This is a genomic window from Sphingomonas sp. GW821-FHT04B01, assembly GCF_059420425.1.
On sequence record NZ_JBWKTR010000002.1, the window covers coordinates 168755 to 224529 of the forward strand.

Below are 55775 nucleotides of genomic sequence, written 5' to 3' on the forward strand. Positions count from 1 at the left end.
GCGGGCGTCGGCAGCAGGGCGAGGGCGGCGAAGAGGAAGCGGCGCATCGGCGGGACTTTCGGATCAGGGGTCGAGCGGGTCGCGCGGATCGATGCGCAGCGATTTGGGCGACGGGCGGAACTCCAGCTCGGTCGGTGACAGACGCCGGCCGACCGTGCCTGGCTCGTAGCCGAGTTCCGTCCGGTTGCGTTGCGCGAAGGCCGGGCTGGCGATCGTCTCGCTTTGGCCGGGATTGCAGACGATCAGCGTGTCGCGGTCGAGCGGCGCGCCGATCTCGGCAAGCACCCGTGTCGCGTTGCGCAAATTGGTCGTGGTGTGGCGCGCATAGGGTTCGATCAGGATCGCCTCGGCGGGGATGCGGTAGCGGTCGATCAGCGCGCTGCGCATCTGCTCCGCCTCGGTGAAGCGCGTCGCGCGGGGATGGGCACGGCCACCGGTCAGCAGGATGAAGGCGATATCGCCACGCGCGAACCGGTCCGCGGCGAGGCGGACGTGATATTTGCCATAGGGGCTGAGCGCCGCGTCCGGCGTCTCCGGACCGACGCCGGTGAGGATCAGCGCGCTATACCGCCAGCGCGACCAGTCGAACGTGCGCGCGCGCCTGACGGCGGGGGCGTTGAAGCCGCCGGTGATCGGCTCGAAGCCGATCGCGTCGGTGCGGTCGCTGACGTCGAGCAGCGCCAGCGCGAATTCGACGCTCGGGTCGAGCGCCTGCGCCGACCCGCCGCGCGGCGTCCGCGCGAGCCAGTCCGCCGCCTGCACCCGCGCGCGCAGCTCGAGCGGATCGAGTATGCCGGCGCCGTCGATCTGCGGGTAGCGCGGCACCTGATTGAGCGCATAGGTGCGCAGGATCGTGTTGATCCCCTCGATCTCGCGCGCCGCCTGCGCGCGTGCGCCGTCATCGGCACGGCTGGCGTTCGCCGGCACCGCCGCCGTGAGCGCAGCGCCCTCTTCGGGCGTCCACACCATCGCCTGCGCGAGACAGGCGAGATCCTGCGCGCATGCCCTGCGCCGCGCGGCGCGTGCCGCGAGCATCGCCGCAACGCCGGGTTGTGCCTCGAGCCGGGCGGTCGCCGCCGGGTCGCCGCCGAGTGCGTCGAGCAGCGGGAACAGCCGGTGCGACAGCGCGGCGACGACGCGGTCACCGGCCGGTGCGGCGGCGGCGGGCACGCCCGCCAGCATCAGCGCCGCCGCCGCCAGCCGCATCCTCACCACGATTTGCCGACGACGAGGCGGACGTTGCGGCCGAAGATCGGCCGGCCGTAGATCGCCTCCGGGCTGCCTTGGCCGCTGACCTGATCGGTGCGCGTATTGCCCTCGGTCAGGCCGTGCGCGTTGAACAGATTGTCGCCGACCACCTGCAACTGCCACGTCCCGTGCCGCACCGTCACGCCCGCCCCCGTCGTGCCATAAGCGGGCAGCGCCGTGCGATTGTAGAAGTCGACATAGCGCTTCCCCATATAGGTGTAGCGACCGTACAGCGAGATCGCATTGCCGCCCAGATCGAAGTCGAAGCTGGGGCGGATGTTGCCATAGATCTTCGGCTGGCGGACGATCTGCTTGCCCTCGGCCTGCGCCGGGTCGGCGCCATTGGCGTTCTGGAAGTTGCGATATTCGGGGTCGCTGACCGTCAGCGCGCCATTGAGCATGAACCATGGCGTGACCGCCAGCGCGCCGTCGAACTCGACGCCCTTGACCTTGGCCTTGCCGATGAAGGGGACATTGACGTCGTTGCGGCCGGTCGTCGGGTCGAAGGCGAGGAACGAGGCGTTGAGCGGATCGAAATTGGTGTAGAAGCCGGTGACGTACAGGTACGAGCGGCCGGCGGCGAGCTTGAGGCCGGCCTCATATTGGTTGGCGATCGTGGTGATGATCGTCGGGTTGATGCTCATCACGGTCTGCACGCTCGGTGGCGTTTCGAGATGCGCGGCGCGGCCGTAGACGCCGATATGCGTGTTGAAGTCGTAGTTGGCGCCGACCGTCCAGTTGGTGGCATGCGTCTTCAGCCGCTGGTTGATGATGCCGCCGGTGAAGGCGCGGGTCGCGTCGTCGGCCAGCGTGGTGGGATCGCCGAGGTTCGCCGCACCGGTGAGCAAGGCATAGCCGTTGTAGCTATAGCGTTCGTGACGGATGCCCGCATCGATGCGCAGTCCCGGCACGATCTCCCACGTATCGTTGGCGAAGACCGCGATCATCTGCGCGTCGGAATCGCCCTTGGTCAGCGTCGCGGCATAGCTGAGCGCGCCATTGTCGGTGACCCGACCGATCCGCGTACCGGCGGCATTGTAGGCGACGAGATCGAGCGTGCGGGGCCGGCTCGCGACCTCGATCAGATAATTCTGGTAGATCGTCCGGCTGTCCTCGCCATACAGACTGCCGTACAGGCCGAGCTTGAGGTCGTGGCTGCCGAAGCCGGTCTCGAACTTCTTGGCGACCGACAGATTGATCTGGTTCGAATAGAATTTCGAATGGATATCGCGATACTGGCCCTGCATGACCAGCCCGGACGCGCCATAGGGATCGTAGACCGTGTTCGTGCCTGCCAGCACGTAGCCCAGCGACGTGACGGGGCCGAATGCAGTCGTCGCCCGCGCCTGATAGCCGCTGGCGAAGGCATTCGCATCGGAGGGATTGGTCGTCGAATAAAAGGCGGTGAAGTCGAGTTTGCCCATCGTGAAGCCGGCCTTGGCGGAGACCAGCCAGCCGTCGAATTCGGCGTCATATTGCGCGCCGACGTTGAACATCCGCATGTGGCGTCCGTCACCCAGATCGCTCGCCTCGTTCTGCACGACGCCGGCGCCGTTGCGGTAGCGCAGGTCGACGTTGCGCAACGCCGGCGAGTTCAGCGTGCCGCTGAAATAATCGATGTAGCGGTCGAGCGACACCGACGGATTGCGCGGGTCGGCGGTCGGGATCGGCAGGTAGAAGACGTTGTGATCGTTGACGTAGTTGACGCTCACCCGCAGCGAACCGTTGTCGAGGTCGTGCTTGATGTTGGCGCGGAACTGGCCGCCCTTGTCGTTGGGGAAGCCGTTGTCACGATAGCCATCGTGATAGCGGACGAAGCCGCCGACCGCATAATAGGTCCGGTCGCCGAGCGGCCCCGACTGGACGAAATCACCGCGGTACAGGCCGGTATCGCCGAGCGTCAGCTGCGCCTTGCCGCGCACCGTGTCGCGGCCGGTGACCTCGATCGCGTTGACGATCGCGCCCGAATAGCTGGCATAGACCGGCGCCGGACCGCCGCGGACCACCTCGACGCGCTCGGTCATCAGGTCGGGCTTGAGGATCGCGTCGCCGCGGAAGAAGACGCCGTCATTCTCGTGGAACAGTGGCAGGCCGTCCTGCTGGAAGCTGACGAAGCCGCCGTCGTTGGGCAGGCCGCGGATGCGGTAGATGTTCTGCACCTCGCCGCCGGTAATCTCGGTCTGGAAGCCGGGAAGCTGGCCGATGAGGTCGGCGAAATTGACCGGCGCGATCTTCTCGATGTCCGCCTGCGTCACCGTGTTGATCGCATAGGAGACGTCGAAGCGGCGCTGCGCGCGCGTCGACCCGGTGACGATGATGTCGCGATCCGCCGGTTCGGGCGTGGTGGCACCGGTCTGTTCGGGCGCCGTCGCGGCGTCGGCGGTCTGGGGTGCATCCGCCTGGGGCGCCGCGGTCTGGGCGGAGGCCGGCGCGGCGAGGATCGTGCAGAGCGAGACGAGCGCGGTGCTGGTGGCGAGAACGGATTTGAACATGAGGCCCCACTGTTGATCGTTCGATGTGCTGATCGCTGCCGCCGTTGCGGCGTGCCGCGTCCCCTTGGTCAAGGATTGTGACATTCCCGCTTAAACCGCGAAAAAACTTTCGAGCCGGGAGCGGAGGTTGCGCAGATCACCCGTTGAAACGGCCGGCGGCGCTATTGCGAACGCTTAGCGTTTGATTACGGGGCGCCGTTCGAAGGGGGAACGGCAATCATGAACATCTGGAGCAGCGGCCTGCTGGCCGCGGGCCTGGCGGCGGCGACGCCCGCCGTCGCGGCACCGGCACCGGCATCGGCGGCGGACGACCGCCCGCCGCCGACCGGATTGGGGCAGGACATCGTCGTCACCGGCCGTGCCTCGCCCGCGCCGAAGGGCGCCGACGACCGCTACCAGCCGACCCCCGACGCCTCGACGTTGCGCTCCGCCGCGACACCGCTCGACACGCCGCAGGCGGTCAACATCGTCCCCGCGCAGGTGATCCGCGATCAGCATCCGCGCTACCTCGACGAGGTGCTCGCCAACGTCAGCGGCATCACCCAGGGCAATACGCTCGCCGCGACGCAGGATACCGTCCTCAAGCGCGGCTTCGGCGGCAATCGCGACGGATCGGTGATGCACAACGGCATGCCGCTGGTGCAGGGCCGCGGCTTCAACGCCGCCGCACAGAGCGTCGAGGTGCTCAAGGGGCCGAGTTCGCTGCTCTACGGCATCATGGACCCCGGCGGCGTCATCAACATCGTCAGCCGCAAGCCGCTCCTCGCGACGAACGGCTCCGTGGCATTGACCGGATCGAGCTATGCCGCGGGCCGCGCCGGGCTGCAGGCGACCGTCGATCTGACCGGGCCGATCGCCGGCGCGCTCGCCGGCCGGATCGTGCTCGATCATCAGGACGAGGATTATTGGCGCGTCTTCGGTACCCGCCGCGACACGCTCGTCGCGCCGTCGCTCGGCTGGTACGGCGCCACGACGCAGGCGGTGCTGTGGTACGAATATCGCCGCTTCTCCTATCCGTTCGACCGCGGCATCGCGCTCGATCCGCGCACGCTGACGCCGCTGGCGATCCCGCGCCGCCGGCGGCTCGACGATCCCGTCAACCGGATGTGGGGCGACAGCCATCTCGTCCAGCTCGCGGTCGACCATCAGCTCGGCGACGGCTGGGCAGCGCATCTCGCCGCCAGCTTCAACAGCGAAAGCTATGATGCCGGCCAGTTGCGCGTCACCGGGATCGACACCGCCAAGGCGACGCTGACGCGCAGCAACGATGCCACCCGCGGATCGCTCGGCACCGACGCCTATGTCCAGGCCTATGCCGACGGCCGTTTCGGTCTCTTCGGCGCGGAGCACCGCGTCATCCTCGGCGTCGAGGGCGAATATCGGCGCTATTATCGCCGCGACCTCATCCGGCAGAAGGTGCGTTACGGCTTCAACGTGCTGCGGCCGGTCTACGGTCGCGAACCGTTCCCGACCGCGGTCTCGCCGACCGACAGCGACCAGACCGACCGGCTCCACAACGTTTCGCTGTTCGGGCAGGACGCGATCCACCTCGGTGACCGGTGGATCGTCACCGCCGGCGGCCGGCTGATCGGCTTCCGGCAGCAGGCGGGGAAGGGGCGGCCGTTCGTCACCAACACCGATCTCGATGGCTGGTCGTTCGTCCCGCAGGCGGGGCTGGTGTGGAAGGCGTCGGACGTCGTTTCGCTCTACGCGAGCTACACGCGCTCGCTGAAGCCCAATTCCACCGTCGCGCCGCTCGACGGCGGTGCCGTCATCACCTCCGCCATGCCGCCCGAGCGCGGCCGCTCCTACGAGGTGGGCGCGAAGCTCGATCTGCCCGACCGCATCACCGCGACACTGGCGCTGTACGACATCGACAAGCGCAACGTGCTGGTCCGGCAGTTCGATGCGAAGACCGCGCTCAACGTCTATCGCACCGCGGGTCGCGCCGCCTCGCGCGGCGTCGAGCTCGATCTCGCAGGGCAGGTGACGCGGACGCTCAGCCTGATCGGCAGCTATGCCTATACCGATGCGCGGACGACGGAGGATCCGGTGTTTGCCGGCCGGTCGCTCGCCAACGTCGCGCGCGATACCGGCTCGCTGTCCTTCGCCTATGACGTCGGGGCGCTGGCGGGAGACGACCGGCTGCGCTTCGGCGGCGGCGGGCGCTATGTCGGGCGGCGTCCCGGGGACAATGCCAATAGCTTCTGGCTGCCCGCTTATACCGTCGTCGACGGCTTCGTCAGCTACGACACGACGCTCGCCGGGCGGACGGTGGCGTTCCAGTTCAATCTCAAGAACGTCTTCGACCGCACGTATTATACGTCGGCGGTCAATGCCTATGGGGTGGCGATCGGCGATCCGCGCCGCGCGGTCGGCACTATCCGGTTCGCGCTGTGACGGTCGCGGTGAGTCGCCGGCGACGACCGAGGCGTTCACAAGGCCTCGTCGATCGCCTCAAGAAAACCGTCACCCCGGAACCAGTCCGGGGTGATGGGTGGTAGCTACAACTTGCCGCCGGGCTTCTTACAGACGACGGCGGCGACGGATCAGTTGGTCTTCACCGCGACTTTGCGGTCGCCGTTCGAGCTGACCGAGGTTTCACGCACGACCTTGTGCTTGACCGTCTTGTGGCCGACCTTGACGCCGAGCACCTTCTTGGGACGGTGCGTCTTGCGCTTGCTTGTTTCGGTCACCTTGGTCGTGGTGGTGGCGACGCCGTCATGCACCTTGGTGTCGTGATCGACCTTCGTTTCGCGGACGGTCTGCGCCATGGCCGGGGCGCCGCAGGTGAGGGCGAAGCTGAGGGCGGCGGCGACGGCGATATGCTTGCGTGTCATCTCATGTCCTTCCGAATGCGTCCGGCACCCGCGCGGGGCCGGCCGACCCGCATCAACTCCGCGCCCGTCGTTCGGTTCATTACCGTTTCGGACTATTCCATACGGATGCGGGCGGATAACGCTCAGGCGGATTTGGCGCGCAGCAGCGCCGCGCCGAAGCCGATGAAGATGATGCCGGTGAGACGGTTGAACGCGCGCTTCACCGTCGGCCGGGCGAGATGTGCCGACAGCGAGCGGCCGCCCATCGCATAGACGCCGTACCAGAAGCATTCGAGCGCCGCGAAGGTCACCACCAGTATCGCGAATTGCGGCCCCTGCGGTGCCGTCGGCGTCACGAACTGCGGCAGGAAGGCCGCAGCGAACAGCAGCAGCTTGGGATTGCTGATGCCGATCGCGAAGCCGCCGCGGAACAGCGCGGCGAGCGATACCGTACGCGGCAGCGTGCCTGCGCCGACGTCGATCGGCGCGACGTCCGCCCGCCACGCCTTGACGCCGAGGACGATCAGATAGGCGACGCCGGCATAGCGCAGCACCTCGAACGCCCCGGGCAGCGCGAGCAGGAGCGTGGTGAGCCCCGCTGCGGAGGCGGCGAGCACCAGCACCAGCGCAGTCAGGCATCCCGCCATCGCCGCGACGCTGCGCCGCGCGCCGAGCGCGACGCTGCGCGACAGGATGTGGAGCATGTTCGGTCCCGGCGTTCCGCACAGCAGGAACACCGCGCCGACGAACAGCCACCAGCCATGAAGCGTCACGTCATCCTCCTCTTCCGCCGATCGCTACAGCGTCCAGTCCATCTGCAACCACAATTTGCGCGTGTCGGTGGCGAAGCGGTCGGCGCGATAGTCGGCGTAGCGCAGGCTGGCGACGGTGCGCCCGATCCGCGCCTGCGCGAGCAGGTCGATCTCGTTGCCATAGTGCCGCACCAGCCGGTCGCTCTCGAAGCGGTGGTAGACCGCCTGCACGCTCACCGCCTTGAGCGCGCCGAGCTGCGGCCAGCCCCAGCCGGCGCTGCCGTAAAGATCGCGGATGCCGTCGGCGGGCGTGGTGGTCAGTTTGTCGGCCCAGCCCTGAAATTTGAAGATCGAGGCGAGCGGCGTCTGGAAGCTCGCCAGCGTGGCGCCGCGGCTGCGCCCGCGCCCCGCGCCGAGCACCTCATAGCCGGCGCCCACCTTCGGACCGGCGAGGTCGAGGCCGATGTCCGCCAGCCAATAATCGGCGGCATAATCGTTGGGGTTGCGGTGATAGTCGGACTGGCGCGCATGGCTCGCGGTCCACGCCAGCTTCGTCTTGCCGAAGCCGCGCGATCCTGCCAGCCGTGCGCCATAGGTCTGGCTCGACAGGCGATAGCCCTGGACGATCGCCTCGTCCTGATCGACCAGATAGGCGAAGCCGGCCAGCGTACCGACCGGTGTCGTCACCCCCAAGGTCGCGAAGACGTTGTTGCCGCCGATCGCCTGCTGCCGCGCACCCGCCCCGTCGATCCCCCAGACCGTCCGCACGCCCCAGGCATAGGTGACGTCGGCCTTGACGCCCTTGACCGGGGTCAGCTCGGTGCGCACCGCATCGAAGGTCTGGCCGTTGTTGCGTATCGCGGCGGCGCCGACGAAGCGCTCGTCGTCGAGCTGGATGCGCTGGCGGCCGGCGGTGACGGTCAACGCGTCGCTGCGATATTGCAGCTGCGCGCGATAGAGCGCGACGTTCTGCGGGTCGCTGATCTGCGGGCGCACGGTCGCCGGACCGGCAAGCCCGTCGTAATAATCGCCGACGATCGCCAGATTGCCCTGCGCTTCCGCCAGCGCGGTCCAATGCCCCTCGCGGGCCTGCAACCCGGCGCGGACGCGAACGGTGACCGCGTCCGCATGCTCGGGCAGGCCGTCCTGCTCGACATGCTCGTGGCGCAGGCGCGCCTCCGCCAGCGGCGTCAGCGTCTGGGCTGCGGCCGGCCCGGCGGCGATGACGGCGACGGACAGCAGCGACAGATTGAAGATCAGGCGCATCGTCTGATTGGAACCCCCTCGGCGACGCCCCCCGGCGTGCCTTCCACCTCCTTCCTAGCGTCCCTCCGCCGCGCGCAATAGAAAATCGCGAAAAGCCAGCGAAGAAAGTGGCCTAACCACCGCGCAGGCGAGACGATCGCCTGATCGTGCCTTTGCCCGGCAGTACGGCTTCACGTCGCTAGATTTGCAACATTTGTTAACGTCTTACGGCCAAGGTCGATACTCGTCGGGATGATAGTGGGTCGGGGATGTTCAAGAGCCTGTTGCGCGAGCGTCGCCGCTCGATAGCCGTGCATGGGCTTGCCCGCCTTGAGGCGTCGGCGGAGCCGGCGTTCGATCGTTTCGTCGGTGCCGCCGCTGCGGCCTTCCATGCGCCGATCGCGGCGCTGTCGCTGATCCATGACGACGTGCAGGCGATCAAGGCGGCGCGGGGTATCGCGTTGCATTGCATGCCGCGACAGGCCGGGTTCTGCAGCTTCGCACTCGACCGGGGCGGCGTACTGGAATGCTGCGCCGCGCTCGACGATCCGCGTTTCGCCAAGCTGCCCGGCGTGGTCGGCGAGCCGCACATCCGTTATTATATCGGCGCGCCGCTGCGGCTGCTGAGCGGGGTCGACGTCGGCGCCCTGTGCGTCGTCGATACCGTCGAGCGTCCGCCCGCCTCGACCGATCAGAAAGCCTATCTGCTCGGACTCGCGCGCCAGGCGTCGCAGGCGCTCGAGGCGCGGCTCGATATCCTCGGCTACGCCGCATGATGCGGGTGGTGGCTTGTCTCGCACACGATCATGACCTGCGGCTCGTCGCATTGGCGCTGGCGGTGGCGCTGCTCGGCTCGCTGGCGACGTTGCAGACCTTCCGCCGCATCGCGCTGGCACCCGGCCCCAGCCGCACCGGCTGGATCGGGCTCACCGCGGTCGGCATCGGCACGATGGTGTGGGCGACGCATTTCGTCGCGATGATGGCCTATCGCGCCAGCGCGCCGGTGGTGCTTGATCCGCTGCTGACGCTCGCCTCGCTGCTCGCGGTGATCGTCCTGGCCGCGCCGGGGCTGGCGATCGCGGCGCGCCGGCCGCTCGCGGCGCGCTTCGGCGGTGGCGCGATCGTCGGGATGGCGATGACGATCATGCATTATCTCGGCATGGCCGCCTATCGCGTCGACGGCATCGTCCATTGGGACGCGCGTTTCGTCGCCGCCTCGCTGATCTGCGCGATGCTGTTGTCGGGTGTGGCGTTCGCGCTGTTCAGGCGTCGCCGCGGCTGGCGCAACGTCGGTGCGGCGGCGACGCTCGCGCTGGCGGTGGCGACGCTCCATTTCACCGGCATGGCGGCGCTGACGATCACCGCGCTGACGCTGGGGGAGGGATTGTCCGACGTCACGATGACGACGCTGGCGATCACCACCGCAATCGCGGCGATGATCGTCATCGGCGCCGCCGCGGTGAGCGCGCTGATCGACGGCCATACGCAGGGCGAATCGTATCGGCGGCTGCGGCGCATGGCGCTGCACGATGCGCTGACCGACCTGCCCAACCGGATGCATTTCACCGAGGAGCTGGAGCGGCGCTTCCGCATCGACGGCGGCTACCACCGGCTCGCCGCGGTGATGCTCGACCTGTCGCGGTTCAAGGTGGTCAACGACACTTATGGCCATCAGGCCGGCGACCAGTTGCTGATGGCGCTGGCGGCGCGGCTGACCACACGCCTGCGTCCCGGCGAATGTATCGCGCGGCTGGGTGGCGACGAATTCGCCGCGATCATCTCCTATGACGCCGGCGAGGAACTCGATGCCTTCCTGCTGCGGCTGCGCGCGGCGTTCGCCACGCCGTTCGTGTTCGACCGCTTCACCGCGACGATCGACGCCAATATCGGCGTCGCGCTGGCGCATCACGACGGCTTCGATCCCGATGCGCTGCTCGCCAAGGCCGATCTCGCGATGAGCCGCGCCAAGGCGGCGCGCTCGCCGGAACCGTGTTTCTACGATGCGCAGATGGACGAGGCGGTACGCGCGCGCCGCGAGCTGGTCACCGACCTGCGCGCCGCGGTCGAGGCGGAGGCGTTCGAACTCCATTACCAGGTGCAGGCTTCGGTCGAAACCGGCGAGATCACCGGTTACGAGGCGTTGGTCCGCTGGAACCACCCGACCCGGGGGCGGATCGCGCCGTTGGTGTTCATCCCGCTGGCGGAGGAAAGCGGCGAGATCGTGCCGCTGAGCATCTGGATCCTGCGTCAGGCGTGCTTTGAGGCGGCCTTGTGGACCAACCGGCACGTCGTTGCGGTCAATCTGTCGCCCAAGCATCTTGCCGACCCGCGGCTGGTCGAGACGGTGGCGGCGGCGCTCGCCGACAGCGGCCTGCCGCCCGAACGGCTGGTGCTCGAACTGACCGAGAGCGCGATCATCCACGATCGCAACTTCGCACTCGACCAGTTGCAGGCGCTGAAGGCGATGGGGATCGGCATCGCGCTCGACGATTTCGGCGTCGGCTATTCGTCGCTCGACGTGCTCCGCTCGTTCCCGTTCGACCGGATCAAGCTCGACGCCTCGTTCGTGTCGGCGATCGACCATGACGACCAGGCGGTGTCGATCCTCCGGTCGGTGGCGGCGCTCGGCCGAACGCTCGGCATGTCGGTGCTGGCCGAGGGGATCGAGCAGCCCGCGCAACTGTCGATCGTGACGCGCGAGGGCTGTTCGGCGATCCAGGGCTATCTGATCGGCAAGCCCGCGCGCGTGCTCGCCGACCCTGGCGAGGTGCGGCAAGCGATGCTGCTCAAGCCGCGATCGCTGGTGCCGGGGATCGCCGCGACGGGGTGAGGAGGCGTTGGCATCGCCGGGTGAGCGATCACGGGCGGACATCGAAGGCCTCTCCACAGGTTGGCACCCAAGCGCCGATGTGAGAACAACCGGGCATGCGTGCGCGATTGATGAAGCTTCTTGCCCTGCTGCTCGCCAGCGGATTGTACTGGCAGCAGGTTTGTGAGGTGACGGGAGCGCCGGAGCCCTGGGATAGCAATGAGTATTGGACACTCTGGTATCCCGTCTCCCTCGCATTGGCGGCGGTCGCCGGGTACTTATCGAGAAGCCACGGGTGGCTGGCCGGAGTCATCATCACGTTCTCGCAGCTGCCAGTGATGTGGATCAACGCCGGAACAGGCCCGTTGCTCGCGGCAGGATTGCTCTTCCTGTGCATCCTGGCAGTTCCAGCCGCAGCGGTCTCATTCATTGCCGGTCGGGTTGCGATGCGGATACGGACGTCCTGAACGTCCGCGGTCTGGCGTTGCAATCGCCCGGCCCGCCAGATCCATGCGGCGACCCGATCGTTGTCCTGCCGGCCGCCTACCGCTTCTTGCGACAGGCGTCCGAGCAATAGACCACCGAATCCCAGTCACGCGCCCATTTCTTGCGCCACGCGAAGGGGCGCTCGCACGCCGGGCAGATCTTGGTCGGCAGATTGCCCTTGGCGATGCCGTTGGGCATCAGCGTGGCTGCGCGTCGAGGAACGTGGCTACATCCGCAAGATCCACCGATTTGTCGAGATAGGTCCGACCGATGCCGCGGGCGAGCAGGAAGGGGAGCGTGCCGGCCGCCATCTTCTTGTCGTGGCGCATATGGTCGACCAGCGTCGCGCCGCTTGCGGCGATGCCGGCGGCGGCGAGACCGTCGGGCAGGCCGACGCTGCGAAAATGCGCGGCGACGCGGCCCGCGTCCTGTCCGGAACCGATACCCTGCGCGGCGGAGAAGGCGAAGGCGAGCGAACAGCCCGCCGCGACGCCCTCGCCGTGGATCAGTTTCTGCGAGAAGCCCGCTTCGGCCTCCAGCGCATGGCCGAAGGTATGGCCGAGGTTGAGCAACGCGCGCGTGCCGTTGGTCTCATGCTCGTCGGCGGCGACGATGCGCGCCTTGGCGGCGACGGCATGCGCGATCGCATGGTCGCGCGCCGCCGGATCGCCGGCGAGCAGCGCCGCGCCGTTCGCCTCGCACCATTCGAAGAAGGCGGGATCGTCGATCAGGCCGTATTTGACGACCTCGGCATAACCGGCGCGGACTTCGCGCAGTGGCAGCGTGTCGAGCAGCGACGGGTCGATCAGCACCAGCGACGGCTGGTGGAAGGCGCCGATCAAATTCTTGCCGGCGCGCGTGTTGATCGCGGTCTTGCCGCCGACCGAACTGTCGACCTGCGCGAGCAGGGTGGTGGGGATCTGGGCGAAGTGGCAGCCGCGCTTGAGGATCGCGCAGGCGAAGCCGACGAGGTCGCCGATCACCCCGCCGCCGAGCGCCACGACATGGTCGCCGCGCTCGACGCCGAGGTCGAGCAGCCGGTCGCACAGGCCGGCGAGATGCTCCCAGCTCTTGGTCTTCTCGCCGGGCGGCAGGACGATCGCCTCGCTCCGCACCCCGGCGGCGGCGAGCACCGCCTGCAACGTGTCGGCATGGGGGCGGACGTTCTCGTCGGTGACGATCGCCATCGTGCGGCCGCGCGCGAGCGGGGCGAGATGGTCGGCGGCGCTTGCGAGCAGCCCGGCCGCGATATGGATCGGATAGCGGCGGTCGCCGAGCTCGACGGTGACGGTTCTCATGCCGCGTGCCGCCCGTGGCCGATCGCCTTCAGGATCGCATTGACCGTGGTCTCGTGCGGGGCGGCGTTGCTGGTGATGTGGATATGCGCCTCGGCGTAGATCGGGTTGCGGATGGCGGCGAGCTCGGCGAGGACCTTGCGCGGGTCCTTGCCGCGCAGCAGCGGGCGGGTGTCGCGGCGGCCGACGCGTTCGGCGAGCACGTCGGGATGCGCGCGCAGCCAGATCGCGGTCGCCTCGGCGAGGATCAGTGCACGCGTCTCGTCGTTGATGAAGGCACCGCCGCCGGTGGCGATCACCTTGGGCGTGCCGTCCATCAACCGCTGGATGACGCGGCGTTCACCGTCGCGGAAATAGGGTTCGCCGAAACGCGCGAAGATCTCCGCGACGGTCATGCCGGCGGCCTGTTCGATCGCGGTGTCGGCGTCGACGAAAGGCAGGCGCATCCGGTTCGCCAGCCGGCGGCCGACGGTCGACTTGCCGACGCCCATCAGCCCCACCAGCACGATCGGCCGAGCGGGATCATGGCGAGCAGGGGCGGCAGCCGGGGGATGAGCGCTTTGCAACATGGAATGGAGCGCTATACAGCGGGTCCGGACGGGGCAAAAGCTCCGCATCCGTCTTTTACGTGTCCTAAGGTACGGTATGTCTCGCTTGGTCCTCTCCGTCATCGTGCTCCTCGTCGTGGTGGGCGGCGGCCTGTTCCTGCTCGCTGGTCGTGCTTCGGAGCGGCCGCAGACGCATGTCGAAAAGGCCGTGACGCTTGCCAACCTCAGCTAGGGCGCATGCTGTGCGCGTCGCCTGGACGGCGGCTTGGCGATGAGTGATCCGGCTGCTCCATCCACGCCGTCACCCCGGACTTGTTCCGGGGTCCACGGTGCCGCAGGAGCAACGGACCAGTCGCCTGCGGAACGGTGGATGCCGGAACAAGTCCGGCATGACGGGGGAATCTTGGCAGCGGTTTCAGGACACAAGCGGCGCTCAGGCTTGCGTCGACTGACGCGCGGCGTCGCCGCCGTCGCGATCACCGCCGCCGCCGTCGCCGCTTATGCGCAGGAGCGGCCCGAATCGATCCTGCCGCCCGGCTTCGGCGAACCGGCGCCTGCCCCCTCGCCCCGCGCGACCTCGTCCGCGCCACGGGCGACGCCCACCGGCAGCGCGCTCACCACCGCGCCGGCACCCGCCGCCACCGGGCTCGTCCAGCCGCTGCCGCTCGACCTGCCGGAACCGGTAGCGAGCGCCACGCCGAGCCCGACGCCGACCGTCGATCCGGCGGTGCTCGCCCAATATGAGATGCCGCTCTCGGCGCGCCGGTCGCTCGACCGGGTCGGACCGGCAGGGGAGCGCGAGGGCGCGCTCGCCGCGGATGCGTTCGGGGAGGCGGACGGGCGCTATCTCGAAGGCCTGATGCGCCGCGTCGCCGCGCCGCTGCCGTCGCGCTGGCTGTCGATCCTGCTGCGGCGGACCTTGGTCGCGCAGCTCGATACGCCGGCGCAGGTCCATGGCGCCGATTTCGCCGCCGAGCGCGCGTGGCTGTTGCTGCGCATGGGCGAGGCGGTCGGCGCGCGTGCTGTCGTGCAGAGCGTCGACAATGCCGGCTATACGCCCAAACTCTATCAGGTCGCGATGAACGCCGCGCTGGCGACCGGCGATCCGGCGGAATTGTGTCCGATCGCCGATGCCGGCTTCGCGGCGACCCGTGAGCGCGGCTGGACGCTGGCGCAGGCGATGTGCGCCGGGCTCGCCGGCGAACCGGCGCGCGCCAAGGCGCTCGTCACCGCCGCGCGCAAGCGCAACGTCGCGACCGGGATCGACCTGCAACTGGCGCAGAAGGTGGTCGGTGCCGGTCCTGGTGGCGGACAGGCGGTGACGATCGAATGGGCGGGGGTCGACGCGCTGACCGCCTGGCGGTTCGGCCTCGCCGCGGCGACCGGAGTCACGATTCCCGCCGACATGTTCGCGACCGCGGGACCGCAGGCGCGCTATTGGTATGCGCTCGCGCCGGGGATCCCGATGGCCGAGCGACTGGCCTCGGCGGAGGCAGCGGCGGGGCAGGGGGTGCTGTCCGCCGCGGCGCTGGTCGACCTGTACGGCGCGCTCGATGCGGCCAACGACACCCCGGCGCCGGTCGCCGCGTCGATCAACGACCTGCGCACCGCTTATATCGGCGGCGACATGGACACGCGGCTGACCGCGTTGCGCGCGCTGTGGGGCACCACGCCCGCCTATCCGCGGCTGGTGCTGACCGCGCGCGCCGCGGCGCGGCTGCCGGTACGGACCGGGATCGCCGACGCGCCGCAGCTCGTCGCGTCGATGCTGACCGCGGGGCTCGATCGCAGCGCGGCGCGCTGGCGGGCCGCGGTCGACGAGGGCAGCGACGCCTGGGCGATGATCGCGCTCGCCGACCCCGACAGCGGCGGGCGGCTGAGCTACCGGCAATTGTCGTCCTATGCGGGCACCGGCAATGCCGCGCTCAAGCAGCGGCTGTTTTTCGCCGGCCTCGCCGGGCTCGGCCGGCTGACGCAGGAGGACACCGAACGCGCCGCCGCGGCGCTCGACGTGAAGATCGGCGCCGAGAACAGCTGGACGCGTGCGATCGATCGTGCCGCATCCGATGGCCAGCCGGGGACGGTGGTGCTGCTCGCCGCGATCGGCATGCAGACGCCGCAATGGCGCGGCGTGCCGCCGGCGATGCTCTACCGGATCGTCAGCGCGCTGCGTGCGGTCGGGCTGGAGGGCGAGGCGCGGATGATCGCCGCCGAGGCGCTCGCGCGGGTGTGAGTAGTGGCGACCCCGCGCTGATCGAGCGGTTCCTCGAGATGCTCGCCGCCGAGGCGGGCGCGGCGGCGAATACGATCGCCGCCTATCGCAGCGACCTGACGCTCGCCTCGGCGTCGGTGCCGGGCGGGCTCGTCGCGGCGGATGATGCACGGTTGCAGGTGCTGGCGGAGGACTGGCGCGCGCTGGCGCGGAGCACCGTCGCGCGCAAGTCGGCGGCGTTGCGGCGTTTCTATGCCTTCCTTGCCGACGAGGGGCACCGCGCCGACGATCCGGGCAAGGCGCTGCCGCGCCCCGGCGCGGCGCGGCCGCTGCCGAAGGTGCTCGACCATGGCGATGTCGAGCGGCTCTTCGCGGCGATCGCCGCGCGCATCGGGGTGGAACGGCCGCTGCCCAACGACCTGCGTCTCGCGGCGCTGGTCGAGCTGCTCTACGGATCGGGGCTGCGCGCGACAGAGCTGGTCAGCCTGCCGCGCAATGCCGTCCATCCCGATCGGCCCTATCTGATCCTCAAGGGCAAAGGCGGGCGCGAGCGGCTGGTGCCGCTGTCCGACCGCGCCCGCGCGGCGGTGGCGGCGTGGCGCGGGCATGTCGCGGTCGAGACGCCGTGGCTCTTCCCGTCGGGCAAGGGGCATCTCTCGCGCATCCGCCTCTACCAGCTCGTCAAGGCGCTGGCGGCGGAGGCGGGCATCCCGCCCGACCGCGTGAGCCCGCACGTGCTGCGCCACGCTTTCGCGACGCATCTGCTTGCCGGCGGCGCCGATTTGCGCGCCTTGCAGTCGATGCTCGGCCATGCCGATATCGCGACGACCGAGATCTACACGCATGTCGATGCGAGCCAGCTGGTCGAGCTGGTCAATGCGCGCCATCCGCTCGGCGATCCCGGGCGCGTTGACGGACGCGCGCGTCGCCCGTAACCGGCGTTCCATGGCGAGCTTCCTCGAATTTGAAAAACCGATTGCCGAGCTGCAGGGGCGGATCGACGAACTCCGCGCAACCGCGGCGGACGGCACGATCGACATCGCGGCCGATCTGGCGCGGCTGCAGGCCAAGTCGGACAAGCTGTTGCGCGATACCTTCGCCAAGCTGACCCCGTGGCAGAAGACGCAGGTCGCGCGGCATCCCGAACGACCGCATTTCAAGGACTATGTCGCCGGGCTGTTCGACGAGTTCGTGCCGCTGGCGGGCGACCGCGCCTTTTCGGACGATCAGGCGATCATGGGCGGCTTCGCCAGCTTCCGCGGCCGCAAGGTGATGGTGCTGGGCCATGAGAAGGGCTCGGACACCGCGACGCGGCTGCGCCACAATTTCGGCATGGGCAAGCCCGAGGGCTATCGCAAGGCGATCCGGCTGGTCGAGATGGCGAGCCGATTCGGCCTGCCGGTGGTGACGCTGGTCGACACGATGGGCGCCTTCCCCGGTATCGAGGCGGAGGAGCGCGGCCAGGCCGAGGCGATCGCGCGCTCGACCGAGGCGTGTCTGGCGGCGGGCGTGCCGGTGGTCGCGGCGATCGTCGGCGAGGGAGGCTCGGGCGGCGCGGTGGCGCTAGCGGCGGGCAATCGCGTGCTGATGTTCGAACATGCTATCTATTCGGTCATCAGCCCCGAAGGCTGCGCCTCGATCCTGTGGCGCACCGCCGACAAGGCGGCGGACGCCGCCGAGGCGATGCGCGTCACCGCGCAGGACCTCAAGACGTTCGGCGTGATCGACACGATCGTCCCCGAACCGCTAGGCGGCGCACATCGCGATCCCGCCGAAGCGATTCGTGCCCTGGGCGATGCGCTCGACGAGGCACTGGCCAGCCTCGATCACCGCGACGCCGCGACGTTGCGGCAGGACCGGCGCGAGAAGTTCCTGGCGATGGGCCGCCTGTAAGCCTCACGAGAAAAAGGGCGGCGGAACCGGAGTTCCGCCGCCCTTCGCATCGATCCTACCCGAAGGTGGGATCAGGTCGCCGACATGTTCGTCGACACGTTGTTGAACGTGGTCTTCAGCTTGTTGCCGAGGCCCTGCATCGCGGCGATCGCGGCGACGGCGATCAGCGCTGCGATCAGGCCGTATTCGATGGCGGTCGCGCCCTTGCTGTTCTTGATGAACTTGCGAATCGTCTGCATTCCGGTCTCCATAATCGACACTTCAGTCACCCGGCTGAACCGGTGAACCGGAGCAGCAGGGCGGACATAACCGGCGCAAGGTTGCTAAACATTTAAACCAGTTTAGCTTTTTCGAGGGCCGGGTCAGCCGGCGTTGACCACTTTGGTGCTGACCTGCTGCCAGACATCGGTATTGGCCCGGGCGACCTGTTTGAGCGCGACGACCATGACGATGACGATCAGCGCGACGATCAGGCCATATTCCACCGCGGTGGCGCCCCGCGAATCGCGCCGGAGATCGGCCGCCGCGCGGCGCCGGCGGCGAGGGGGCGTATGGCCTGACATGGCCGATCAACTATCTGGAGAAATTTAAGGAATGGCTGACGACAGGTCCGAAACGACGCCGATGCCGGTGCGACTGATGCCGGTCGTCGCAGCGGCGCTGATCGACGCCGACGGTCGGGTGCTGCTCCAGCGCCGGCCACCCGGCAAGCAGATGGCGGACCTGTGGGAGTTCCCCGGTGGCAAGATCGAGCCCGGCGAGGCGCCCGAGGCCGCACTCGTCCGCGAGCTGGACGAGGAACTGGCGATCACCGTCGATCCGGCGGCGCTGGTGCCGCTGACCTTCGCCAGCGCCGGGCTCGGCGAGCGGCACCTGCTCTTGCTGCTCTACGTCCTACGCTGCTGGCAGGGCGTTCCGCAGGCGCTGGAGGCGACGGCGCTCGCCTGGGTCGAGCCCGCGGCGATGCGGTCGCTGGCGATGCCGCCCGCCGACGTGCCGCTGGTGGCGATGCTGGAGCGTTTCTTGCAAATCGGCGGTTGACGGTCCGGCCAAAACCGATCATCAGCCGCCCTCCCGCGTCGAGGCCCGATGGCGGAGTGGTGACGCAGAGGACTGCAAATCCTTGCACCCGGGTTCGATTCCCGGTCGGGCCTCCAATCTCCGTTATGCGGTTTCCGACATTTTCACCCGCGCCGCGTCGCGCGGCAGCAGCATCGGCCGCATCCGCAGGCCGAGGCAGATCACCGTCGGCCAGAAGAGCGTGTTGAGGACGTCCGAGGTCGTGTCCTCCCAGCGCCACGAGCCGAAGTTCAGTCGGTCCATCACCTCGTTGAACGCCTCGGCGAGGACGACGAACGACCAGGGCACGAAGCTGCCGAGCGAGCGGCGGGTGAGCAGCCGGGCGATCATCAGCACCGCCATACCGGCGTGGATGTGGAGGATCGTATCGGGAAGGCCGGTGCCGTCGCCGATCCAGTCGATGAATTTGTGATAGGTCGCAGGAAGCATGCCGCGCCTCATACGGACTGTGCACGATGCTGGCCATCCGTTCCGCCGCACGGCAATACGCCTGCGTCCGCTTGGCGCGACGCATCGCGCGCGATACAAGCCGGTTCATCACGAAGTGTATTGCGCAGCTAATACGGTTGTGCGAGAGGGATCAGCATGAATATCAGCGTCGACACCATCCAGCACGATTCCACCGATCTGGCGGTGATGCGGCAAGCGATGGTCGCCAGCCAGCTGCGCACCAATGCGGTCAGCGACCAGCGCGTGCTGGTGGCGATGAACACCGTGCCGCGCGAAATGTTCGTCCCCGCCGAATCGCGCCGTCTCGCCTATCGCGACACCGCGCTGCCGGTCGGCGGCGGCCGTGCGATCAACCTGCCGATGGTCACCGGGCGGCTGCTGACCGAAGCCTATCTGGAAAAGGGCGATCGCGTGCTGCTGATCGGCGCGGCGGGCGGCTATACCGCGGCGCTGCTCGCGCAGATCGTCGCCGAGGTGATCGCGGTCGAGCAGGACCCGGCGCTCGTCGCGCTTGCCCGCGACGGACTGGCCGGAACGCCGAACGTCACCGTCGTCGAGGGACCGCTCACCGCCGGCCATTCCGAGGGCGCGCCGTATGACGTGCTGATCGTTGACGGCGCGGTCGAGCATCTGCCCGAGGCACTGGTCGATCAGATCAAGACGGGCGGGCGCGTCGTCACCGGGCTGACCGAACATGGCGTGATCCGGCTCGCCAGCGGTCGCAAGACCGAAGGCGGGTTCGGACTGTCGCCGTTCCTCGACTGCGATTGCGTCGTGCTGCCCGGCTTCGCGACGCCGCAGGGTTTCAAGTTCTAGACAATGATAAACGGGGGGATGATGCGGGGATTGTTGCTGGGGGGCGCGGCGCTGCTGGGGGTCGTCGCGCCGGCGAGCGCGGAGACGCTGCGCGAGGCGCTGGCCAAGGCCTATGCATCGAACCCGACGCTGACCGGGCAGCGCGCCGCGCAGCGCGCGACCGACGAAAACGTGCCGATCGCCCGGTCGAACGGCATCCCGGGCGTCAACGTGTCCGGGTCGCTCACCGACAATTTCCTGCAGGCGAACAACAACTTCGCCAATCCCGAGCGGACCGCGGCGGGATCGCTCAATCTGTCGGTGCCGATCTTCCAGGGCGGTGCGGTGAAGAATGCGGTGCGCGCCGCCGAGACGCGTGTCGATGCCGGCCGCGCGACGCTGCGCGGCACCGAGGCGAGCACCTTCACCAACGTCGTCGCGGCCTATATGAACGTGATCCGCGACGAGGCGATCACCTCGCTCAACCAGCAGAACGTGCGGGTGCTCGAGGTCAATTTGCGCGCGAGCCGCGACCGGTTCCAGGTCGGCGACCTGACCCGCACCGATGTCGCCCAGTCCGAGGCGCGGCTGGCGCTGGCTCGCGCGCAATTGCAGCAGGCGGAGGCGCAGCTGATCTCCAGCCGCGAGACCTATATCCAGATCGTCGGCACGCCGCCGGTCGCGCTCGAAGAGCCGCCGGCGCTGCCCAATCTGCCCACTGCACCCGATGCGGCGATGAGCGTCGCGCTCAACAACAATCCCAACCTAATCGCCGCGCGGCGTCAGGCGGATGCGACGCGCTATGACGTGAACGTCGCGCGCGCCAACCGGCTGCCGCGCCTGTCGGTCGTCGCGGGGCCGAACTATTTCAACTATCTCCAGACGCTTCCCGCCGGTTCGGGCTTGCCCAATTCGGGCACCGCCGCATCGGCAGGTCTCCAGGTCACGCTGCCGCTGTTCCAGGGCGGGCGCCCCGCGGCGCAGATCCGTCAGGCCGAGGCACTGCGCGGCCAGTCGCTGGAGAACGTCACCGCAACCGAGCGCGCGGTGATCTCGCAGGTGCGGTCGGCCTATGCTGTCTGGCAATCGTCGCAGCAGGTGATTGCCTCGTCGGAGACCGCGGTGAACGCCAACAAGCTGAGCCTCGAAGGCGTGCGCGCCGAGAACAGCGTCGGCACGCGCACGATTCTCGACATCCTCAACGCCGAACAGGAATTGCTCAACAGCCAGGTGACGCTTGTGAGCGCACGCCGCGACGCCTATGTCGCCGGCTTCGCGCTGCTCGCCGCGATGGGCAATGCGGAGGCGCGCGACCTCGGCCTCGACGGGGGGGCGCTGTACGATCCGACCGTCAACTACAAGCGCGTGCGCAACCGGATCAGCGACTACGGCAGCGACGGCGAGCCGGTCCCGGTCGCGGTGTCGACCGCGCAGACGCCGGCACAAAATGCTGCCGTTGCGAAGCCGAGCGATCCTTTGCTCAACACGCCGGTTGACAGGAGCCCCGGTCTGACGACAGGTGCTGCATCGCCAAGCCGCCAATAACGGCGTCGAAAAGGGTAGGGACGTCAGGATCATGGGGGATATGAGCGCGGAGCCGTCGATGGAAGAGATCCTGTCGTCGATCAAACGGATCATCGCCGAGGAAGGCGAGGGGACGCAGGCGCGCTCGCGCCGGACCCGTACGCAGCCCCAGCCGATCGAATCGGAAGCGGCAGAAGTGCTCGAGCTGAGCGATCCGATGCCGTCGCTACATGCGCCGATCCCGGAGCCGCAGCCGCAGCCGCGTTTCGAACCCGAGCCCGACGTCGAGCCGGTGCCCGCCCCGCGTGCCCAGGCACAACCGCAACCCGCCCCTTCGCCGCAACCGACGCGCGCCGCAGCCGTTCAGACGCCGATGTCCGAGGAACCGATCCTGTCCAACCGTGCCGCCGCCGCCAGCCTTGGCTCGCTGGAAACGCTGAGCAAGCTGCTCGTCAAGCCCGAGCCCGAAAGCGAAGGCACGCTGGAGGGTCTGGTGCGCGAGATGCTGCGCCCGATGCTGCGCGAGTGGCTCGACGCGCATCTGCCCGAGATGGTCGAGACGATGGTCGCGCGCGAGATCGCCAAGATCACTTCGCAGATGCGCTGAGGGGTTTCCCGTCGATCACTATGCGTCATCCCTGCCTAGGCGGGGATGACGGTTGATGGCGGATACGCGGTAGCCGACGACCCGTTGCTCCGCCGCGTACTTCTGCCTAACCTGCCGCGCATGAGAACCCTGTTCGCCGCGAGCCTGCTCGCCACCGTCGCGGTCATCGCCGCACCCGCCGCCGCCCGCCAGCTCACCATCGACGATGTCGCCTCGCTCAGCCGGATCGGTGCGCCGACCGTTTCCACGGATGGCAAATGGATGGTCTGGGCGCAGCGCGAGACCGATCTCGCCGCGAATCGCGGACGCTACGACCTCTGGCGGCTCGACCTGTCGCGCAAGGGCGCCAAGCCCGAACCGCTGGTCGCCGAGCCCGAGGTCAACGAGAACGATCCGCAGATCGTCGGCAGCACCGTCTATTTCAGCTCCAACAAGGGCGGCGACGATGCGATCTGGTCGGTGCCGGTTGCCGGCGGCGCGCCGCGCAAGCTGACCGGCTTCCAGGGCGGGTTCGGCGGCTTCAAGGTCGCGCCGACCGCGGACCGTATCCTCGTCTGGGCGGACCGCAAGCCCAACGCGCCGAGCCTCGCCCCGGCGATCGAGAAGAAGGACCCGCAGGCGGGCGAGGGCCGCGTCTACGACAAATTGTTCGTGCGGCACTGGGATACATGGGTCGACGGCAGCCATTCGCAGATCTTCGTCCTGCCCCTGACCGCCGCGGGCGCGCCGGGCGACGGCGTGGCGATCGAACACGGCCTCGATGGCGACGCCCCCTCGCGCCCGTTCGGCGGCGGGGAGGAAGTGTCGTGGAGCGCCGACGGCAAGACCGTCTATTTCGCGTTGCGCATCGCAGGCACCACCGAGCCGTTGTCGACCAATCTCGATATCTGGTCGGCGCCCGCCGACGGGGCGACCGCGCCGGTCAATCTGACCCCCACGAACCGCGCCACCGACACGCTGCCGACGGTCTCGCCCGACGGCCGCAGTCTTGCTTGGGTAGCAATGAAGCGGCCCGGCTTCGAGGCGGACCGGCAGGTGCTGATGCTGCGCGATCTCGCCAGCGGGCAGGTGCGTGCGCTGACCGAAAGCTGGGACCGGTCGGTATCTTCGGTCGCATGGTCGCCCGATTCGAAGCGGATCTACGTCACCGCGCAGGACACGCAGGAAAACCCGCTGTTCGCGGTCGACCCGGCGAGCGGCAAGGTGACGCGGCTGACGCAGCAGGGCCATGTCTCCGCGGTGGCGGCGACGCCGAAGGGCGCCGTGATCGCGCTCAACAGCCTGACCGCGCCCGACGATTTCTACGCCGTTGCGGGCAAGGGCAAGCCCGCGCGGCTGACCCAGGTGAACGCCGCAAAGCTCGCCGGCATCGACATGCCGGGCGTGACGCGCTTCAGCTTCACCGGCGCGAACAACGACACGGTCTGGGGCTATGCGGTCAAGCCGGCGGGCAGCACCGGCAAGGTGCCGGTCGCCTTCATGGTCCACGGCGGCCCGCAGGGATCGAGCGACAACAGCTGGTCGTATCGCTGGAATCCGGCGGTATTCGCCGGCGCCGGCTATGGGCTGGTCGCGGTCGATTTCCACGGCAGCACCGGTTACGGTCAGGCGTTCACCGACGCGATCAGCAACAATTGGGGCGGCTGGCCGCTCGACGACCTGAAAGCCGGGCTCAAGGCGGCGACCGACAAATTCGGCTGGCTCGACGGCGACCGCGCCTGCGCGCTCGGCGCGTCATACGGCGGCTATATGATGAACTGGATCGAGGGCCAGTGGCCCGATCGCTTCAAGTGTATCGTCCAGCACGACGGCGTCTTCGATGCGCGCGCCATGGCCTATGAGACCGAGGAATTGTGGTTCGACGAATGGGAACACGGCGGCAAGGCCTATTACGAGGACCCCGCCGCATTCGAGAAATGGAACCCGGTCAATTACGTGCAGAATTGGAAGACGCCGCAGCTCGTCATCACCGGCGAGAAGGACTTCCGCATTCCCTATACGCAAGGGATCGCCGCCTTCACCGCGCTCCAGCGCCGCGGCATCCCATCGCGTCTGCTGGTCAATCCGAACGAGAACCATTGGGTGCTGAAGCCCAACAATTCGCGGCAATGGTATCGCGAGGTGCTCGGCTGGATGGACCGCTGGACGGCGAAGTAGCGCTTTGCGCGATCGCTCGGGCGGCCTATATCGGCAGCGGAGAAAACGATGACCAAGCCGAAGCCTATTCGTCCGAGCGATTTGCCGACCAAGCGCGTCCGCGCATCCGATGGGACGATCATCCAGATGAAGGTCGTGCAGGCCGACAGCACGACCTTCGCTCAGGATATGCTGGCGGCGTTCCGCTCCAATGTGCGCCGGATCAAGACCGAGCAGCGGAAACGCGCGCGTGCCGAGCAAGACGCCGCGCAGGCCTGAACGGCCGATATTCTGGATTGTCGCCGGGCCGAACGGCAGCGGCAAGAGCTCGCTATACAACAGGACCGATATCGAAGGTTGGGGTGGATCGGTTTGGATCATCAACCCGGACCTGCTGACCGCGAAGATCGCCGAGGTCGAGGGCTTGCCGACCGAGGCTGCGAATCTTGCGGCTGTTCAGCGCGTCGAGCAATGGCTCGAGGCGTCGATCGCCGCCTATCAAACGATCGGCGTCGAAACCGTCCTGTCATCGCCCAAATATCGGCGGCTGGTCGAAATGGCCCGACAACGAGGCTTCGAGATCAGAATGATCTACGTCGTCCTCGATACTGTCGATCTGCAACTTTCCCGCATCCGCAATCGTGTGGCCGAGGGTGGGCACGACGTTCCCGCCGATAAGGTGGCCGCGCGGCGGCTGCGTTCGTTTCGAGAACTGGCGTGGTTTGCGCACCACGTCGACGAATGCCTCATCTTCAACAACTCGACCGGGGAGCCTGCACTGATCGCCCAGAAGATGAAGCGGCTGCTGGTCTGTTGGGATGAACTGCCCGTCGACATGTATGCGCCGTTGGACGAGGGCGGGGTGATCCTGACGACGGATTTGAGCGACTTGGACTGACGTCACCTAGCCGCTACAGCCCCGGCATGACCGAGCTTCCCAAGACCTTCGACCCCGCCGCCATCGAGACCCGCTGGTATCAGCATTGGGAGGCGAACGGCCTGTTCCGCCCCGACCGGCCGAATGCCGAGCCGTGGACGATCGTCAACCCGCCGCCCAACGTCACCGGCTCGCTGCATATCGGCCATGCGCTCGACAATACGCTGCAGGACATCCTGACGCGGCATGCGCGGCTCAAGGGCAAGGACGCGCTTTGGGTGGTCGGCACCGACCATGCCGGCATCGCGACTCAGATGGTGGTCGAGCGGCAGATGGCCACCAAAAGCGAGAAGCGCACCGACTTCAGCCGCGAGGACTTCGTCGCCAAGATCTGGGACTGGAAGGCGGAGAGCGGCGGCGAGATCACCCGGCAGCTGCGCCGGCTCGGCTGTTCGATGGACTGGGCCAACGAACGCTTCACGATGGACGAGGGCTTTTCGAAGGCCGTGCTCAAGGTGTTCGTCGAGCTCCATCGGCAGGGCCTGCTCTACCGCGACAAACGGCTGGTCAACTGGGACCCCGGCCTCGGCACCGCGATCAGCGATCTCGAGGTCGAGACCAAGGAGATCGCGGGCAAATTTTGGCATCTGCGCTACCCGCTCGCCGACGGCTCGGGTTACATCGAGGTCGCGACGACGCGACCCGAGACGATGCTCGCCGACATGGCGGTGGCGGTGAACCCCGAGGATGCGCGCTATACCGCCTTGATCGGCAAGCAGGTGAAGCTGCCGATCACCGGCCGGCTGATCCCGATCGTCGCCGACGACCATGCCGATCCGGCGCTCGGGTCTGGCGCGGTCAAGATCACGCCGGGGCATGACTTCAACGACTTCGAGGTCGGCCGTCGCGCCGGGATCGAGGCGCGCGACATGCTCAACATGCTCGATGCCAAGGCGCAGGTCTGCCAGACCGCAGACGGGCTGATCCCGGCCGAGCTGATCGGGCTCGACCGGTTCGCGGCGCGCGGGGCGATCGTCGAACGGCTCAAGGCCGAGGGCGTACTGATCGCGCACGTCGACAAGGAGGGCGTCGAACACGACGCCGAGCCGCGCACGATCCAGACGCCGTATGGCGACCGGTCCGGCGTGGTGATCGAGCCATGGCTGACCGACCAATGGTATGTCGACGCCAAGACGCTGGCGCAGCCGGCGATCGAGGCGGTGAAGTCCGGCGCGATCAAAATGGTGCCGAAGAGCTGGGAAAAGACGTTCTTCAACTGGATGGACAATATCCAGCCATGGTGCGTCTCGCGCCAGCTCTGGTGGGGACATCAGATCCCGGCGTGGTTCGACGCCGACGGCAAGGCCTATGTCGCCGAGACCGAGGAGGCCGCGCAGGCGCAGGCCGGGGCGGGCGTCGCGCTGACCCGCGATCCCGATGTGCTCGACACGTGGTTCTCCTCCGCGCTGTGGCCGTTCGCGACGCTCGGCTGGCCGGAGACCGACGACCCGACGCTCGGCGGGCGTTACCCCAACGACGTGCTGATCTCCGGCTTCGACATCCTGTTCTTCTGGGATGCGCGGATGATGATGCAGGGCCTGCACTTCATGCAGGAAGTGCCGTTCAAGACGCTGTATCTTCACGGTCTCGTCCGCGCCGCGGATGGCGCCAAGATGTCCAAGTCGAAGGGCAATACCGTCGATCCGCTCGGCCTGATCGACACATATGGCGCCGATGCCTTGCGCTTCTTCATGGCGGCGATGGAGAGCCAGGGCCGCGACATCAAGATGGATGAGAAGCGCGTCGAGGGCTATCGCAACTTCGCGACCAAGCTCTGGAACGCCAGCCGCTTCGCGCAGGCGAACGGCATCGGCGGCTCGACACCGGGCAAGGCGCCCGCGGCGACGCTGGCGGTCAACCAGTGGATCATCGGCGAGACGATCGCGACGGTGCAGGCGATGGACCTCGCGCTCGCCGACCTGCGCTTCGACGCGGCGGCGGAGGCGATCTATCAGTTCGTCTGGAACCGCTTCTGCGACTGGTATCTCGAGCTCATCAAGCCGACGCTCGGCGAGGATGCGGTGACGTATCCGGAGCATGCCGCCGAGACGCGCGCGGTGGCGGGCTGGGTGCTCGACCAGATCCTCGTCCTCCTCCACCCGTTCATGCCGTTCATCACCGAAGAGCTGTGGCATGCGATGGCGCCGCGCGAGCACGATCTGATCGTCGCGCAATGGCCGCTGGTCGACGGCGAGCATATCGATGCCGAGGCGATGGCGGATATCGCGTGGCGCATTCGCCTGATCGGCGAGGTGCGCACCGCCAAGAACGAGCTCGGCATCGCGCCGGGCACGCAGCTCAAAGCCTATGTCCGCGATGCCGATGCGACGACGCAGCGGCGTGTCAACGGCGCCTATACCGCGCTGCGCAAGCTCGCGCGGTTGCAGGAGGTGTCGTTCGCGCCTGCGCCGGCGGGCGCGGCGATCCAGTTGGTCGTCGACGAGGCGACCTATGTCATCCCGCTCGACGGCATCATCGATCTCGATGCCGAGCGCGCCCGCCTGACCAAGGCGATCGCCGCGGCGACGAAGGAGCGCGACGCGCTGGCGGGGCGGCTCGGCAATCCGAGCTTCGTCGAGCGCGCCAAGCCCGAAGCGGTGGAGAAGGCCAAGGCAGACCATGCCGACAAGGCGGCGGAGGCCGAGCGGCTGTCGGCGGCGCTTGCGCGGCTGGGATAGGAGCTGGAACGGCGCCTCCCTCTCCCCGTCACCCCGGACTCGTTCCGGGGTCCACCGGGCCACAGGCGTGCGCTGCCAATTTCGGCCGTTCTCCCAGCCGCAGAGTGGACCCCGGAACGAGTCCGGGGTGACGGGTGGTTCGTGAGAGGGCTCGACCCGACTGAACGATCGCCGCGTCTTCGCGGCGACGCGGTTATCGCGTAAGGCCGCGCCCTTGCAGATGCGAGCGGAGGAGGGGGCATCACGAATGGCGAGACCGCAACGCGACCTGACGTCCGGGCCGATCGGCAAGACGCTCCTGCTCTTCGCGCTCCCCACCTTGGGGTCGAGCGTGCTCCAGTCGATCAACGGCTCGATCAACGCGATCTGGATCGGCCAGCTGCTCGGCGAGCGCGCGCTGGCGGCGACGACCAATGCCGGACTTGTTATGTTCCTGCTGGTATCGGCGGTGTTCGGCTTCGGCATGGCGGCGACGATCCTGATCGGGCAGGCGATGGGCCGGCGCGATATCGACGGCGTCCGCCGCGTGGTCGGCACCGCACACGGTCTGTTCGCGATCCTGTCGCTGCTCGTCGTCGCGGCCGGCTGGATGACCGCGCCGGCGATCCTCACCGCGCTGCGCACCCCGGCCGACGCCTATCCGCTGGCACTTTCCTACCTTCGGGTGATCTTCGTCGCGATGCCGACCAGCTTTCTGGCGGTGCTGCTCAGCATGGTGTTGCGCGGGGCAGGCGATTCGGTGACGCCGCTCAAGTTCATGGCGCTGGGCTCGCTGGTCGACGTGCTGCTCAATCCGCTGCTGATCCGCGGGGCGGGGCCGATCCCCGCACTCGGCATCGCCGGGTCGGCGACGGCGACCTTCATCGCCAATACCGTGTCGTTCGCGGCGCTGCTCGCCTATGTCTACCGCCGCGATCTCGTCGTGCGGCTGCGCGGCGCGGAGTGGCGCTATCTGATCCCCGATCCGGCGCTGCTGCGGCCGATCGTCACCAAGGGCGTGCCGATGGGGTTGCAGATGCTGGTCGCGACCGGATCGGCGCTGGCGATGATCGGGCTGGTCAACGGCTATGGCACGACGACCACCGCCGCTTACGGCGCGGCGAGCCAGCTGTGGACCTATATTCAGATGCCGGCGATGTCGGTCGGCGCGGCGGTGAGTGCGATGGTCGCGCAGAATATCGGCGCGGGGCGCTGGGAACGGGTGGCGCGGATCACGCGATCGGGGCTGCTGCTCAACCTCGCGATGACGGCGGCATTGATCGTCGCGGTCGCGGTGCTCGACCGCGCCGCGCTGGGGCTGTTCCTCGGCAGCGATGCCGGGTCGATCGATCTCGCGGCGCACATCAATATCATCGGCTCGGCGAGCTTCCTGCTGTTCGGCGTCTCGATGGTGCTGTCGGCGACGGTGCGCGCCAATGGCGCGGTGGTCGGGCCGCTGCTGATCCTGGCGGTGGCGCTCTTCCCGATCCGGCTCGGCCTGGCTTATGCCCTGCAACCCAGCTGGGGCGCCGACGCGATCTGGTGGAGCTTCCCGGCCGGCTCGGCGGCATCGATGGTGATGACGATCGCTTATTACCGCTACGGCAGCTGGCGGAAGGGGCAATTGCTGCCCGCGGTCGAGGGCGAGGAGCACGCCAAGGCCGCCACCGAACCGACCGCCAAGCAGATGCCGGTGGGGTGATTTGCCCGCGAAGACGCGAAGGGGGCAGGCTTCGACAGGCTCAGGGCAAACGGTGGGCGTTCGCGTCGCTCTGCAAAGCCCCCGCGTCTCCGCGCCTTAGAGCGAAACCATTTCCCGTATTCGCGACAAATCACTCCGAGGCCGGTACCATCACCTCGATCACCCCGGGGGCGACCTCCGCCATCACCGGCGTATGTGCCAGCACCTCGCCGTCGATCGAGATCGGCAGCGACGGCTTGGTGTCGATACGCAGCGACTTGCCCGAGAAGCTCACCGTATCCTGATGCCGCGATTCGTGGCCGAAGAAGCTCGCCGCCCAGTTCTTCACCAGCGTCCGCTTGTAGCGGCCGGTGACCGCCTGCACGACGATCTCGCCCGAATTGACCGAGGCTTCGTCGACCAGCCAGGTGCCGCCGTGATACGGCCCGTTGGAGATGCGCACCTCGACGACACGCATCGTCTTGGTCTCGTTGCCGTCGTCGACGGTCAGGATGAACGGCTTGAACCGCGCGAACTGCCAGCTCGCCCAGCCGAGATAGCCGATCCGGCCGAGCACCTTCTTGAGGCCGTGCGGCACCGTCTCGGCGATCTGGGGGCTGATCCCCATCGCCGCGCAATTGGCGAAATAGTCGCCGTCGATGCGGCCGAGGTCGATGCGCTTGCGCACGCCGGTGCGGATCGCCTCGATCGCGCCCTCGACGTCCATCGGCAGGCCGAGCGTACGCGCGAAACTGTTGGCGGTCCCGAGCGGCAGCACGCCGAGCACCACGTCGTGGCCGACGAGCAGGTCGACCAGCCCGCTGATCGTGCCGTCGCCGCCGCCGAGGATGACGAGCTGCGGTTTCTTGGCGAGCGCGTTGCGCACCGTCTCGACGAGGTCGTCGGGATTTTCCACGGCATGGGCATCGACGGGATAAGGTAGTCCGCTCAACGCCTTGCATGCGCGTTCGAACAGGGCCTGACCTTTTCGGGACTTGGCGTTGACGATCAGAGCGGCGGACGTGAACTGGGTCATGGGGTTCCGATCGGTTACGGGCGCGCAACGCTTGGCAAGTGCGCCGCGATCCCTCAAAGCCAGCCATACCCGTCAAGCAGGATGCGTCATGACCGCTGCCTATCCCGCGCTCCGTCTGCGCCGTACCCGTTCGAGCGGCTGGAGCCGCCGCCTCCATGCCGAAACCGTGCTGACCCCGGCCGATCTGATCTGGCCGATGTTCATCGTCGGGGGCGAGGGCGTCGAACAGCCGATCGACAGCCTGCCCGGCGTGTCGCGCTGGTCGGTCGACGGCATCGTCGCGCGGGCGAAGGAAGCGCACGATCTCGGCATCCCCTGCGTCGCGCTGTTTCCGTTCACGCCGGCTGAGCTCAAGACCGACGACGGGCGCGAGGCGCTCAACCCCGACAATCTGATGTGCCGTGCGATCCGCGCGATCAAGGATGCGGTGCCCGAGGTCGGCGTGCTGACCGACGTCGCGCTCGACCCCTATACCAGTCACGGCCATGACGGATTGGTCGACGCGGCGGGCTATGTCGTCAACGATTCGACCGCGGATCTGCTGATCCAGCAGGCGCTCAACCAGGCGCGCGCTGGTGCCGACATCATCGCGCCGTCCGACATGATGGACGGCCGCATCGGCATGATCCGCAGCGCGCTTGAGGGCGAGGGTGCCCACAACGTCCAGATCATGAGCTATGCCGCCAAATATGCGAGCGGCTTCTACGGCCCGTTTCGCGACGCGGTCGGCAGCCGCGGGCTGCTCAAGGGCGACAAGAAGACCTATCAGATGGATGCCTCCAACGCGGAAGAGGCGCTGCGCGAGGTCGCGCTCGACCTTGCCGAGGGCGCGGACAGCGTGATGGTCAAGCCCGGCCTGCCCTATCTCGACATCATCGTGCGGGTGAAGACGCGCTTCGAGGTGCCGGTGTTCGCCTATCAGGTGTCGGGCGAATACGCGATGCTCGAGGCCTCGGTTGCCGCCGGCGCGGGCGAGCGCGACGCGCTGGTGCTGGAGACGCTGATGGCGTTCAAGCGCGCCGGCTGTTCGGGCGTGCTGACCTATCACGCAGCGCATGCGGCGCGACTGCTGAATGGCTGAGCCAACGGAGGGCGCCATGCGCGCCTGCCGCATCACCTTCGTGGTCACGATCCTCACCGGATCGTTCCTGCTGTTCCTCGTCCAGCCGATGGTCGCGCGGATGGCGCTGCCGCGGCTCGGGGGCGCGCCCGCCGTGTGGAATTCGGCGATGCTCGTCTATCAGACGCTGCTGCTCGGCGGTTACGCCTATGCGCACGCGCTGGCGCGGGTGCGGCCGGGGTTGCAGGTGCTCATCCATCTCGGGGTGCTGCTGGTCGGCGCGGCATGGTTGCCGATCGGGCTCGCGCTGACCGGCAGCCCGGCGGGTGTCACCCCGGCGCTGTGGGTGCCGTGGCTGCTCGGTGCATCGATCGGGCCGTTGTTCTTCGCCGTCTCCGCACAGGCGCCGCTGGTCCAACGCTGGTTCAGCATCGCGAGCCGCGAGGGCGATCCCTATGCGCTCTATGCGGCGTCCAACCTCGGCAGTTTCGGCGGGCTGATCGCCTATCCGTTGCTAGTCGAGCCGTTGCTCGCGCTGCGCCAGCAGAGCTGGCTGTGGAGCGGCGGCTATGTGCTGTTGATCGTGCTGGTGATCGCCTGCGCGTTCCGCCTGCCGCGCGGGGCGAGCGCCGATGTCGCGCGGCCGACCAGCGTACCGGCGACGCGGCGACGGATAATGCACTGGGTCGCGCTGGCGCTGGTGCCGTCGGGGCTGATGCTCGCGACCTCGACCTATATCACCACCGATATCGTCGCGATGCCGTTGCTGTGGGTGCTGCCGCTCGGCCTCTATCTGCTCAGCTTCACGATCGCCTTCGCCGCCAACCGCGAGATCGCCGATTTGCTCACCCGGATCGCGCCGATCACCATCCTGATGTTCGGCGGGGTGATGATCGGCGGATTCAACGAATCGCCGTTGGTCAATCTCACCATCGCGCTGACGTTGTTGTTCATGGCGTCGGTCGCGCTGCACACCCAGATGTACCGGCTGCGGCCCGAGCCAGACCGGCTGACCGGATTCTATCTCGCGATGGCATTCGGCGGCGCGCTCGGCGGCGTGTTCGCCGGGCTGGTCGCGCCGGTGGTGTTCGACTGGACCTATGAATATCCGATCCTGATCTTCGCGGCGGGGCTGCTCGTGCCGCAGGTGTTCCTGACGCACCGCATCCGCAGCCTGTGGACGACGCCGGCGAAGCGGCGCCTCGCTTATGCCGGCGTCGTGGCGACGCTGGTGCTGCTCACGGCGCTGACCTTCCGCGGGCCGGTGGCGCTGTTCGGCGAGGGGCATCAGGGGCTGACCTTCATCGGCATCGCGCTGATCGGGGTGATCTCGGTTGGTGCGCGCCCGTCCTATGCGATGATCCTGGCGGTGACGCTGGTGATCTTCGGCGGCTGGCGCGCGGTGGAGCTGTCGCTCGAACAGGGCGCGCGGACGCGCAGCTATTTCGGCGTGTACACGATCCGCGACGGGCGCGGCGTGCGCGAGCTCGACCATGGCACGACGGTGCACGGTATCCAGTTCACCGGCAGTCCCGTCCTCGAACGGCTGCCGACGACCTATTACGCGCCACCCTCCGGCATCGGCCGCGCGATGGAGGCACTCGACGGACTGTACGGCCCGGCGGCGCGGGTCGGGGTGGTCGGACTGGGGACCGGGACGCTCGCCTGCTATGCGCAGCCGGCGCAGCGCTGGCGCTTCTACGAGATCGATCCGGCGGTGGTGCGGATCGCGCGCGACACCGGCCAGTTCACCTATCTCAGGAACTGCCTGCCGCGGCCCGACATCCGTATCGGTGACGCGAGGATCAGCATCGAGGCGGACCGGCCGGCGAGCCTCGACCTGCTCGCGCTCGATGCCTTCTCGTCCGACGCGATTCCGATGCATCTGATGACGCGCGAGGCGTTCGGCGATTATGCGCGGGTGCTGCAACGCAAGGGGCTGCTGCTCGTCCATATCTCCAACCGCTTCCTTGATCTCGAACCGGTCGTCGCCGCCGCGGCGCAGGCGGGCGGCTGGCAGGCCGCCAAGCTCTATTACCAGCCCGAGCAGCCCACCCCCGTCGCCTCGCCGAGTCAGTGGATCGCATTGTCGCGGGACCCGGCGACGATGCGCGCGCTGGGCAAGGCGGATGCGCGCTGGGTGCCGCTTACCCCACGCGCCGGCTTCGTCGCCTGGACCGACGATTATTCGACGATCCTGCCGCTGCTCAAGTGGCGTCGCTAGGCGGCGCGCAGCATCGCCTGCAGCCGGTCGATCGTGGCACTCTGTCGATCCGCCTCGGCGACGATCCGTTCGCGCAGCGTGGCGAGCGCGGGATAGGCGGGGGCGAGCGCCGCGGCGCGGTCGGTCGCCGCCCGGTCCAGATCGGTGAGCAGCGACGAGGTCTGCGCCCGCCAGTCGTCCAGTCCGGCCAGCGCCGATTGCGCATCGAGCCAGGCATCGCTGCCGACGCCTTTGCCCCGCGCGCGACCGGCGGCGGCGTCGGCCTTGGCGGCATCGTTGCCATACCCCTTGGCGATCGTATCGAGCGTGCGCTGCCAGTCGGCGATCTTCGCATCGAGCGCCGGATCGGGCTTGGCTTCGACGATCGCGACCGCCGGTTCGGCGAAGCCCAGTTTCTCCACCGCACGCGGCGCCAGCGACGGATAGGGCGTCGCATCGTGCGCGCAGCTGGCGAGCGGGAGGAGGACGAGCACGGGGGCGAGCAGGAGGGCGGTTTTCATGCCATCGGTCTATGCGCGCGCAGAAAATGGCGCAACGCACTTGCGCCGGGCGAAACGTCTGCTATCAGCGCGCCTCCGATGTGCGCCCGTAGCTCAGCTGGATAGAGCATCAGACTACGAATCTGAGGGTCGGACGTTCGAATCGTTCCGGGCGCACCAGGATCTCCCCCGCGGACCAGAGATGGTTCGGCGGGGGTTTTCATATCCCCCGTCGGCGATCACGGGGTGGCCGTGCGGCGGATGACGGCCTAAGCGCTGGCCATGCTGCGCGCGATCCTCTCCTTCTTCGAACCTTTCATCCTGATGCTGCTCGGCACGGTGGTGATCGCCAGCCTGGTGCCGGCGCGAGGGGGCTATGTGGATATCGTCGCCGGCGCCGCGGATGTCGGCATCGTGCTGCTCTTCTTCCTGCATGGCGCCAAATTGTCACGCGCCGCGATCTGGGAAGGCGCGCGCAACTGGCGGCTGCACCTCACCGTCGTCGCCACCACATTCCTCGTCTTCCCGCTGTTCGGCCTCGCGCTCGGCCGGTTGCCCGGTCTCACCGGCGCGGTGGCGACTGGGATGCTGTTCCTCACCTTGCTCCCGTCGACGGTGCAATCCTCGATCGCCTTCACCGCGATCGCGCGCGGCAACGTCGCCGCGGCGGTGTGCAGCGCCTCCTTCTCCAACCTGGTCGGCATCGTGCTGACCCCGGCGCTGGTCGCGCTGCTGATCGGCAGCGGCGTCGGCGGGCAGGGGAGCGGCATTTCGCTCTCGGCGGTCGAGGCGATCGTCGCGCAGTTGCTGCTCCCGTTCGTCGCCGGCCATCTGCTGCGGCCGTGGATCGGCGGCTTTGTCGCGCGGCAGAGGCGGCTGCTGACGATCGTCGATCGCGGCTCGATCCTGCTCGTCGTCTACAGCGCCTTCGGGGCGGCGGTGGTCGAGGGTCTGTGGCACCGCGTATCCCCGGAGGACCTGATGCTGATCGGCCTCTTCTGTTCGGTGCTGCTCGCTGCGGTGCTGGCGTTCACCTGGCTGGCCGGGCGGCTGCTCGGTCTGCCCCGCGAGGATGCGATCGTGCTGTTGTTCTGCGGCTCGAAGAAGAGTCTCGCCTCCGGGGTGCCGATGGCGGGCGTGCTGTTTCCCGCGGCGCAGGTCGGCGCGGTGCTGTTGCCGGTGATGCTGTTCCACCAGCTCCAGCTGATCGCCTGCGCGGTGATCGCGCGGCGCTATGCCGATGCGGCGGGCGTGACTGCCGGTGTAACAGAAAGTTAGGTGGCCGGGTGACGGCAGCCGATGCCGTGCCGGCGGATCTTGGGTCCGCCGGCACGGGTACGTCAGAGCTTCGCCCGCACCGAGAAGCTGAAGTTCCTTGAGAAATAGCGGACATCCCGCGGCACGTCGTATGTGCCGAAATAGCTCTTGGTGCCGTTACGCGTCAGGTTGGACCCTTCAAGCGCGACGGTCAGGTGTTTGTTGATGTCATAGTTGATCGAAGCATCGAGCCGTTCGATCGGGTCGACGAAGATGTTGTTATACGGGTTATAGGCGTCGCGCCAGACCTGTTGCCGCGAACGCCAGTTGTACGCGACGCGGACGTTGAGACCGTTGCGTTCGTAGAAGCCGACCAGATTGTAGATGTACTTCGATACCCAGAGATAGGGACCAGAACGCGCAACTGCATCATATTTGTTGTTATATGATGGATAATCGACATGGGTCATGTTGAGCGTGGCGTTGACCGAGCCGCCGAACGATTTGAGTATGCCGGGCAGGAAGGTGAAGAAGGTGGTTGCCGATCCTTCCAGAACGCGATGATGCCCCTTGCCGAGATTATAGGGGCGGGTAACCAGCGTCGGCATATCGGGCGACTCCGGAAGGTATTCCGGGAGTTGTTGGTTGGCGAGCAGACCGTCCTGGTTCCACTGCCACGCAGCCAGGCTGATCGATCCTGTCGCGCCGAAATACCATTCCAGCGACGCGTCATAGGCGGTCTTCTTGATCGGGCCAAGCTTGGGATTGCCTCCCGAGGCATAGGGTTGGCCGGCATTGGCAAGGTTTATGTAAAGCGCAGGGTTGAGCAGATAAGAGGAGGGGCGATCGACCCCATAGGTATATGAGGTGCGAAGCTGCAATTTTGGTGTGATGTGGACGATCGCATTCAGGCTGGGCAACACATCGAGAGAATTATTCTTCGGCGCGTTTAGCGTGTCGGTATCGACGACCTGATAGCGTCCGTTGACCAACTCGACCGATGTTGTGCGCTGTAATGCCCTCAACTTTCTGATCGTGTTGACCAGCCGCGCTCCGACCGTCCCTTCGATCGGGAAGAGCAGTTTGACATTATAATGAACCATGCCGTACCCGGCGTACGTCGTTTCGGGACCCGAAAAGGCGCGGAATGGATTGTACGCCGGATAATAGTCGATCAGCTCCGGATGAACTTTGACCGCCAGACTGCGGATGGCGTTGAAGCTGGAGCGAATCGAGTCGTTGTCGCCAATCAGCCAATTGGCATTGGACCCTCCCTGAGCAGCACCGAGGCCCGAAAGGTGATAGTCTGGCAAGCTACTGATCGGTATCCGTAGGTTGTAAAATTCCCGTTGGCCCCACTGGCGATCATAGACACGTTCGAAATAGCGCACGCCGACCTTGAACCAATCGACCAAATTCCACGGCGTGTTGTACCGCAGGTCCGCCTGGAACTCTTTTGCGCTATTATGGGTGAATTCCTTGCGTTGCGAAAAACCGTCGACGTAGAGATAGTTCTTGGGATCGGTCAGGTCGATGTTCTTGAAGGTGACCTTCGAACCGCCTTTCGGGTCGGCGGGATCGTTGAACACGACGTCGAACTGCGGTTGCTGATTGAAGCGCACCCAGTGGAAGATGTCGTTCGAGTCGTTGTCCGATCGGGTGTAGTTCACCCAGGTGTTGAACTCGAACTGGTCGCTGCGATATTCGGCCTGGAAGCGCCCGTTGAAGGCGACGGTCTTATGCTGGTAGGAATCGCGCCCCGGGCCTACCGGGTCGATGCTATTGAGTGAAACGGATTTCACCAGACGGCCGTCATCCGCCATCACGATGTTCGACAACACGGGTGGCGGCGCAGACGAGGCCGAGTAGGTGACCGGAATGTCGAACCGGTGATCCGCCCACAGCATCGTCTGATGGTTGTATCCGCCTTCCAGCGTGATCGACCAATGGTCGTCCGGGCGCCATTGCGCCGATGCCGAAAGTGCTGCGCGCTGGGACCAGCCGTTCGTCCCGGCAAAGCCCACCTGCGGCGGAATATAGGTATTCGCCGGAAGCGTCGTGGGTGAGACGATCAGGCGGGGATCGGTGATCAGAGCCGGCAGCGCATTGTAGCGGATCGCCTCGTTCCACCTCACCTTGTTGTAGGTGCCGTTGAGCGTGAAGCCCAATTTCCCGATACCGGTGTCGGCATTGTAGGCGATCAGCGCGCTGTAGTACGGATTGAAGCGCTTCACCTGGTCCGCATAATCTTCGCGCAGGTTCAGCGAGTAGGTGGCGCCGTGCTTGAAGTCGGTCGGACGGCGCATGGTGAGATTGACCACCCCGGTCTGACTGCCCTCGACCTGATCGGGCGTGCGCGTCTTGTAGACTTCGATGCCGGCGACGAGGTCCGACGCGATATCCTGGAGATAGGTGGTCCGGTCGCCCGCGGAGAAGGTCGGTGACCCGTTGACCGTGGTCATCACCCCATCGAGCCCCCGGATCTTGATCGTGCCGCCTTCACCACGTTCGCGATCGATCTGTACACCCGGAACGCGGGCGAGTGCCTCGGCGACGTTTTTGTCCGGCAATTTGCCGATGTCCTGCGCAACCACGACGTCGACGATCTGCTGCGCGTGCCGCTTCGCGGCGCGGGCGCCCTTCACGTTCTCGCGCAGGCCGATGACGACGATGTCACCTTCAAGTCGTCCCGATTCGTTGCTGATCTTGGGTTGCGATTCGTCAACCTTCGATGAGCTGGCCGCCTTCTTGGTGCGCTTGCTCTCACGTTCTTGAACTTTCACCTTTTTCTTCTGTTCGGTAGCCTTATCCTCTGCATTCGCCTGGGTTTTTGCGTCTTGTGTCTGTGCTGTGGCATCGCTGACAGCAAACGCTGCGACCATCGCCGTAACGGCGACCCCTGCGACAAGTTTTCCTTTTCTCGACATCGACTTGGCCTCCCCCCTGTTACCGTTGGGCTGCATGGCCCCTCCATGGCCCCCGGCTCGGAATAAATACGATATTCAGTTTCTGTATTGTCCTACAAATCTTTTTGATCCAAACAGGCGAAAGGGGCAGCCGATGCGATTGTTGCGCATCCGGTTAATCCGGCGTCACGCCGAGGGGGCGGGTCAAGTCAGGGGAGAGGAAGATGACGGGGGAGGAATGGTTCGAGGGCGACGTCGGGGTGTGCAATGGCGGTCGCCGTGCTGCACTGGCAGCGCTGGTAGGGGGCGCGATCCTCACCGGACTGGCGAGGCCGGCCACGGCGCAGGTGTCGTCGTCGGTCGATACCGCGCCGCTACAGTTCGCGCTCAACCTGCAATATCTTACGACCAACTTCTTGCAGGTTCTGACATATGGCAAAGGGCGGCAGTTGCCGGCCGAGCATATCCGCGGCGGCGAACTCAGCGATCAACCGGGGGTGTCGGCGACGTCGGTGCTCCCGGTCAGCTTCCCCAGCGGCGTGCGCGGCATCCAGGCCCGTATCCACGAGATGGCGGACGAACATTGGTATCGTACGCTGATGCTACGCGGAATCTTGCGTGCCGATGCGCCCGCGCAGACCCTGATCGACTATTCGGCGGCGACTTTCGCCAGATTGTTCGTGGCGGCCGGCGCGATGACGGCGGACACGACCTTGTACCTCTACGAACCGTCGCCGACCGACGCCTTCGAGATGGTCCGCAACCTACTGCTGGCAGCGGAGACCTTCGTGAGCGTTCAGGCGTCCGTTTATGCCGCGCTGCTGCCGGGCATGACCAACGAGGTGACGCGGCCGATGATGGCGTCGATGGCGGCGAGCGCCGCCAGCAACGCCACGACGATCCGGTCGATGCTGTATGAATTGGCTCAGTCCAGCCCTGGCCTACTCACCAAGGTCGACCGGCTGGCGGCATGGCGGGACCGGATCGATGGATCGACAGGCACCGACCTGGGGCTGTCGCCGGTCGATGGCACGGCGCGCACGGCAACGACCGATGCGACCGGCGTCTATCTCGGCCGAACGCCGCAACAGGCGCTCAACGTGCTTTTCATGAGCGCGGATGCGGTCACGCGAGGCGGTTTCTTCCCGAACGGAATCAACGGCGCCGTCGTGCGCAGCGGCAAAGCGAACTGATCTACAGCAGCAAGGGGGGATGATATCATGGGCATGAACGTGAAGGGGACGGATGTCAGCGAAACGCGGCGGCGCGTCCTCGGATTGATCGGCGGTGCATCGGTGGCGGCGGGGGGGCTGGCGTTGCTGTCGGGGTGCAACGACGAAATCCGGGATGCGACCAGCGTTCCTGCGCCCACCCCGACGGCAACGGCGACGGCCACCGCCGCCGTACCGGGGGCCTATACGGCGACGAGTGCAGATTGGCTGAACTTCACGTTGCAGCTGCATTACCTGCTCGCCGCCTATCTCCAGCGCTCGCTCGATGGGACGACGCTGTCGGCGAGTTTAACGAGCGGCAGCGGTGCGGCGGGGCAGGTGAAGGGCGGGCAAGCGGTCGCGTTTTCCGATCCGGCGCTCAAGACGCTGGTGCGCGAGGTCTGGGGTGCGACGGTTGCACGCGTCGGCCTGCTGCGTCGAGCGCTGGGGTCGGCGGTCACCGCCCAGCCTTCGATCGACATCTCCGGAGGGCAGGGTAGCGCCTTTCAGGCGATCGCCGCCTATAGTGGCCCCAACGCCCAGGCGCCGGCGAGCGCCTTCAACCCCTATGCGTCGGAAAAGGACTTCCTGCTCGGTGCGGTGGCATTGTTCGCCGTCGCCACCAGTGCGATCACCCGGGTGGCTGCCGTCGCCGGCAGCGATGTAAGCGCATCGCTCGGTACGCTGAGCGCCGGGGTGGCGGCGAACGACTCGACGGTGCGCAATGCCCTATTCTACCGGGCAGACCTCGAGCCGCTCAAGCCAGCCGCGGGTGAAACCTCGTTGTTCGACCGCGCCAATGCCATGAGCGGCGGACGCGACCAGTTCGATGGCCCCAGCACGCTTGATCGGGGTATCGGGAATTTTTCGGGCAAGAACGCCGTGACGTCGAACATCACGATCAAAGACGCCAATTGGATCCAGATCCGTCGTACTCCGGAGCAGGCATTGGGCGTGCTTTATGCTTCCGCCACTTCCGTGCCGTCCGGCGGCTTCTTCCCGGCGGGAGTCAACGGGACGATCCACATCAGCGGGGCCAACATCACCTGAGACCAACGGCGCGGCCGCCGGGCCGCGCCTATCGCGTAGCCGCAGCGACCGCCGCCAGCACCTGGTCCGCCAGTTCAGGGCGGCAGATCAGCAGGTCGGGGAGCAGCGGATTGGCGCAATTGTAGACCAGGGGGCTGCCGTCGATGCGCGAGGCATGGAGGCCCGCCGCCAGCGCCACCGCGGCGGGCGCGCAATTGTCCCATTCATACTGGCCGCCGTCGTGCAGGTAGATGTCGGCGCGGCCGTCGACCACCGCCATCGCCTTGACCCCCGCCGACCCCATGCCGACCCGTGTCGTCGCCAGCGCCTCGCTGACCCGCGCGACCATGTCGGTCATGCGGGTGCGGCTGACCACCATGCGCGGGGCGGCGGCGCTGCGCAGATGCGTGCAGCGCGCCTCGGCGGTGGTGTAGACGCGGCCGGTGGTCGGCACCGCCACCGCGCCCACCGTCGGACGGCCGCCGATCGCGAGGCCGATATGCACCGCCCAATCGTCGAGCCCCTCCGCATAGTCGCGGGTGCCGTCGAGCGGATCGACGATCCACACCCGCTCGGCCGCACAGCGGGCGCGGTCGTCGATCGATTCCTCCGACAGGATGAAGTCGTCGGGTCGCGCGGCGCGCAGGCGATCGAGGATCAGCGTGTTCGCCTCGCGATCGCCGGCGTCGCCGAGCGCCTTGCCGTGCGCCTCGCCGCGGTCGCGGATCGCGAGCAGCAGTGCGCCGGCCTCTACGGCGACGCTGCGCGCCAGTTCGACGTCGGTGGCCGCAGCCGTCACAGTTCGAAACTCCACACGCCGAGCACATGCTCGACGATCCGTTCGGCGGCAGCCTCGGCGCTTTCGCGACGCGTGTCGATATGGATATCGGGCCGCTCCGGCGGTTCGTAGGGGCTGGAGATACCGGTGAAATGCGCGATCTCACCGGCTCGCGCCTTGGCGTAGAGACCCTTGGGGTCGCGCGCCTCCGCCTCGGCCAGCGGCGTATCGACGAAGATCTCGACGAACTCGCCGGCGGGCAGCAGGCCGCGCACCAGATCGCGCTCGGCACGGAACGGCGAGATGAAGGCGGTCAGCACGATCAGCCCGGCATCGGTCATCAATTTAGCGACCTCGCCGACGCGGCGGATGTTCTCGATCCGGTCGGCATCGCTGAAGCCGAGATCCTTGTTGAGCCCGTGGCGGACGTTGTCGCCGTCGAGCAGGAAGCTGTGGCGGCCGAGCGCATGCAGCTTCTTCTCGACCAGATTGGCGATCGTCGACTTGCCCGATCCCGACAGGCCGGTGAACCACAGCAGCCGCGGCGACTGGCCCTTCTGCCGGGCGTGCGCCTCGCGGGTGATGTCGACCGATTGCCAATGTACGTTCTGCGCGCGGCGCAGCGCGTGGTGGATCATCCCGGCGGCGACCGTCGCATTGGTCTCGCGATCGATCAGGATGAAGCCGCCGAGTTCGTGGCTGTCGGCATAGGGCTGGAAGACCAGCGGCGCGTCGGTGAACACCTCCGCCACGCCGATATCGTTGAGCGCCAGCGTCTTGGCCGAGAGATGCGCCTGCGTGTTGACGTCGACGACATGCGCGGGCGGCTGCACCGTGGCGCCGACAGTGCGGGTGCCGAGCTTGAGCCAATAGCCGCGACCGGGGACGAGCGCGGTATCGGCGAGCCAGACGAGCGTCGCCTCGAACTGGTTGGCGGCCTCGGGCGGCGCCTCGGCGGCGGCGATGACGTCGCCGCGCGAGCAATCGACCTCGTCGGCGAGCACCAGCGTCACCGCCTCGCCGGCGCCAGCCGTGTCGCGATCCCCGTCATAGGTGACGATCCGCGCGACCTTGCTCGTCTTGCCCGACGGGACGATCCGGATGGGATCGCCGGTGCGGATGCGGCCGGCGGCGATCGTGCCGGCGAAGCCGCGGAAATCGAGATCGGGCCGGTTGACCCATTGGACCGGCAGCCGGAACGGTGCGGCGGTCGCCCGATCGGCCTCGATCGGCACGGTCTCGAGATGCGGCAGCAGCGCCGGCCCTTCGTACCAGGGCATGGCGTCGGAGCGGGCCAGTATGTTGGCGCCGGTCAGGCCGGAGAGCGGGATGGCGGTGAAGCCGGCGATGCCGATACTGTCCGCAAACGCTTCGTAATCGGCGACGATCTGCGCGAACCGCGCCTGATCGTGATCGACCAGGTCCATCTTGTTCACTGCCAGCACGATGTGGCGGATGCCGATCAGATGGGCGAGGAAGGAGTGGCGCCGCGTCTGCGTCAGCACGCCCTTGCGCGCGTCGATCAGGATCACCGCCAGGTCGGCGGTCGAGGCGCCCGTCACCATGTTGCGGGTATATTGTTCGTGGCCGGGCGTGTCGGCGACGATGAACTTGCGCTTGTCGGTGGCGAAGAAGCGATAGGCGACGTCGATCGTGATGCCCTGCTCGCGCTCGGCGGCAAGCCCGTCGACGAGCAGGGCGAAATCGATATTCTGCCCCTGCGTGCCGAGCCGCTTGCTGTCCGCCTCGAGCTGGCTGAGCTGATCCTCGAAGATCGTCTTCGAATCGTAGAGCAGCCGGCCGATCAGCGTGGACTTGCCGTCGTCCACCGAGCCGCAGGTGATGAAGCGCAGCATCGATTTGTGCGCATGACCGTCGAGGTAGGCATGGATGTCCGCGGCGATTAGCGCGTCGGGCGTATAGGCGGTCATCAGAAATACCCCTCGCGCTTCTTCTTCTCCATGCTGGCGGCCTGATCGTGATCGATCGCGCGGCCCTGGCGTTCGGAGGTGGTGGTGAGCAGCATCTCCTGGATCACGTCTGGCAGGGTCGCCGCCGCGCTCTCGACCGCCCCGGTCAGCGGATAGCAGCCGAGCGTGCGGAAGCGGATCGAGCGTTCGACCGGCACTTCGCCGGGATGCAGCCGAAAGCGATCGTCGTCGACCATCAGCAGAATGCCGTCGCGCTCCACCGTCGGGCGCGGCGCGGCGAAATAAAGCGGGACGATCTCGATCCCCTGATCGAGGATGTACTGCCAGATATCGAGCTCGGTCCAGTTGGACAGCGGGAAGACGCGGATGCTCTCGCCGCGGTGGATGCGCGCATTGTAGAGGCTCCAGAGTTCGGGCCGCTGCGCCTTGGGGTCCCAGCCCTGACTCGCCGAGCGGAACGAGAAGATCCGCTCCTTGGCGCGGCTCTTCTCCTCGTCGCGGCGCGCGCCACCGAAGGCGACGTCATAGCCGCCCGCCTTCAGCGCCTGTTTGAGCCCCTCGGTCTTCCACAGATCGGTGTGGCGGCTGCCGTGATCGAAGGGGTTGATCCCCGCGGCGACCGCATCGGGATTGGTGTGGACGATCAGCTCCATCCCGGCATCGGCCGCGGCCTTGTCGCGCAAGTCGTACATCGCGCGAAATTTCCACGTCGTATCGACGTGCAGCAGCGGGAAGGGGGGGCGTGCGGGGAAGAAGGCCTTGCGCGCGAGGTGCAGCATGACCGCCGAATCCTTGCCGACCGAATAGAGCATCACCGGCCGTTCCGCCTCGGCGACGACTTCGCGCATGATGTGGATGCTTTCGGCTTCAAGCCGTTGTAAATGGGTAAGCCCGCTCATCAGCGTCCAGATAAGCATCCTGCGCGACGATGCGACGAACTTATCCTATCGGGCGGCCCTAGTCCGACTGCCGCCGCTCGACCGAATCGAGCAGCACGCCGCCGACCATGAACACCGCGATCGGACAGCAGGCGAACAGCAGCCAGCCGCCATAGCCCGGATATTGCTGGAGATAATGGATGCCGCGCTCGACCGCGCCGAGGCCGAGCCCATAGATGACGAGGAACGCCTCGAATTTCGTCTTGATGGTGAAGAGGCGTTTGATCCGTGTCCACATGCGCTGCCCCACGCAAGCACCGGGCCAGTGGCGGAAAACTGCCATTCGCCGCGGGCAGCGTTAGGTTAATTGTCAATTAACCCGACAGGTCCAGCGCCTGCCGCAGCCTGCCGTGGGCGGTTTCGATGTCCCGGATGAGGGCGTCGTCGCCGAGGGCGTCGGGGTCGATCGTCTCGGGCCACCAGCGGCGGACGATCGCGCCGATCGCATCGAGCTTCGCCGCATCGACGAGGAAGCGCGGATCGATCGTGGCGGGATCGGCGACGACGCGCAGCCGCAGGCAGGCGGGGCCGCCGCCATTGGCCATCGACTGGGTGACGTCGACCGTCTCGACCCGGCGGATCGGGCCGTTGCCGGCCTGATGGCGTTCGAGCCAGCCCCAGACCGCGCTATTGGCCCTGGCCTCCATCGGCACGACCAGCGTCGGCCCGTGCGCGGTCGTCACGAGCTGTGCGTTGAACAGATAGGAGGCGATCGCGTCGGCGAGGCTGACCTCGCTCTCCGGCACCTCGACGATCTCGACTTCGGGCAGCAGGCGGCGCAGGTCGGCGTAGAGCCGGTCCTTGTCGGCGAAGGCGCGCTCGTGCGCGAACAGCACGCGTTCGTTGGCGACCGCGACGACGTCGTTGTGGAAGGCACCGGCGGCGACCGCCTCCTCCGACTGCTGGACGAACAGCGTCCGTGCCGGATCGAGCCGATGCGCGCGCGCGATCGCGGCGCTCGCCTGCAGGTGCTGGCGTGCGGGGAATTGGCCGCCGGCGACGGTGTAGACGAACAGCTCGACCCCCGGCGCGTCATGCGCCGCGGCGAGGCGCATGTGGTTGGCCGCGCCCTCGTCGCCAAACGGGGCGGGGATCGGCCCGTGGACGGCGAAGGCGTCCTTCGCGAAGGCGGCGCGGAGCTGCGCCAGCGTCTCGGGCCATTCGTGACTGCGATGCGGCATCGTCATCAGATTGGCGACGGTGAGATGGCAGCGGCCGTCCGCCGTATCCGGCGCCGGCGAGACGGTCGCGGCATTGGCCGCCCACATCGCCGAGGCGGACATGGCTTGCGCCTGCAACAGCGGCGGCGCGTCTTCGTAGCGGGTCGACAGCGTATCGAGCCACGCCCTGTCCGGCCGCCGGTGCGGCAGCAGCACGCCCTGCGTCAGCCCGAGCGCGAGATTGGCGCGCATCTTGTCGAGCCCCTGCAACGCCGCCGCGCGCGGTTGCGACACCTGCCCAGCATGCGCGGTCGCGGCGAGATTGCCCGGCGAAAGGCCGGCATAATTGTGGCTGGGGCCGACGATGCCGTCGAAATTGATCTCGATCACCACCGCGGCACCTGCAATACGTCATCGCCGGGACCGACGCCGAGCGCCTCCGCGCAGTCGCGCGACAGGGCGATGCCGCCGTCATCGTGGCGGATCATCCCATAAGCGCATCGGAAGTCCGCCAGCCGGCCGACCGAGATCAGGGATTCGTCGCCGTCGACGTCGTCGATCGCGACGATCCGCCGCTCGCGTGCCTGTTCGATCGTCTTCACCCGGTCGGTCCGCGCGGTCATCGTCGGGCCGCCGTCGAAGATGTCGACATAATGTTCGTAGCTGAAGCCTTCGTTCTCCAGCATCCGCATCGCCGCGCGACCGCTGGGATGCGGCAGGCCGATCGCCGACCGCGCCGCCTCGGACAGCATCGCGGTATAGATGGGGTGTTTGGGCATCAGGTCGGCGATCATCTGATGGCCGTTGATCGCGTTGAATTGATCGGCGTCCTGAAAGTTCATCCCGAAGAACCGCCCCGCCAGCCCGTCCCAGAACGGCGAGCCGCCCGCCTCGTCGATCACGCCGCGCAATTCGGCGAGGATACGGTCGGCGAAGCGGGCGCGGTGCGCGCGGATGAACAGATAGCGGCTGCGCGCGAGCAGCAGACCGAGCCCGCCGGCGCGTTCGCCGGGATGGAGGAACAGCCCGCCGACCTCGCACGATCCTTCCAGATCGGTGGTCAGCGCCAGCATCTCGGCACGGAAGGTGCGCGCCAGCTCCTTGCTGTGCTGGGTCAGCGTGCCGAGGCGGTAGCTGTAGAAAGGATGCTGCTGCCCGACTTGCGTGAACAGCTGGCAGGTGCCGCGCACCTCGCCGGTCGCGACATTCTCCAGCATCAGCACGAACAATTCGTCGGTGACCGCGCCGTCCTGCCGCGCGAAGGCGGCCCCGGCGCGCTCGAGCTTGCCGCGCAGCGCGGTGCGGTCGGGCGGCAAATTGGTGAAGCCGCCGCCGGTCAGCTTGGCCATTTCGTAGAGATGCTGCAGGTCGTCGGCACGCGCCGCCCTGATCCGGAAGGTCATGCATGCCCCTTTCGCAGGATGCGGTGGATGGTGAGCGCCGACAGCGCCGCCCGCTCGGCGAGGCTGTCGACGATCATGAATTCGTCCGGCGAATGGATCGCCCCGCCCCGCACCCCCATCGTGTCGACGACGGGGACGCCGGCGGCGGCGATGTTGTTGCCGTCGCACACCCCACCGGTGGCGCGCCACGCGATCGGAATGCCGAGATCGGCACCGACGGCGGCGACGAGCCCGAACAGCACCTCCGCGCCGGTGTCGAGCGGCTTGGGCGGGCGATTGAAGCCGCCATGGACCGTGATCGCGACGTCATGCGCCGCGGCGACCTTTGCGACCGCCGCGTCGATTGCGGCGCGGGCGCGGGCGATCTCGGCGGCGGCGGCCGGGCGGAAGTTGACGCGCAACACGGCGAGATCGGGGACGACGTTGTTCGGACCGCCGCCGTCGATCCGCGCCGGATTGACCGCGAGGCCCGGTGCGTGCGCCTCGGCGAGCCGCACCGCCAGCGCCGCGGCGGCGACGATCGCATTGCGGCCGTCTTCGGGATTGCGGCCAGCGTGCGCGCTACGCCCACGCACCACGATCGAGAAATTTCCCGTACCGCCGCGTGCACCGGCGAGCGTACCGTCGGGCAGCGCCGGTTCGTAGGTCAGCGCCGCGACCTTGCCGCGCGCGGCCCGCGCGAGCAACGCGGCCGAGGACAGCGATCCGGTCTCCTCGTCGGAGTTGATCACCACCTCATATCCGAGCCGCGCCGCGCCCGCCGCCTCGACCGCCCGGAGCGCCGCGAGCATCACCGCGAGGCCGCCCTTCATATCGGCGGTGCCGGGGCCGTTGATCGTGCCGTCGGCGCGGCGGGTCAGCGTCTGGAAAGGATGATCGGCGGGATAGACGGTATCCATATGGCCGGTGAACAGCATCTGCACCGGCGCGTCGGGCCGCACCCGCAGGTGGAGGTGGCGGCCGTGGGCGATGTCCGCGACGCTGCCGTCGGCGGCAACCGCTTCGGCCGGTTCGGGTTCGACCAGCATGATCTCCCCCGGCAGCACCGCGAAGGCGTCGGCGAGCAGTGCCGCCATCCGCCCGACCCCGGCGAGATGGCGCGTCCCGCTGTTCACCGCCGCCCAGCGCTCGACCTGATCCAGCATCGCGGCCTGGTCGATCGTCGCGACCAGTGCGTCTTCGTCGTCCGGCAATCCTCTCATCCGGGGACGTTAGCCGATGGACGCGGCGGGGGGAACCGGCCGCTGCGCGTCAGCCTAGAAGCTGTATACCAGCGACGCGCGGCTGGTCGTGTCCGTGGACAGCGACCCCACCGGTGGCATGCTTTCATATTGGACGTTGTACGACAGCGCCGCCGACAGCGGCCCGATCAGCTTGGCGTTGACCGAGGTCGTGCCGCTCAGCGTCGAATTCGAGCTTTGCACATAGGCCGACGCGTTCTGCGTCACCGACAGGCCGGGCAGCAGCCGCCAGTTGAACGCCAGGGTGCCGCGACCGGCGATGTTGCTCTGGTCGGTCTGATCGGTGAACGCCGTCTGGCGGAACGCCGGGCCGAGCTCGATGTCGAGCCGGATCGCCGAGGTCTTGATCGCGCTGTAGCCGACGCCGGTCGACGCGGAATAGCGGTGATAGAAGCCGAGGAACCGGTCCTCTTCATATTGCGCGGCGCCGTAGAGGTAGACGCGATCCTTGATCTTGTAGTTCGGCTCGTAGCTGGCGAGATAATGTTCGCGCGTCGTGATCCCGGCGTTTTCCTGATAATCCGCCTGGATGTGGAACTTGTGCCGCCATTGCAGGCCTTCGCGGGTCAGGTCGAGCACCGCCGAACCGCCCTTGCTGTCGGTGTTGCCGGTGGTGATGTAGCCGCCGAGCTCGGCGCGGCCGCTCCACAGGTCGAACATGCTCGCCTGCCGGATCGTCGTCTGCCGCGCCTGCGCGCGGTCGCTGCGCCATTTCTGCGCGATCGCCAGCACCGCATCGGCGCTCGCCGGATCGGCAAGCCGGGCATATTTGACCACCACCGACACGTCGCCGTCGTTGCCGCTCTCGATCGCCGCATCGAGCATCGAGCGGATCGCGGCGGGGATCGGCACCTTGCTGTCGTCCGGCTCGCCATCCGCCGCCGCGTTGGCGAGCAGCAGCGGGGCGAGGATCAGAACGAGGATCGGGGACAGCAGGGTAGCGCGCACATCGCGCGCTCTACCCGTTGAGTCCGTAGAGGAAACCCCCAAAATCCGCTCACCCCGTTTGGTCTGCGCCGAGCCGAGGCCGGAACGCGGCGAGCACGGCCGTGTAGAGATCGCGTTTGAACGGCACGATCAGCGTCGGCAGGTCGTCAGGATCGCTCCATCGCCAGGCGCGGAATTCGGGGTGGGGCGTGTCGATCCGCACGTCGGCATCCTCGCCGAGGAAGCGGAACAGGAACCAGCGCTGACGCTGGCCGCGCCATTTGCCCTTCCACACCTTGCCGACCATGTCGTCGGGCAGGTCGTAGAAGAAGTCGTCCGGCGCCTCGGCGACCAGTTCGACCTTGTCGGGCGAAATCCCCGTCTCCTCGCCGAGCTCGCGGACCGCCGCCGCATAGGCGTCCTCGCCGGGATCGATCCCGCCCTGCGGCATCTGCCATGCCTCCAGGATCGTATCGATGCGCTGGCCGACGAAGACCTTGCCGTCGCGGTTGACCAGCATGACGCCGGCGCAAGGACGGTAGGGCAGGCGGGCGTTGGCGTCGTTGCTCATCGGCCGGCCGCCGCCGGCTCACCGACCGGCAGATCGGCGAGCGCGCGAGTCGCGCGGAACGCCTCGCGCGCCTCGGCGGGCGGCATCGCGTGCCGCGCCGGTCCGGGCAAGGCGTTGCGATAATCGAGGAAACTCCGGACGTCAGGGGGCGTATCGGTCATGCGTCACTCCGCAGGCGGCTTGGGGAACGGCCACCGCATCCCCAACTACCGGGCGTGATCCCGATCGTCCATCATCCCGCCTATGTCGCGCCGGCGCCGGCGCGCTCCACCTACCGCTGGAACAAGAACGGCCTGATCCGCGACCTCCTGCTGGCCGAGGGGCCGCGGGTGGCGTGGCACGCCCCCGAACCGATGCCGCTGCATTGGCTGGAGGCGGTGCACGACCCCGGCTACGTCGCCGAGGTGCTGGCCGCCGACGTGCCGTATCTGAAGACGCGCCGCATCGGCTTCCCGATCACGCCCGAGGTCGCGGCGCGCGCGCAGGCGGTGCCGGGGGGCACGTGGCTGGCGGCGCATCTCGCGCTCGATTACGGCTTCGCGGCGAACACCGCGGGCGGCAGCCATCATGCGCTCGCCGACACCGGTGCGGGCTATTGCGTATTCAACGATCTCGCGCTCGCCGCGGTGCGGCTGATCGAGGAGGGGACGGTCGACCGGCTGGCGGTGGTCGATTGCGACGTCCATCAGGGCGACGGCACCGCCGCGCTGCTCGCCGGGCGGCCGGAGATCGCGACCTATTCGATCCACGCCGAGAAGAACTTCCCGGCGCGCAAGGCGCGTTCGACGCTCGACGTGGCGCTGGCCGACGGGGTCGGCGACGACGCCTATCTGGCGACGCTGGCGGCAACGCTCACGCCCTTCCTCGCCGAGCATCGGCCACAGCTGATCCTGTATCAGGCGGGCGTCGATCCCTTTGCGGGCGACCGGCTCGGACGGCTGTCGCTGACGCTCGACGGACTGGCGCGGCGCGAGCGGCTGATCGCGCGGCTGACCCGCGGCATCCCGCTCGCGAGCACCGTCGGCGGCGGCTATGGCGACGACGCGCTGGAGATCGCGCGACGGCATGTCGCCGCGATCCTGACGCTCGGCGAGGCGATTGCGGCGCGCTGACCCTTTCCTGATCGGGCAAGCTGCGGCATGAGCGCCCGCGACATGGCTGCGGACACATTCCAGACACGCGCGCTCGCCCCGATCTTCCACCGTTTGCTCGACCGGATCGATGCCGGGCTGGCGAGCGGCGGCATCGAGGCGCGACTGCCCGACGGCACCCACCGGCTGCTCGGCGGACGAAAGCCGGGGCCGGTGCCGATCGTCACCCTTCACCGCTGGCGCGCGCTGGTCCGGCTGGCGACGGGCGGTTCGGTCGGCTGGTATCGCGCGTGGCGCGACGGCGACTGGTCGAGCCCCGACCCGGTGCCGCTGTTCGATCTCTTCATGCGCAATCGGGTCGACCTCGCCGATTTGGCCAGAGCGGGCGGCGGATCGAAGCTGCTGCTCCGCCTGTGGCATCGGCTGCGCCGCAACGACAAGCAGGGTTCGCGGCGCAACATCGCCGACCATTACGACCTCGGCAACGACTTCTACCGCGAATGGCTCGATCCCGGCCTGACCTATTCGAGCGGGATCTTTACGAGCGGTGACACGCTCGAGCGCGCGCAGGACCGCAAGCTCGCCGCGATCCTCGATCGCACCGGCACGGCGCCGGGCGACACGATCCTCGAGATCGGCTGTGGCTGGGGGTCGTTCGCCGCCACCGCGGCGGCGGGCGGGCGGCGCGTCCATGCGCTGACGCTCTCGACCGAGCAGAAGGCGGCGGTCGATGCGCGGAACCTGCCGGGGGTTACGGTAGCCCTGACCGACTATCGCGACGTCAGCGGCCAGTTCGACGCGGTGGCGAGCATCGAGATGGTCGAGGCGGTCGGGCAGGATTACTGGCCGGCCTATTGCGACACGCTGGCGCGGGTGCTCAAGCCTGGCGGGCGCGCAGCGCTGCAATATATCAGCATCGCCGACGACGTGTTCGACCGCTATGCGGCCAGCGTCGATTTCATCCAGCGCTACATCTTCCCCGGCGGCATGCTGCTGTCCGAAAGCCGCTTTCGCACGCTATGCGAGGCGCGGGGACTGGCGTGGACCGACCCCTACAGCTTCGGCCTTGATTACGCCCAGACGCTACGCCACTGGCGCGAGCGGTTCGAGAATGCCGACAAGGCCGGGCGCCTGCCCGAACGGCTCGACGCGCGCTTCCGCGATCTGTGGCGCTATTATCTGATGTATTGCGAAGGCGGCTTCCGCGGCCGCGGCATCGACGTCGCACAGGTGACGCTGGTGAAGCGCAAGTAAATTCCCCCCTCGCGCTAGCGGGGGAGGGGGACCGCCCGGCCTAGCCGGGTGGTGGAGGGGGCGTTGCCGCATACGCTGAGCGGACCGTATCCTCCCCCTCCGTCAGGCCTTCGGCCTGCCACCTCCCCCTGGCGGGGGAGGACTTGGAGTCACCCCACCCGTTCGCGGTGTCCGGCCTCGAAGCCCGCCACCGCCAGCGCGACGATCCGGTCCGCCACCGTCTCGGGCGGCTTGACCGACTCGGGCGCCTCGCCCGGATAGGCGCGCGCGCGCATCTTGGTCCGGGTCGCGCCGGGGTCGACGATCGCGGTGCGGATCTGGCTGATGTCGGCGGTCTCGTCGCCATAGGCGCCGAGCATCGTCTCGAACGCCGCCTTCGACGCGCCATAGGCACCCCAATAGGCGCGCGGATTGCGCCCGACGCTGGAGGTTAGACCGATCACCTTGCCCGCCGCCGCCTTGCGCAGCATCGGGTCGAACGCCTGGATCATCGCCACCTGCGCGCTGACGTTGAGCGTCAGCACCTGCGCCAGTTCCTTGGCGTCGATCGCCGGCACCGCGGCGAGGCTGCCGAGCATCGCGGCATTGAGCACCAGCACGTCGAGCGCCTGCCAGCGCTCGCCGACCGCCGCGGCGAGCCGCGCGATACTGTCGGTCTGCGTCAGGTCGAGCGGTGCGATCGTCGCCGAGCCGCCGGCGTCGAAGATCGTTTCCTCGACCGCCTCCAGATCCTTGGCGGTGCGCGCCGTCAGCACGACATGCGCGCCCGCCGCGCCCAGCGCGATCGCGGTGGCGGCGCCGATGCCGCGGCTCGCGCCGGTGACCAGCGCGAGTTGGTTCGCAAGCGGTCTGGCCATGCCTTAGTTGACCCGCTCCGCCAGCATCGCGAACTGGTCGACCGCGACGCTGTCGTCCTGATCGGTCAGTGTCGTCGGATAGTCGCCGGTGAAGCAGGCGTCGCAATATTTCGGCCGGATGTCGGCGCGCTTCGCCTCGCCCAGCGCCTTGTAGAGACCGTCGATCGAGACGAACGACAGGCTGTCGGCGTGGATGAAATCGGTCATCCCGCCGAGGTCGAGCTTGGCGGCGAGCAATTTGGCACGCTCGGGCGTGTCGACGCCATAGAAGCAGCTATGCCGCGTCGGCGGGCTGGCGATGCGCATATGCACCTCGGCCGCGCCGGCATCGCGCATCATCTGCACGATCTTGAGGCTGGTGGTGCCGCGCACGATCGAATCGTCGACGAGGATGATCCGTTTGCCCTTGATCAGCGCGCGATTGGCATTGTGCTTCAGCTTGACGCCGAGGTGGCGGACCTTGTCGCCCGGCTGGATGAAGGTGCGGCCGACGTAATGCGAGCGGATGATGCCGAGCTCGAACGGAATGCCCGATTGCTGCGCATAGCCGATCGCCGCCGGCACGCCCGAATCAGGCACCGGAATGACGAGGTCGGCCTCGACCGGCGTCTCGATCGCGAGCTGTGCGCCGATCTCCTTGCGCACCGTATAGACCGACTGGTCGCCGGCGATCGAATCGGGGCGGCTGAAATAGACCCATTCGAAGATGCACGGCCGCGGCGCCATCGGCGCGAACGGGCGAATCGACCGAATCTCGCCGTTCTGGACGATCACCAGCTCGCCCGGCTCGACCTGCCGTTCGAAGGTCGCGCCGCAGACGTCGAGCGCCACCGTTTCGGAGGCGAAGATCACCGCGCCGTCGAGCTTGCCCATCACCAGCGGCCGGATGCCGAGCGGGTCGCGGCAGGCGATCATCCCCTCGGGTGTCATCACGACGAGGCTGTAGGCGCCCTCGATTTGCTTCAGCGCGTCGATGAAGCGGTCGAGCAGGGTGCGATAGTTGGAGGTCGCGACGAGATGGATGATCGTCTCGGTGTCGCTGGTCGACTGGAAGATCGAGCCGCGCCGGATCAGCTCGCGCCGCAGCTTCATCGCGTTGGAAATATTGCCGTTATGCGCGACGGCGAAGCCGCCGCTGGCGAGTTCGGCATAGAGCGGCTGGACGTTGCGCAGCGCCGTCTCGCCGGTCGTCGAATAGCGGACGTGGCCGACCGCATAATCGCCGGGCAGCGCGCGGATCACGTCGTCGCGGTCGAAATTGCCCGCGACATGGCCCATCGCGCGATGGGTGTGGAAGTGATGGCCATCGAAGCTGCTGATGCCAGCCGCCTCCTGGCCGCGGTGCTGCAGTGCGTGCAGGCCGAGCGCGACGAGCGCCGCGGCGCTGTCGCTGCCGGATACACCGAATACGCCGCACTCTTCGCGCAGCTTGTCGTCTTCAAACGGATGGGTCGTCAGCATGGTGGCGGGGGCTCACATCGTGCGGGTGGCCATATAGGAACGCATTCCGCGTTTGTCGCGTATTTGTAATGCGCAAAACGAACCGATTGTCGCGATGCGCGTTTCGGGCGCGAAGGAGAGGGTGATGGCCAAGGACCATGGCGCGCAGATCAAGGACGACGCGCTCTACGAGGAGCTGCTGAAACAGGGCAATTCCAAGGAGAAGGCGGCGCGGATCGCCAATGCCAAGGCGGCCGGCACGCTCGATCATCCCGGCGGGAAACTGGAGGACCGCAGCAAGGCGGACCTGCTGAAGGAAGCACGCGAGATCGGCATCGAGGGCCGTTCGAAGATGGACGGGGCGGCGCTTGCGAAGGCGATCCGCGGCCACAAATAGGCGCTGCGGTTCCAAACCGCGCCTCGACCACCCGTCACCCCGGACTCGTTCCGGGGTCCACTGGGCCGCAGGGGAATGGTATCCCCTCAAGCCGCGCTCCTCGCCGCGGAGTGGACCCCGGAACAAGTCCGGGGTGACGGGGTGGCTGACAGGGCGTCGACGACGCTTACCGCTCGCTCGTCATCGGAAGGCGACGCGCGGAAGACGAAGCCGACGGGAAGGCGGACGCTGGCCGTTTTGCGCCGGTGGCTTCCTGCACCTCGTTACCGCGGGCTACCGTATCCCCCTTACGCCGCACGCCGCCCAGTTCCGCTACCGGCGTTGCGACTGGCGTCGGCGTCACTGCCGCCACCGGCACGGCTGTCAGCAGCACCTGCTGCTTCATGCACTGCCGCCGGTCAGGCCGCGGATATTTGGCGCAATTCCATAGCGTCCGCTCCAGCCCGACATCGCGGTCGCGGATATAGCTGAACGCCATCGCCGCGACCTGATCGGCGGTCAGCGGCGCGGCGGTCGGCGTCTTTGCTGCATCGCTCCACGCCGAGAAGCGGCACGCCTTGCGCTCGCCGCACGCCTTGGCGGCGATCGTCGGATACAATTCGGGCTGCACGCCCCACGGCAAGGTCACGAAGAAACTGTCGCCATCGGCCGCCGAGGCGGTGAACGGCGCCGTCTCGCCCTCCACGCCGTCCGGCGCGATCAGTCCGAGTGCCGCCGACGCCTCGAGCAATACCGCATCCGCATCCGCCTCCGCAAGCGCGCCGCCCATCTTGTGCGCGTCGGAGATCGGCGCGAGCTGCGCGATCACCGGCTCGCTCGAACTCACCTGCCGGTTGAACGCGGGCGGCGTCCCCCACCAGCCGGTCCAGCGGAAGAACAGATGGCTGTGCACCGCAACGACCTTGTCGAGGCTCGCCTG

General features: G+C 67.7%; 53 protein-coding genes and 2 tRNA genes (2 of these 55 running past the window's edge). 27 read left to right on the top strand and 28 right to left on the bottom strand.

The window, feature by feature from the left end; all coding sequences use genetic code 11:
• The 3 genes in view from AC07UH_RS07040 to AC07UH_RS07050 are tightly spaced (at most 16 nt apart) and all read right to left on the bottom strand, a layout consistent with a single transcriptional unit that may run on beyond the window.
• Positions 1-47: the start of a phospholipase C/P1 nuclease family protein gene (locus AC07UH_RS07040; RefSeq protein ID WP_495180347.1), read on the bottom strand. The gene continues 928 nt to the left of window position 1, outside the view; the window shows 47 of its 975 coding nt (coding positions 1-47); the start codon lies at positions 45-47; its stop codon lies beyond the left edge, outside the window.
• A 16-nt stretch (positions 48-63) separates the two neighbouring features.
• Positions 64-1206 (bottom strand): YdcF family protein, encoded by a 1143-nt coding sequence (locus AC07UH_RS07045; RefSeq protein WP_495180346.1) that lies wholly within the window; start codon positions 1204-1206, stop codon positions 64-66.
• Between the two features lie 2 nt (positions 1207-1208).
• A complete protein-coding gene (locus AC07UH_RS07050) occupies positions 1209-3740 on the bottom strand; it encodes a TonB-dependent receptor (protein WP_495180345.1) in 2532 nt (843 codons plus the stop codon).
• A 219-nt stretch (positions 3741-3959) separates the two neighbouring features.
• Here AC07UH_RS07050 and AC07UH_RS07055 point away from each other — a divergent pair, with 219 nt between their 5' ends.
• Entirely contained in the window at positions 3960-6140 is a 2181-nt protein-coding gene (locus AC07UH_RS07055; protein ID WP_495180344.1) for a TonB-dependent siderophore receptor, read from the top strand.
• A 149-nt stretch (positions 6141-6289) separates the two neighbouring features.
• On the opposite strand, the gene AC07UH_RS07060 is transcribed toward AC07UH_RS07055, so the two are convergent.
• From AC07UH_RS07060 to AC07UH_RS07070, 3 genes are all read right to left on the bottom strand, one after another.
• Entirely contained in the window at positions 6290-6580 is a 291-nt protein-coding gene (locus AC07UH_RS07060; protein ID WP_495180343.1) for a hypothetical protein, read from the bottom strand.
• A 122-nt stretch (positions 6581-6702) separates the two neighbouring features.
• Positions 6703-7332: a LysE family translocator gene (locus AC07UH_RS07065; RefSeq protein WP_038658979.1), complete on the bottom strand. Its 630-nt coding sequence runs from the start codon at positions 7330-7332 to the stop codon at positions 6703-6705.
• Between the two features lie 24 nt (positions 7333-7356).
• Positions 7357-8577, bottom strand: a complete 1221-nt coding sequence (locus tag AC07UH_RS07070) for an alginate export family protein (protein ID WP_137899667.1) — start codon at positions 8575-8577, stop codon at positions 7357-7359.
• Between the two features lie 248 nt (positions 8578-8825).
• Between AC07UH_RS07070 and AC07UH_RS07075 the strand changes: the two genes are divergently transcribed.
• The 3 genes from AC07UH_RS07075 (at position 8826) to AC07UH_RS07085 (ending at position 11832) form a co-directional block, all read left to right on the top strand.
• The gene (locus tag AC07UH_RS07075; protein WP_495180342.1) at positions 8826-9332 is read left to right on the top strand and encodes a GAF domain-containing protein; all 507 of its coding nucleotides are present in this window, start codon (positions 8826-8828) and stop codon (positions 9330-9332) included.
• Positions 9332-11386, top strand: a complete 2055-nt coding sequence (locus AC07UH_RS07080) for a putative bifunctional diguanylate cyclase/phosphodiesterase (protein ID WP_495180493.1) — start codon at positions 9332-9334, stop codon at positions 11384-11386. Before AC07UH_RS07075 ends, AC07UH_RS07080 begins: the two co-directional genes overlap by 1 nt.
• Positions 11387-11496: 110 nt before the next feature.
• Entirely contained in the window at positions 11497-11832 is a 336-nt protein-coding gene (locus tag AC07UH_RS07085) for a hypothetical protein (protein ID WP_495180341.1), read from the top strand.
• 76 nt (positions 11833-11908) lie between these two features.
• Here the strand turns inward: AC07UH_RS07085 and AC07UH_RS07090 are convergent, their stop codons facing one another.
• From AC07UH_RS07090 to AC07UH_RS07100, 3 genes are read right to left on the bottom strand one after another with little or no spacing between them, the layout of a single operon-like run.
• Positions 11909-12049, bottom strand: coding sequence for a DUF2256 domain-containing protein (locus AC07UH_RS07090; protein WP_495180340.1), 141 nt, complete (start codon positions 12047-12049; stop codon positions 11909-11911).
• On the bottom strand, positions 12049-13149 hold the full coding sequence (gene aroB / locus AC07UH_RS07095) for a 3-dehydroquinate synthase (protein WP_495180339.1): 1101 nt from the start codon (positions 13147-13149) through the stop codon (positions 12049-12051). The genes AC07UH_RS07090 and aroB overlap by 1 nt, the downstream gene beginning before the upstream one ends.
• Complete coding sequence (locus AC07UH_RS07100) at positions 13146-13715, bottom strand: shikimate kinase (RefSeq protein ID WP_081974304.1); 570 nt, start codon at positions 13713-13715, stop codon at positions 13146-13148. Before AC07UH_RS07100 ends, aroB begins: the two co-directional genes overlap by 4 nt.
• A gap of 76 nt (positions 13716-13791) precedes the next feature.
• Between AC07UH_RS07100 and AC07UH_RS07105 the strand changes: the two genes are divergently transcribed.
• From AC07UH_RS07105 to AC07UH_RS07120, 4 genes are all read left to right on the top strand, one after another.
• Positions 13792-13926 (top strand): hypothetical protein, encoded by a 135-nt coding sequence (locus tag AC07UH_RS07105; RefSeq protein WP_281177479.1) that lies wholly within the window; start codon positions 13792-13794, stop codon positions 13924-13926.
• A gap of 207 nt (positions 13927-14133) precedes the next feature.
• Positions 14134-15927 (top strand): hypothetical protein, encoded by a 1794-nt coding sequence (locus AC07UH_RS07110; protein ID WP_495180338.1) that lies wholly within the window; start codon positions 14134-14136, stop codon positions 15925-15927.
• A complete protein-coding gene (locus tag AC07UH_RS07115; protein WP_495180337.1) occupies positions 15924-16841 on the top strand; it encodes a tyrosine-type recombinase/integrase in 918 nt (305 codons plus the stop codon). The genes AC07UH_RS07110 and AC07UH_RS07115 overlap by 4 nt, the downstream gene beginning before the upstream one ends.
• A 10-nt stretch (positions 16842-16851) precedes the next feature.
• On the top strand, positions 16852-17799 hold the full coding sequence (locus AC07UH_RS07120; protein ID WP_495180336.1) for an acetyl-CoA carboxylase carboxyltransferase subunit alpha: 948 nt from the start codon (positions 16852-16854) through the stop codon (positions 17797-17799).
• A 71-nt stretch (positions 17800-17870) separates the two neighbouring features.
• On the opposite strand, the gene AC07UH_RS07125 is transcribed toward AC07UH_RS07120, so the two are convergent.
• Positions 17871-18038 carry a Flp family type IVb pilin gene (locus tag AC07UH_RS07125; RefSeq protein WP_038666264.1) on the bottom strand — a complete coding sequence of 56 codons (168 nt, stop codon included), beginning with the start codon at positions 18036-18038 and terminating at the stop codon, positions 17871-17873.
• Between the two features lie 123 nt (positions 18039-18161).
• Positions 18162-18362, bottom strand: a complete 201-nt coding sequence (locus tag AC07UH_RS07130) for a Flp family type IVb pilin (RefSeq protein WP_038658998.1) — start codon at positions 18360-18362, stop codon at positions 18162-18164.
• 31 nt (positions 18363-18393) lie between these two features.
• Between AC07UH_RS07130 and AC07UH_RS07135 the strand changes: the two genes are divergently transcribed.
• Positions 18394-18840 carry a (deoxy)nucleoside triphosphate pyrophosphohydrolase gene (locus tag AC07UH_RS07135; RefSeq protein WP_495180335.1) on the top strand — a complete coding sequence of 149 codons (447 nt, stop codon included), beginning with the start codon at positions 18394-18396 and terminating at the stop codon, positions 18838-18840.
• 42 nt (positions 18841-18882) lie between these two features.
• Positions 18883-18956, top strand: a tRNA-Cys gene (locus AC07UH_RS07140).
• Positions 18957-18963: 7 nt separating this feature from the next.
• Here the strand turns inward: AC07UH_RS07140 and AC07UH_RS07145 are convergent.
• A complete protein-coding gene (locus AC07UH_RS07145; protein WP_137897860.1) occupies positions 18964-19308 on the bottom strand; it encodes a hypothetical protein in 345 nt (114 codons plus the stop codon).
• A gap of 156 nt (positions 19309-19464) precedes the next feature.
• Between AC07UH_RS07145 and AC07UH_RS07150 the strand changes: the two genes are divergently transcribed.
• The 8 genes from AC07UH_RS07150 (at position 19465) to AC07UH_RS07185 (ending at position 29687) form a co-directional block, all read left to right on the top strand.
• The gene (locus AC07UH_RS07150) at positions 19465-20145 is read left to right on the top strand and encodes a protein-L-isoaspartate O-methyltransferase family protein (protein ID WP_495180334.1); all 681 of its coding nucleotides are present in this window, start codon (positions 19465-19467) and stop codon (positions 20143-20145) included.
• An 18-nt stretch (positions 20146-20163) separates the two neighbouring features.
• A complete protein-coding gene (locus AC07UH_RS07155; RefSeq protein WP_495180333.1) occupies positions 20164-21669 on the top strand; it encodes a TolC family outer membrane protein in 1506 nt (501 codons plus the stop codon).
• A gap of 40 nt (positions 21670-21709) precedes the next feature.
• Positions 21710-22255, top strand: a complete 546-nt coding sequence (locus tag AC07UH_RS07160; protein ID WP_495180332.1) for a DUF2497 domain-containing protein — start codon at positions 21710-21712, stop codon at positions 22253-22255.
• 120 nt (positions 22256-22375) lie between these two features.
• A complete protein-coding gene (locus AC07UH_RS07165) occupies positions 22376-24412 on the top strand; it encodes a prolyl oligopeptidase family serine peptidase (protein WP_495180331.1) in 2037 nt (678 codons plus the stop codon).
• A 48-nt stretch (positions 24413-24460) separates the two neighbouring features.
• Positions 24461-24670: a hypothetical protein gene (locus AC07UH_RS07170; RefSeq protein WP_495180330.1), complete on the top strand. Its 210-nt coding sequence runs from the start codon at positions 24461-24463 to the stop codon at positions 24668-24670.
• Positions 24642-25289: an ATPase gene (locus AC07UH_RS07175; protein ID WP_495180329.1), complete on the top strand. Its 648-nt coding sequence runs from the start codon at positions 24642-24644 to the stop codon at positions 25287-25289. Before AC07UH_RS07170 ends, AC07UH_RS07175 begins: the two co-directional genes overlap by 29 nt.
• A 26-nt stretch (positions 25290-25315) precedes the next feature.
• Positions 25316-28006 (top strand): valine--tRNA ligase, encoded by a 2691-nt coding sequence (locus AC07UH_RS07180; protein WP_495180328.1) that lies wholly within the window; start codon positions 25316-25318, stop codon positions 28004-28006.
• Between the two features lie 247 nt (positions 28007-28253).
• Positions 28254-29687: an MATE family efflux transporter gene (locus AC07UH_RS07185; RefSeq protein ID WP_495180327.1), complete on the top strand. Its 1434-nt coding sequence runs from the start codon at positions 28254-28256 to the stop codon at positions 29685-29687.
• 130 nt (positions 29688-29817) lie between these two features.
• Here AC07UH_RS07185 and AC07UH_RS07190 read toward each other — a convergent pair whose 3' ends face one another.
• Entirely contained in the window at positions 29818-30702 is an 885-nt protein-coding gene (locus AC07UH_RS07190; protein ID WP_038659022.1) for a diacylglycerol/lipid kinase family protein, read from the bottom strand.
• Positions 30703-30790: 88 nt separating this feature from the next.
• On the opposite strand from AC07UH_RS07190, the gene hemB reads away from it, so the two are divergent.
• Together hemB and AC07UH_RS07200 are read left to right on the top strand one after the other, a co-directional pair.
• Positions 30791-31783 (top strand): porphobilinogen synthase, encoded by a 993-nt coding sequence (gene hemB, locus AC07UH_RS07195; protein WP_038659025.1) that lies wholly within the window; start codon positions 30791-30793, stop codon positions 31781-31783.
• Complete coding sequence (locus AC07UH_RS07200) at positions 31776-33986, top strand: hypothetical protein (RefSeq protein ID WP_495180326.1); 2211 nt, start codon at positions 31776-31778, stop codon at positions 33984-33986. The genes hemB and AC07UH_RS07200 overlap by 8 nt, the downstream gene beginning before the upstream one ends.
• Here the strand turns inward: AC07UH_RS07200 and AC07UH_RS07205 are convergent.
• On the bottom strand, positions 33983-34486 hold the full coding sequence (locus AC07UH_RS07205; RefSeq protein WP_495180325.1) for a hypothetical protein: 504 nt from the start codon (positions 34484-34486) through the stop codon (positions 33983-33985). The genes AC07UH_RS07200 and AC07UH_RS07205 overlap by 4 nt on opposite strands.
• Before the next feature lie 82 nt (positions 34487-34568).
• Here AC07UH_RS07205 and AC07UH_RS07210 point away from each other — a divergent pair.
• Together AC07UH_RS07210 and AC07UH_RS07215 are read left to right on the top strand one after the other, a co-directional pair.
• Positions 34569-34645 (top strand) — tRNA-Arg (locus tag AC07UH_RS07210).
• A 102-nt stretch (positions 34646-34747) separates the two neighbouring features.
• A complete protein-coding gene (locus AC07UH_RS07215) occupies positions 34748-35743 on the top strand; it encodes a bile acid:sodium symporter family protein (protein WP_495180324.1) in 996 nt (331 codons plus the stop codon).
• 62 nt (positions 35744-35805) lie between these two features.
• On the opposite strand, the gene AC07UH_RS07220 is transcribed toward AC07UH_RS07215, so the two are convergent.
• Entirely contained in the window at positions 35806-38685 is a 2880-nt protein-coding gene (locus AC07UH_RS07220; protein ID WP_495180323.1) for a TonB-dependent receptor, read from the bottom strand.
• Positions 38686-38852: 167 nt separating this feature from the next.
• Here AC07UH_RS07220 and AC07UH_RS07225 point away from each other — a divergent pair, with 167 nt between their 5' ends.
• Complete coding sequence (locus AC07UH_RS07225) at positions 38853-39821, top strand: ferritin-like domain-containing protein (RefSeq protein WP_495180322.1); 969 nt, start codon at positions 38853-38855, stop codon at positions 39819-39821.
• Between the two features lie 33 nt (positions 39822-39854).
• Positions 39855-40889 carry a ferritin-like domain-containing protein gene (locus tag AC07UH_RS07230; protein ID WP_495180321.1) on the top strand — a complete coding sequence of 345 codons (1035 nt, stop codon included), beginning with the start codon at positions 39855-39857 and terminating at the stop codon, positions 40887-40889.
• Positions 40890-40917: 28 nt separating this feature from the next.
• Here AC07UH_RS07230 and AC07UH_RS07235 read toward each other — a convergent pair whose 3' ends face one another.
• The 10 genes from AC07UH_RS07235 to AC07UH_RS07280 all read right to left on the bottom strand — a co-directional run bounded on the left by AC07UH_RS07235 (position 40918) and on the right by AC07UH_RS07280 (position 49978).
• Positions 40918-41667, bottom strand: a complete 750-nt coding sequence (locus tag AC07UH_RS07235) for a 3'(2'),5'-bisphosphate nucleotidase CysQ (RefSeq protein ID WP_495180320.1) — start codon at positions 41665-41667, stop codon at positions 40918-40920.
• Positions 41664-43577, bottom strand: a complete 1914-nt coding sequence (gene cysN, locus AC07UH_RS07240; protein WP_495180319.1) for a sulfate adenylyltransferase subunit CysN — start codon at positions 43575-43577, stop codon at positions 41664-41666. The genes AC07UH_RS07235 and cysN overlap by 4 nt, the downstream gene beginning before the upstream one ends.
• Positions 43577-44476 carry a sulfate adenylyltransferase subunit CysD gene (gene cysD / locus AC07UH_RS07245; RefSeq protein ID WP_495180318.1) on the bottom strand — a complete coding sequence of 300 codons (900 nt, stop codon included), beginning with the start codon at positions 44474-44476 and terminating at the stop codon, positions 43577-43579. The genes cysN and cysD overlap by 1 nt, the downstream gene beginning before the upstream one ends.
• Positions 44477-44534: 58 nt before the next feature.
• Positions 44535-44753, bottom strand: a complete 219-nt coding sequence (locus tag AC07UH_RS07250; protein WP_038659049.1) for a hypothetical protein — start codon at positions 44751-44753, stop codon at positions 44535-44537.
• A 76-nt stretch (positions 44754-44829) separates the two neighbouring features.
• On the bottom strand, positions 44830-46068 hold the full coding sequence (locus tag AC07UH_RS07255) for an N-succinylarginine dihydrolase (RefSeq protein WP_495180317.1): 1239 nt from the start codon (positions 46066-46068) through the stop codon (positions 44830-44832).
• Complete coding sequence (locus AC07UH_RS07260; protein WP_495180316.1) at positions 46062-47078, bottom strand: arginine N-succinyltransferase; 1017 nt, start codon at positions 47076-47078, stop codon at positions 46062-46064. The genes AC07UH_RS07255 and AC07UH_RS07260 overlap by 7 nt, the downstream gene beginning before the upstream one ends.
• The gene (locus AC07UH_RS07265) at positions 47075-48280 is read right to left on the bottom strand and encodes a hydrolase (protein WP_495180315.1); all 1206 of its coding nucleotides are present in this window, start codon (positions 48278-48280) and stop codon (positions 47075-47077) included. Before AC07UH_RS07265 ends, AC07UH_RS07260 begins: the two co-directional genes overlap by 4 nt.
• Positions 48281-48334: 54 nt before the next feature.
• Positions 48335-49267, bottom strand: coding sequence for a DUF481 domain-containing protein (locus tag AC07UH_RS07270; RefSeq protein WP_038659061.1), 933 nt, complete (start codon positions 49265-49267; stop codon positions 48335-48337).
• Between the two features lie 49 nt (positions 49268-49316).
• Positions 49317-49817, bottom strand: coding sequence for an RNA pyrophosphohydrolase (locus AC07UH_RS07275; protein WP_495180314.1), 501 nt, complete (start codon positions 49815-49817; stop codon positions 49317-49319).
• Complete coding sequence (locus AC07UH_RS07280; protein WP_171009379.1) at positions 49814-49978, bottom strand: hypothetical protein; 165 nt, start codon at positions 49976-49978, stop codon at positions 49814-49816. The genes AC07UH_RS07275 and AC07UH_RS07280 overlap by 4 nt, the downstream gene beginning before the upstream one ends.
• Positions 49979-50032: 54 nt before the next feature.
• Between AC07UH_RS07280 and AC07UH_RS07285 the strand changes: the two genes are divergently transcribed.
• Entirely contained in the window at positions 50033-50929 is an 897-nt protein-coding gene (locus AC07UH_RS07285; RefSeq protein ID WP_038659067.1) for a histone deacetylase family protein, read from the top strand.
• 42 nt (positions 50930-50971) lie between these two features.
• Positions 50972-52162, top strand: a complete 1191-nt coding sequence (locus AC07UH_RS07290; RefSeq protein ID WP_495180313.1) for a class I SAM-dependent methyltransferase — start codon at positions 50972-50974, stop codon at positions 52160-52162.
• A gap of 149 nt (positions 52163-52311) precedes the next feature.
• On the opposite strand, the gene AC07UH_RS07295 is transcribed toward AC07UH_RS07290, so the two are convergent.
• Both AC07UH_RS07295 and purF read right to left on the bottom strand, forming a co-directional pair.
• Complete coding sequence (locus AC07UH_RS07295) at positions 52312-53019, bottom strand: SDR family NAD(P)-dependent oxidoreductase (RefSeq protein WP_038659071.1); 708 nt, start codon at positions 53017-53019, stop codon at positions 52312-52314.
• A gap of 3 nt (positions 53020-53022) precedes the next feature.
• The gene (gene purF, locus AC07UH_RS07300) at positions 53023-54480 is read right to left on the bottom strand and encodes an amidophosphoribosyltransferase (RefSeq protein WP_038659073.1); all 1458 of its coding nucleotides are present in this window, start codon (positions 54478-54480) and stop codon (positions 53023-53025) included.
• Positions 54481-54604: 124 nt separating this feature from the next.
• Here purF and AC07UH_RS07305 point away from each other — a divergent pair, with 124 nt between their 5' ends.
• Positions 54605-54856 carry a DUF7218 family protein gene (locus tag AC07UH_RS07305; protein ID WP_137897839.1) on the top strand — a complete coding sequence of 84 codons (252 nt, stop codon included), beginning with the start codon at positions 54605-54607 and terminating at the stop codon, positions 54854-54856.
• A 166-nt stretch (positions 54857-55022) separates the two neighbouring features.
• Here the strand turns inward: AC07UH_RS07305 and AC07UH_RS07310 are convergent, their stop codons facing one another.
• A protein-coding gene (locus tag AC07UH_RS07310; protein WP_495180492.1) for a cell wall hydrolase crosses the window boundary here: on the bottom strand, positions 55023-55775 show its 3' portion. The gene runs 606 nt beyond the window's last position; only the last 753 of its 1359 coding nucleotides appear in the window; its start codon lies beyond the right edge, outside the window; its stop codon occupies positions 55023-55025.

Excerpts from the sequence above, each read along its gene's own strand:
- AC07UH_RS07045 (WP_495180346.1), bottom strand. The coding sequence starts at position 1,206 with ATGCGGCTGGCGGCGGCGGCGCTGATGCTGGCGGGCGTGCCCGCCGCC.
- AC07UH_RS07050 (WP_495180345.1), bottom strand. The coding sequence starts at position 3,740 with ATGTTCAAATCCGTTCTCGCCACCAGCACCGCGCTCGTCTCGCTCTGC.
- AC07UH_RS07055 (WP_495180344.1), top strand. The coding sequence starts at position 3,960 with ATGAACATCTGGAGCAGCGGCCTGCTGGCCGCGGGCCTGGCGGCGGCG.
- AC07UH_RS07060 (WP_495180343.1), bottom strand. The coding sequence starts at position 6,580 with ATGACACGCAAGCATATCGCCGTCGCCGCCGCCCTCAGCTTCGCCCTC.
- AC07UH_RS07070 (WP_137899667.1), bottom strand. The coding sequence starts at position 8,577 with ATGCGCCTGATCTTCAATCTGTCGCTGCTGTCCGTCGCCGTCATCGCC.
- AC07UH_RS07075 (WP_495180342.1), top strand. The coding sequence starts at position 8,826 with ATGTTCAAGAGCCTGTTGCGCGAGCGTCGCCGCTCGATAGCCGTGCAT.
- AC07UH_RS07080 (WP_495180493.1), top strand. The coding sequence starts at position 9,332 with ATGCGGGTGGTGGCTTGTCTCGCACACGATCATGACCTGCGGCTCGTC.
- AC07UH_RS07085 (WP_495180341.1), top strand. The coding sequence starts at position 11,497 with ATGAAGCTTCTTGCCCTGCTGCTCGCCAGCGGATTGTACTGGCAGCAG.
- AC07UH_RS07090 (WP_495180340.1), bottom strand. The coding sequence starts at position 12,049 with ATGCCCAACGGCATCGCCAAGGGCAATCTGCCGACCAAGATCTGCCCG.
- aroB (WP_495180339.1), bottom strand. The coding sequence starts at position 13,149 with ATGAGAACCGTCACCGTCGAGCTCGGCGACCGCCGCTATCCGATCCAT.
- AC07UH_RS07100 (WP_081974304.1), bottom strand. The coding sequence starts at position 13,715 with ATGTTGCAAAGCGCTCATCCCCCGGCTGCCGCCCCTGCTCGCCATGAT.
- AC07UH_RS07105 (WP_281177479.1), top strand. The coding sequence starts at position 13,792 with ATGTCTCGCTTGGTCCTCTCCGTCATCGTGCTCCTCGTCGTGGTGGGC.
- AC07UH_RS07120 (WP_495180336.1), top strand. The coding sequence starts at position 16,852 with ATGGCGAGCTTCCTCGAATTTGAAAAACCGATTGCCGAGCTGCAGGGG.
- AC07UH_RS07125 (WP_038666264.1), bottom strand. The coding sequence starts at position 18,038 with ATGCAGACGATTCGCAAGTTCATCAAGAACAGCAAGGGCGCGACCGCC.
- AC07UH_RS07130 (WP_038658998.1), bottom strand. The coding sequence starts at position 18,362 with ATGTCAGGCCATACGCCCCCTCGCCGCCGGCGCCGCGCGGCGGCCGAT.
- AC07UH_RS07135 (WP_495180335.1), top strand. The coding sequence starts at position 18,394 with ATGGCTGACGACAGGTCCGAAACGACGCCGATGCCGGTGCGACTGATG.
- AC07UH_RS07145 (WP_137897860.1), bottom strand. The coding sequence starts at position 19,308 with ATGCTTCCTGCGACCTATCACAAATTCATCGACTGGATCGGCGACGGC.
- AC07UH_RS07150 (WP_495180334.1), top strand. The coding sequence starts at position 19,465 with ATGAATATCAGCGTCGACACCATCCAGCACGATTCCACCGATCTGGCG.
- AC07UH_RS07155 (WP_495180333.1), top strand. The coding sequence starts at position 20,164 with ATGATGCGGGGATTGTTGCTGGGGGGCGCGGCGCTGCTGGGGGTCGTC.
- AC07UH_RS07160 (WP_495180332.1), top strand. The coding sequence starts at position 21,710 with ATGAGCGCGGAGCCGTCGATGGAAGAGATCCTGTCGTCGATCAAACGG.
- AC07UH_RS07165 (WP_495180331.1), top strand. The coding sequence starts at position 22,376 with ATGAGAACCCTGTTCGCCGCGAGCCTGCTCGCCACCGTCGCGGTCATC.
- AC07UH_RS07170 (WP_495180330.1), top strand. The coding sequence starts at position 24,461 with ATGACCAAGCCGAAGCCTATTCGTCCGAGCGATTTGCCGACCAAGCGC.
- AC07UH_RS07180 (WP_495180328.1), top strand. The coding sequence starts at position 25,316 with ATGACCGAGCTTCCCAAGACCTTCGACCCCGCCGCCATCGAGACCCGC.
- AC07UH_RS07185 (WP_495180327.1), top strand. The coding sequence starts at position 28,254 with ATGGCGAGACCGCAACGCGACCTGACGTCCGGGCCGATCGGCAAGACG.
- AC07UH_RS07190 (WP_038659022.1), bottom strand. The coding sequence starts at position 30,702 with ATGACCCAGTTCACGTCCGCCGCTCTGATCGTCAACGCCAAGTCCCGA.
- hemB (WP_038659025.1), top strand. The coding sequence starts at position 30,791 with ATGACCGCTGCCTATCCCGCGCTCCGTCTGCGCCGTACCCGTTCGAGC.
- AC07UH_RS07200 (WP_495180326.1), top strand. The coding sequence starts at position 31,776 with ATGGCTGAGCCAACGGAGGGCGCCATGCGCGCCTGCCGCATCACCTTC.
- AC07UH_RS07205 (WP_495180325.1), bottom strand. The coding sequence starts at position 34,486 with ATGAAAACCGCCCTCCTGCTCGCCCCCGTGCTCGTCCTCCTCCCGCTC.
- AC07UH_RS07215 (WP_495180324.1), top strand. The coding sequence starts at position 34,748 with ATGCTGCGCGCGATCCTCTCCTTCTTCGAACCTTTCATCCTGATGCTG.
- AC07UH_RS07220 (WP_495180323.1), bottom strand. The coding sequence starts at position 38,685 with ATGCAGCCCAACGGTAACAGGGGGGAGGCCAAGTCGATGTCGAGAAAA.
- AC07UH_RS07225 (WP_495180322.1), top strand. The coding sequence starts at position 38,853 with ATGACGGGGGAGGAATGGTTCGAGGGCGACGTCGGGGTGTGCAATGGC.
- AC07UH_RS07230 (WP_495180321.1), top strand. The coding sequence starts at position 39,855 with ATGAACGTGAAGGGGACGGATGTCAGCGAAACGCGGCGGCGCGTCCTC.
- cysN (WP_495180319.1), bottom strand. The coding sequence starts at position 43,577 with ATGACCGCCTATACGCCCGACGCGCTAATCGCCGCGGACATCCATGCC.
- cysD (WP_495180318.1), bottom strand. The coding sequence starts at position 44,476 with ATGAGCGGGCTTACCCATTTACAACGGCTTGAAGCCGAAAGCATCCAC.
- AC07UH_RS07250 (WP_038659049.1), bottom strand. The coding sequence starts at position 44,753 with ATGTGGACACGGATCAAACGCCTCTTCACCATCAAGACGAAATTCGAG.
- AC07UH_RS07260 (WP_495180316.1), bottom strand. The coding sequence starts at position 47,078 with ATGACCTTCCGGATCAGGGCGGCGCGTGCCGACGACCTGCAGCATCTC.
- AC07UH_RS07265 (WP_495180315.1), bottom strand. The coding sequence starts at position 48,280 with ATGAGAGGATTGCCGGACGACGAAGACGCACTGGTCGCGACGATCGAC.
- AC07UH_RS07275 (WP_495180314.1), bottom strand. The coding sequence starts at position 49,817 with ATGAGCAACGACGCCAACGCCCGCCTGCCCTACCGTCCTTGCGCCGGC.
- AC07UH_RS07280 (WP_171009379.1), bottom strand. The coding sequence starts at position 49,978 with ATGACCGATACGCCCCCTGACGTCCGGAGTTTCCTCGATTATCGCAAC.
- AC07UH_RS07290 (WP_495180313.1), top strand. The coding sequence starts at position 50,972 with ATGGCTGCGGACACATTCCAGACACGCGCGCTCGCCCCGATCTTCCAC.
- AC07UH_RS07295 (WP_038659071.1), bottom strand. The coding sequence starts at position 53,019 with ATGGCCAGACCGCTTGCGAACCAACTCGCGCTGGTCACCGGCGCGAGC.
- purF (WP_038659073.1), bottom strand. The coding sequence starts at position 54,480 with ATGCTGACGACCCATCCGTTTGAAGACGACAAGCTGCGCGAAGAGTGC.
- AC07UH_RS07305 (WP_137897839.1), top strand. The coding sequence starts at position 54,605 with ATGGCCAAGGACCATGGCGCGCAGATCAAGGACGACGCGCTCTACGAG.